The organism is Microbacterium gallinarum (assembly GCF_014837165.1).
Taxonomy (GTDB): domain Bacteria; phylum Actinomycetota; class Actinomycetes; order Actinomycetales; family Microbacteriaceae; genus Microbacterium; species Microbacterium gallinarum.
Genome location: NZ_JACSPM010000001.1, coordinates 1212384 through 1269073, shown reverse-complemented (window position 1 = coordinate 1269073; position 56690 = coordinate 1212384). Strand labels below are relative to the sequence as shown.

Here is a 56690-nt window from a genome sequence, read left to right as displayed (position 1 = left end):
GGTCGTCTGTTCCGTCATCGCATCCTTCATGTCGCTCCATGTCGAAGAGTCCGGGGGGACTCTACGCCTCCTCCACGCCCACGCGGGTCGATCCCGGAGATCCCGCGCGCGACGCCCGCCCACGCGCGAGGCCGAGGCGGCAGCGCGGCCCGGGATAATGGGCAGGTGACGAGCCCCCTCGAACTGCCCGGCTGGCGGCATGTGTACTCCGGCAAGGTCCGCGACCTGTACGTCCCCGCTGACGCGGCCCACGCCGCCACGGCCGAGCGCATGCTCGTCGTCGCGAGCGACCGTGTGAGCGCGTTCGACCACGTGCTGTCGCCCGGCATCCCCGACAAGGGCGTGCTGCTGACCACGCTCAGCCTGTGGTGGTTCGACCGGCTGGCCGGCGCGGACGGCGGGCGCAGCATCCCGAACCATCTCGCGTCGTCGCACGTGCTGACCCTCGGCGCGGACGGCGAGGCGAACACCGCCGATGATCTGCAGTCGTTGATCCCGGATGCCGTCACGGGCCGCGCCATGGTCGTGAAGAGCCTCGACATGCAGCCGATCGAATGCGTCGTGCGCGGCTACCTCACCGGCTCGGGGTGGGCCGAGTACCGCGAGAACGGCACGGTGTGCGGCATCGCCCTGCCGGCGGGGCTGCAGAACGGCGACCGGCTGCCCGAGCCGATCTACACCCCGGCGTGGAAGGCACCGATGGGCGAGCACGACGAGAACATCTCGTACGAGCGCACCGTGGAGCTCGTGGGCGCGGAGCGCGCCGCCGAGCTGCGCGACCTGTCGCTCGAGATCTACACACGGGCCGCGCGCACCGCCGAGCAGCACGGTGTGATCCTCGCAGACACGAAGTTCGAGTTCGGCATCGACGACGACGGCGTGATGACGCTCGCCGACGAGGTGCTCACGAGCGATTCGTCGCGGTACTGGGATGCCGCGGCCTGGGCTTCGGGCACGACGCCCGAGGAGCGCATGGCGAGCTTCGACAAGCAGATCGTGCGCGACTGGCTGGCCGCGAACTGGCCGGCTCCGCGCGAGGGCGAGCCGCCGGCGCTCCCCGCCGACGTGATCGAGCGCACCACGGCCCGCTACCGCGAGCTGCTCGAGCGTCTCACCGCCGCCTGACCCCGGATCTCCGCCGTCCCGCACCGTCGCTAGGGTGAGGGGCGCATCATCCTCGAGCGCAAGGAGCGCGCATGCCTCTGTGGACCCTTCACGGCAACGGCCGGACCGTCGAACCCGGCCAGGTGGTCACTCCCGGCGAGCGGCTGAACTGGCCGGCGACGGTGGCGATCGGCGCGCAGCACGTCGTCGCGATGTTCGGCGCCACGTTCCTGGTGCCGGTGATCACGGGCTTCCCCGTCTCGACGACCCTCTTCTTCTCGGGCATCGGCACGCTGCTCTTCCTCGTCGTCACCCGCAACAAGCTCCCCAGCTACCTCGGCTCGTCGTTCGCGTTCATCGCGCCGGTGACTGCGGCGACCGCGTCGCAGGGCATGGGCTCCGCCCTCGCCGGCATCGTCGCCGTCGGCGTCCTGCTTGCGGCGGTCGGCTTCGTCGTGCAGTTCGCGGGCATGGGCTGGATCGACAAGCTCATGCCGCCGGTGGTCGCCGGTGCGATCGTCGCGCTGATCGGTTTCAACCTCGCCCCGGTCGCGTGGGACAACTTCGAGCAGCAGCCGGTGACGGCATCCGTCACCCTCGTCGCGGTGATCCTGTTCAGCGTGCTGTTCCGCGGCTTCCTCGGCCGCATCTCGATCTTCCTCGGCGTGATCGTGGGCTACGTCGTCGCCCTGCTCTTCGGCGAGGTCGACTTCTCCGCCGCCGACGAGGCGGACTGGTTCGGGCTGCCCGAGTTCCACCTCGCCGACTTCGCCGCGCCCGGCACGTGGAGCGTCATCGCGATGTTCCTGCCCGTGGTGCTCGTGCTGATCGCAGAGAACGTGGGTCACGTACGCGGTGTGGCGACGATGACGGATGCCTCGGTCAACCAGCACACTGGCCGTGCACTCATCGCCGACGGGGCCGCGACCACGCTCGCCGGCTTCTTCGGCGGCTCGGGAACGACGACGTACGGCGAGAACATCGGCGTCATGGCTGCGACCCGCGTGTACTCGACGGCGGCCTACTGGGTCGCCGGCGTCGTGGCCGTGCTGCTGGCGCTGTCGCCGAAGATCGGTGCCGTGATCGCCTCGGTGCCGGCGGGTGTGCTCGGCGGCGTGACGACGGCCCTCTACGGACTCATCGGCATCATCGGCATCAAGATCTGGGTCGACAACCGCGTGGACTTCTCGCGGCCGGTCAACCAGTACACCGGCGCCGTCTCCCTCGTCATCGCGATCGCGGGCTTCACGATGCAGTGGGGTGAGTTCCAGCTCGGCGCGATCGTGATCGGGGCCGCCGCGGCCCTGCTGATCTACCACCTCGGCAACGCCATCGCGCGCTGGCGCAAGACGGGTGCGGACGACGGCGGCCCGATCCCGGCGGTCGGTCCGCTCGGCGGCGACCCCGAGAACGCACCGGTGCGCTGAGGCAGTCCACGCCCGGAATACCGGGCGGGACGAGATAGTTGTAGGTACACATGACTGATCTCCCCGCAGACCACGGCGACCGGCTCGCCGCCGACACGTCGATGGGCGCCGTGACGCTGCTCGTGGGCGACCTCGACGCGATGACGGCGTACTACCGCGACGTCGTGACGCTGCAGGTGCTCGCAGCCGAGGGCGACACCGTGACGCTCGGCCGCGCCGGGCGCCCGATCGTGGTCCTCCGGTACGAGCCGTCGCTGCGGCAGGCGACGCCCGGGTCGGCGGGGCTGTTCCACACGGCGATCCTCTTCGAGACGCAGACCGCTCTGGCTGCGGCGCTGTACTCGGTCGCGCGTCATGCGCCCGGAACGTTCACCGGATCGGCCGACCACCTCGTCAGCCAGGCGTTCTACTTCACCGACCCCGAGGGCAACGGCATCGAGCTGTACTGGGACCGCGCGCGCACGGAGTGGTCGTGGACGCACGGGCAGGTCGAGATGGCGACCCTGTACCTCGACCCGAACAGCTTCCTCGGCGAGCACCTCACCGAGGAGGCCGCACTCGGCGCGACGGCCGGGGACGCGGCATCCGTCGGTCACGTGCATCTCTCCGTGGGGGATGTCGCGACCGCCCGCTCCTTCTACATCGACGCACTCGGGTTCGACGCGACCGCGACACTGGGCGACCAGGCGCTGTTCGTGAGCGCCGGCGGCTACCACCACCACATGGCGATGAACGTGTGGAACTCGCGTGGAGCCGGCCCCCGCATGCCTGCGCTCGGCCTCGGACGCGTCGACCTCGCGCTGCCCGACGCCGACGCGATGGGCGAGCTCTCCGAGCGGCTGCGGCACCACGGGTTTCAGGTACGCGACGACGGCCGCGACCTGTCGTTCGACGACCCCTGGGCGAACCTTCTCGTCGCGACGGCGCCCGGCCAGGGCTGACCCGCGCTCCCACTCTCGAATTTGGTTCGGTGTACGCGGGGAACAGGCCGGGTGCTCAGACGGAGTCGCGGACGACGAGCTCGGTCTCGAGGATCGTCACGTGCCGCGGGTGGCGGCCGGCGAGCAGGTCGAGCAGCACCGTCGCCATCCGCTCGCCCTGTGCGAACGACGGCTGGCGCATGGTCGTCAGCTGCGGCGTCACCGACGTGGCGACCGGCGAGTCGTCGAAGCCCATGATCGCGATGTCCTCCGGAACGCGCAGTCCGGCCGAGGCCAGCACCGTGAGGGCGCCGCGGGCCATGAGGTCGCTCGCGATGAAGATCGCGTCGGGCCGCGCGCCGGCCGCGAGGATAGCGCGCATCGCGTCGGCACCCCCGTCGGCGGTGAAGTTGCCGTCGACGACCTCGCCCTCGGGCAGATCCCACGCCCGCAGCGCGTCGCGGTAGCCCTGCAGGCGGTCGACGCCGGCCGGCATGGTCAGAGGTCCGGTGATGGTCGCGATGTTCCGGTGTCCGCGCTCGATCAGGTACGTCGTCGCGTCGTGTCCGCCGCGGACGTTGTCGACGTCGACGTAGTAGTCGCGCTCGCGCTCGCGCACGGGCCGACCGCCGTAGACGACCGGCACGGCCGAGGCGATGCGGTCGATGAAGCTGTCGCTCGTGTGGTGCGACACGATGATCGCGCCGTCGACCGCGCCGCTGCGCACGTAGCTCGTGGTCTTGTCGCCCGGGTCGTCGTTCGCGATGAACAGGTTGAGCACGTAGTCCGACCGGCTCAGCCGCGCGTTGATGCCCGACACGATCGCCGCGAAGAAGGGGTCGCCGAAGAACCGCGTGGTGTCTTCGGGCACGACGAGCGCGATCGCGTGCGTCTGCCGGCTCGCGAGCGAGCGGGCGGCGCGGTTGGGCACGTAGTTGAGGTCCGAGATCGCGCGCTTGACCGCCTCGAGCGCCTCGGGGCTCACGGCCGTCGAGCCGTTCACGACCCGCGAGACCGTCGATCGGGAGACACCCGCAGCCGCGGCGACCTCCTCGATCGTCACCGATCCGCGCATCGCGTCCGTCGTCATGCCGTCTGCCTTTCCTTCCGGGATGCTACGACCCGACGGTCGCCGTCTCTCGCTCCAGCTCGCGCGCGGCGATGATGCGGCTGTACTCGCGACCGCTGTCCTTCACCGTGCGCAGCTGGGTGTCGTAGTCGACCCGGACGATGCCGAACCGCTTCTCGTACCCCCACGCCCACTCGAAGTTGTCGAGGAGCGACCAGTAGAAGTATCCCCGCACATCGACCCCGGCTTCCACCGCGTCGAGGATCGCGCCCAGGTGCGAGCGGACGAAGTCGGCGCGCTCGGCGTCGTGCACGCGCACCTCGCCGTCCTCGACGACGCGCTCGTCGTCGTAGGCGGCGCCGTTCTCGGTGACGAAGAGAACCGTGCCTGCCGGCTGCGCGTACTCGTCCCACACCCGCTCGAGCAGGCGCGTGAGTCCCTCGGGCTGCACCTCCCAGTGCATCGGCGTGCGGGGCAGGCCGCGCTCGTGCCAGAAGATGCCCTCGTGCGACGGGAAGGGCGAGGCGCCGGGCCGGTCGGTCGGCGCGTCGCCGCCGATCGGCGCCACGGCGGGCGCGTGTCCGCCGACGAACTCGCCGTGGTAGTAGTTCACTCCCAGCGTGTCGATGGGCGTCGAGATGGCCTCGAGGTCGCCCGGGCGCACCGCGGACTCCCACGCGGCGATGGCCGCGGCATCCACCTTCCGGATGTCTTCCACCACATCGGCCGGGTACGCTCCGCGGAACACCGGGTCGAGGAACCAGCGGTTGAACTGGCCGTCGATGCGACGCGCGGCATCGAGGTCGGCGGGGTCGTTCTCGTCGACCGGGTCGGCGACGGTCAGGTTCAGCGTGAGGCCGAGGTTGAGCGACGCGTCGCGCGCCCGCAGCTCGCGCACGGTCTGACCGTGACCGAGCAGCAGGTGGTGCGCAGCCAGCACGCCCTCCTCGACGCTGTAGTGACCCGGCGCGTGAAGACCTGCGGTGTAGCTGAGGAACGACGAGCACCACGGCTCGTTGAGCGTCGTCCAGACGTTCACCCGGTCGCCGAGCGCATCGTGCATGTCGAGCGCGTACTCGGTGAACCTGTCGGCGGTGTCGCGGTTCGCCCAGCCGCCCTTCTCCTGCAGCGCCTGCGGCAGGTCCCAGTGGTACAGGGTCAGCCAGGGCAGGATGTCGGCATCCAGCAGCTCATCGACCAGCCGCTTGTAGAAGTCGACGCCCTGGGCGTTGAGCGCGCCGCCGTCGGGCCGCACGCGCGACCACGACGTCGAGAAGCGGTACGTCTGCAAGCCCATCGACTTCATCAGCGCGACGTCGTCGGCGTAGCGGTGGTAGTGGTCGCACGCGACGTCGCCGTTGTCGGCGTTGATGACGGCTCCCGGAACGCGGCAGAAGGCATCCCAGATGGAGGCACGGCGGCCGTCCTCGAGGGCGGCCCCCTCGATCTGGAAGGCGGCGGTGGCCGCGCCGAAGAGGAAGTTCGACGGGAAGGCGCGCGCAGTGGTCGCGGTCATGCGGACGGCGTCCTTTCTGAAGTGGTTCGAAAAGAGGGGGCGGGATGCCGCGGGTCAGCCCTTTACGGCGCCGGCCATGATGCCGCTGACGAGCTGCTTGCCCGCGAAGGCGAAGAGGATCAGCAGCGGGATGGTCGACAGCAGCACCCCGGCGAGGACGACCGAGTAGTCGACGAAGTAGTTCGACTGCAGCAGCGACAGCGCCACGGGCAGCGTCGGGTTCTGCCGGTCGAGCACGATGAACGGCCAGAAGAAGTTGTTCCAGGCACCCACGAACGTGAAGAGGAACAGCATCGCCGCAGCCGGTCGCGCCGCCGTGACGCCGATCACCCAGAAGGTGCGGATCATGGATGCCCCGTCGACGCGCGCCGCCTCGATCAGCTCGTCGGGCACGGACTGCTGCAGGTACTGCGTCATCCAGAACACGCCGAACGCGCTGGTGAGCGCGGGGATGATGATCGCGCCGATCTGACCGGTCCAGCCGAGGTCGGCGAACAGGATGTAGAGCGGCACGACGCCCAGCTGCATGGGCACGGCCATCGTCGCGACGACGAAGACGAGCAGGGCCTTGCTGCCGCGGAAGCGCAGCTTCGCGAACGCCCAGCCCGCGAGCGTCGAGGTGATGACGACGGCGGCGGCGATGAGGGTCGAGCTGTAGATCGAGTTCCACAGCGCCGGCCAGAAGTTCACGGCCGGGTCGTTCATCACCGACGTCGCGTTGGCGATGAAGTTGCCGCCGGGGATCCACGACATGTTCGGGTCGTTGATCGTCGACGAGTCGCCCGACCCGATGAGGAACGACCAGTAGTAGGGGAACACCGCCGACAGGATCACGATGCCGAGGCCGGCGTAGACCCAGAACCCCGGGCGGTAGCCGCGGATCTTGGTCGTGCGGTTGTTGCGACGACGCGCGGCCTCCTGCGGGATGCCCTCTTCGATGGTCGCGAGCGGCGGAGGAGTGCTGATGCTCATCGGCGGATTCCCTTCTTGCGCGGCGACACGACGCCGCGGCCGCCCTCGTCTCGGACGAGTCTTCGGGTGACCATGAGGTTGATGAGGCCGATCACGAGGATGATGAGGAACAGGATCCATGCGAGTGCCGCCGCCCGCCCGAAGTTCCACTCGCGCCAGCCGATGTTGTAGAGGAACAGGGTGATCGTCAGCCACTGCTGCGCCGCCCCGCCTTCACCGGTGTTGTCGTACATGCGCGGCTCGTCGAAGATCTGCAGACCGCCGATCGTCGACGTGATGATCACGAAGATCAGCGTCGGGCGCAGCGAGGGCACCGTGATCGAGATGAACTGGCGGAACGCGCCGGCACCGTCGACGGTCGCCGCTTCGTAGTAGTCGCGCGGGATGGCCTGCATCGCGGCGAGGAGGATCAGCGCGTTGTAGCCGGTCCACCGGAAGTTGACCATGGTGGCGATGGCGATGTGGCTCCAGAACGGGTCCTTGTGCCACGGGATCGGCTGGAGTCCGAGGTCGGTGAGGATGTTGTTCACGAGGCCGTGGTTGTCGCCGAACATGTTGCTGAAGATCAGGGCGACGGCGACCGGTGCCATCACGTAGGGCAGCAGCACGCCCATGCGCCAGAACGTCTTGGCGCGGATGTTGCGGTCGAGCATCGCGGCGATGAAGATCGCGAGGATGAGCTGCGGCACCGTGGACAGCAGGAAGATGCTGAAGGTGTTGCGCAGCGCCGTCCAGAACTGCGGGTTCTGCAGGATCCAGATGTACTGGTCGAAGCCGACGAACTCGCCGGAGTTGCGCACCAGGTCCCAGTTCTGGAACGAGATCACCGCGGTGTAGGCGATCGGGAACAGGCCGACGATCGCGAAGACGATGAAGAACGGCGAGATGTAGAGGTACGGCGAGAGCTTGAGGTCCCAGCGGCTGAGGCGGTGGGAGAAGGAGATCACGCGCGGCTGGCGTACCGGAGTCGGCCGGTCGGCCGGCCCGGATGCCGTGGGGCGGGTTGCGGTCGAGGTCACCGGAGGCTCCGATTCATTGTTCGGGGAGAGGCGGGGCGGTGCAGGAGGAGTGCACGCGGGCCGGGTGAGACCCGCGCACACTCCTCCTTCGGTCAGACCACGGCCGGGCGAGCGGCCGTGGTGGCTAGGCCACGCCTATCAGAAGGCCTCGACCTCGGCGACCCAGGTGTCCCACGAGGTCTGCTCGTCCTCGACACCGTCGAAGACGCGCGTGACCGCGTTCTGGAGCGCGTCGTGGTACTTGAAGTAGCTCGCGTCCTTGAAGGGAGCGACCGTGACGGCCTCGGCGCGGGTGCTGAGGATCTCACCGGTCGGAGCGTCGTTGAAGTACTCGTTCGTCGCGTCGGTGAGGGTCGGGTCCTCGTACGCCTCGAGCTGGCTGGGGAAGGTGCCCGCGTTGGTGAACGCCTTGACCTGCTGCTCGGGGGCGGTGAGCCAGTCGGCCAGCGCGAGCGCTGCGTCGACGTTGGCGCCGTTGGCGGGAACGGTCAGGTACGAGCCGCCCCAGTTGCCGCCGCCGTTCGGGAAGACATCGGCGATGTCCCAGCCGGTGACGTCGGGAGCGTTGCCCGAGATGACGCCGAGCATCCAGCCCGGGCAGAGCATCGTGGCGAACTCGCCGTTGGCCATCGAGGCGAACCAGTCGTCGGACCACTGGCCGGCGTAGGCCGAGTTCGGGACCGCGCGCTCGGTGACGAGCTCGTAGGCAGCCTGGATCTCGGGGTTGTCGGTGGCGATGACCGTGCCGTCGGGCTCGGTGTACGTGTACTCGATCTGGTTGACGATGCCCTGGAGCACCGAGTTCGCCGAGTCGATCATCGGCTTGCCGGTGGCTTCCTTGTACTGGTCGGCGACGTCGAGGAAGTTCTCCCAGTCGCCGTCGAACAGCTCGGCGACGCCCTCGCGGTCGCTGGGCAGCCCGGCGGCCTCGAACAGGTCGGCGCGGTAGCAGATGCCCTGCGGGCCGATGTCGGTGCCGAAGCCGACAAGACGTCCGTCGCCGTCGGTGGCGGCGGCTTCCTTCCAGTCGAGCCAGCGGCCCTTGACGCTGTCGGGAGCCTCGGCGAGCAGGTCGGAGTACTGCATCGCCTCAGCGAACCAGTCGATCTCGACTGCCTCGATGTCGGCGAGACCCTCCTTGCCCAGCTTCTGGAAGTAGTTCGCGCGCGCGTCGCCGGACTCGGCGGCGCGGTTGTGGACGATCGTCACGTTCGGGTTCTCGTCCATGTACTCCTGGAGGAGCTCATCGGTGTAGCCGAAGTCGTTGAACGTGGCGATGGTGAGCGTGATGGGCTCGTCGGAATCTGCCGACGGCTGGCCGCCGCCGCCGCCGGCGCAGCCGGCGAGGACGATGGCCGAGGCCGAGAAGGCGGCGACTGCCACTGCGCTTCGACGGAAGGCGCGTGAGTTCACTGTCACTCCTTTGTGTTGTCAGGGTCGAAATGTGTTGCAGGGTGTGAGCGGTTCGGGACGGGTGCCGGACCGCGGTGCCATGGGAGCGTTCCCACCGGACTGAGCATCACCGTATGGGATCGCTCCCACGGATGTCAAGGGAGCGCTCCCACGAACGTGTCACGGTTGCATCACGACACATGGCACGACCCCGGGCGACGAGCGGATGCCTCGGCCCGTAGACTGGGGACAACCCTTCCCGCGACTCCTGGAGCTCTCGTATGCCCACCATCGTCGTCGACGTCATGCCCAAGGCCGAGCTGCTCGACCCGCAGGGGAAGGCTGTCTCCGGCGCTCTCGCGCGTCTGGGTCAGGACGCGTTCACCTCGGTGCGCATCGGCAAGCGGTTCGAGCTCACCGTCGAGGGGGAGGTCACCGACGAGGTGCTCGCCACTGCGCGTCAGGTCGCCGACGAGATCCTCTCCAACTCCGTGATCGAGGATGTGGTCGGCGTCGAGGTGGTCGAGTGACCGCCCGCATCGGTGTCATCACCTTCCCCGGGTCGCTCGACGACCGCGACGCCCACCGCGCGATCGAGCTCGCCGGCGGCGAGGCCGTCGCCCTGTGGCACGGCTCGCACGACCTCGAGGGCGTCGACGCGCTCGTGCTCCCCGGCGGATTCAGCTACGGCGACTATCTGCGCGCCGGTGCGATCGCGGCGCTCGCGCCGATCATGGCGGAGGTGAAGGATGCCGCCGCCAAGGGCATGCCCGTGCTCGGCATCTGCAACGGCTTCCAGATGCTCGTCGAGGCGCACCTGCTGCCCGGCGGCCTGATCCGCAACGCGCACCAGCAGTTCATCCGCCGCGACCAGAAGCTTCGCGTCGAGAACAACGACACCGCCTGGACGAGCGACTTCGCCACGGGCCAGGAGATCGTCATCCCGCTCAAGAACGCCGACGGCGGGTACATCGCCTCGGAGTCCGAACTCGACCGCCTCGAGGGCGAAGGGCTCGTCGCGTTCCGCTACCTCGGCGTGAACCCCAACGGCTCCCTTCGCGACATCGCCGGCCTCACCAACGCGCGCGGCAATGTGGTGGGCCTCATGCCGCACCCCGAGCACGCCGTCGAGGCCGGCTTCGGCCCCGACACCGCGGCCGCCATGCGCTCCGGCGTCGACGGCCTGCCGTTCTTCACCTCGGCGATCGCCGCCGTGGTCGGCGCGGCCGTCTGACGCGCAGCTCGTCCTTTTCCCGCGAGACAGCGCAGGCACGACGAAACGACGTCTGCCGCACGTCGTCTCGTCGCCGATGCGATGTCTCGCGGGCGTGGGTGAGGGCGGCGCGGTGCTGCGCTCGCGCGCGTTTCCGGCGCCTGAGGCCACGGCATCCGCTCCTCGCCCCCGCCTCTCCGCCGAAACATCGAATACACGGCGAGACGTCATCCCGCGCACGTCGTCTCGTCGCCGATGAGAGGTCTCGCGGGCATGGGCGAGGGCGCGGTGCTGCGCCCCGCCGCCGAGCGCTCAGACGGTGCCGGCCGGCGGCCAGACGCCGATGATGATGCCCATGACCACGAACGTGACGAGCTCGTGGGCGATGTTCATGACCGTGAGCGAGGTCGGACGGCCCTCGAACTGGTCGTGCGTGATGAAGCGCGCCGCGGTGAAGCCCGCCCACAGGATCACGGCGGTGCCGAGCGCCGCCAGCAGGAACCCGCTGCCGTAGAAGTGCCACGAGATGGCGGTCGCGCCGGCGAGCACCCAGGCCGACACGAAGCTCACGAAGACCGTCACGATGATCGGCATCCACGCCTGCAGCGCCGTCTGGTCGCGGTTCATGTCGACGTTCGCCAGCTTCGCCCAGCGCGTGCCGAACACCTTCGGCGCGTACCAGACCGAACCGACGATCATGGTCGACAGCGTCGCCACCAGCACAGCCCAATAGTTGATCTCGGGAACCATCGTCGCCTCCTCCGTTCGCGGCCGGGCCGCATCGCCGCCGCTGCACGTGAGCGTAGCGCCGCACCCCCGCGCCGTGGCCCCAGCACGCCGATACCGTGGAGGCGTGACTCTTACCGTGAGCGTTCCGACCGAGAAGCTGGCCGGAGACTTGGGCGCGCTGCCCGCCGATGTCGACCTGGTCGTGTGGCCCATGGATGGGCCGGCGCCTCGCCCGCGCTTCGACATCGTCGTGCCGCCCTACATGGAGATGGCGACGGTGCTCGCGCGCCTCGAAGGCGTGCCGACGCGTCTCGTGCAGAGCCAGTCGATCGGCTACGAGGGCGTCGAGGAGGTGCTCCCGCGCGGACTGACATTCGCCAATGCGGCCACCGTGCACGAGACGTCGACGGCCGAGCTCGCGGTGGGACTCGCGATCGCAGCACAGCGTCACCTCGACCGGTTCGCGGTCGACACGGCCGCCGGACGCTGGCAGCCGGTCTTCACGCAGAGCCTCGCCGACCGGCGCGTGCTGCTGCTCGGATACGGCGGCGTCGGCAAGGCAGTCGCCGCGCGGCTGGCACCGTTCGAGGTGCAGCTGACGGCGGTCGCGAGCAGAGCACGTGAAGAGGACGGGATGCCGGTGCACGGCGTCGACGAGCTGCCGAGCCTCCTCGGCGCGGCCGAGATCGTGATCCTCACCCTGCCCGGCGGCGACGCGACGCGGGGCATCGTGGACGATGCCTTCCTCGCGGCTCTGCCCGACGGCGCGCTCGTGGTGAACGTCGGGCGCGGGTCGCTCGTCGACACCGATGCACTCGTCGACCACGTGCGCCGCGGCCGGGTTCGTGCAGCGATCGACGTCGTCGATCCGGAGCCGCTGCCGCCGGGGCATCCGCTCTGGTCGCTTCCCGGCGTGCTCGTCACGCCGCACGTCGGGGGTGCGTCCTCGGCGATGGGCCCGCGCATCGCCCGGCTCGTCCGTTCGCAGATCGATCGGATGCTGGCGGGCGAGGAGCCCCGCAACGTCGTCCTCGGCGGCTAGTTGTACTGACCTCGACCGTTGTTGATTCGGTCGATGGGGGCTTGGCCTCCGATGCCGAGGTGGTGTCTGTCTAGGTTGTAGTGGTCGAGCCAGGTGGGCAAGGCTGCGGCGCGTTCGCTGTTCGAGGTCCAGGGGCGTGCGTAGGCCCACTCGACGGCGAGGGTGCGGTTGAGGCGTTCTACTTTCCCGTTGGTCCAGGGGCAGTGCGGGCGGATGAACTTCTGGGTGATGCCGTGCGCGTGGAGCACGTCGCGGAACGCGGTGGAGTGGCGGTAGGCGAACGCGTTGTCGCTGATGACTCGTTCGATCCTCACGCCGAGGGCGGCGTAGAACGCGACAGCTCGATCCAAGAACCCGGCGGCGGTGGCCCCCTTCTCGTCGTCGTGGATCTCGGCGTAAGCGACCCGGGAGTGGTCATCGATCGCGGTGTGGACGTAGTCGTATCCGACCTTCAGATGCGAGGTCCGGTGAACGGCGACACTCTGGGTCGGATCCGCACGCCACCCACCACCGGCAGGGATCTTGCCGAGCTTCTTCACGTCGACGTGGATCAACGACCCGGGGTGATCATGCTCGTAGCGCACCGCGGTGGCCCGAGTCGCGCGGATGATCCTGCCCGTGACGGGATCCAGCTCGCGCAGCAGCGGCACCCGGTGGCGGTGCAGCACCCGCCCCACGGTTGAGGCGTGCATGCCCAGCCTGCCCGCGATGAACACCGGCCCACGGCGGCTGAGATGCCGCATGATCAACACCCGCGTCTCCACACACACCGTCGTGCGACCCGGATGCGACCGGGCCACGCTGGACCGGTCGATCAGACCCGCCGGTCCTTGCTCCCGGAAGCGGCGCCACCACCGCCACGCCGCCGTGCGGGAGATACCCATCTCCGCAGCCACATGCGCGACCGGGCGCCCAGATTGGATCCGCTGGACCATGATCAACCTGCCGGCAGGAGTCAACCGGGCATTAGCGTGGGACACGAGAGACCTCCGTGGACTCGAGGGAACCTAGACAGCTCCAACTCGACCCCGGAGGTCTCTCCTACGTCAACAACGATCCGGGTCAGTACAGCTAGCGCGCGCTCGCGGGCACGCCGCGAGGGCGTGATTCGAGCGCTTTCGGGCGGCCAGTCAGTCGGTTGTCATGCTCGTCAGCACGAGAACACGACGCTCGTCTGCACCGCAGAAGCGCCCGAACGATCCGAAGTACGAGCTGTCGCTCATCCCATCAGGGAGCGCCTCAAGTCCGACCACCTCGCCCGCGCCTGTGAGCGCGTCGCCGTCGCCGAGCCGTGTGCCGTCCGCGAGCACCACCGCAGCACCGTCCTGCTCGGCGGCCTCGGGCCACACGATCCACGTGCCATGCGCTGGGGCCGCGGAGTCACCGGGTACGGCGAAGAGGAAGCATCCGTTCGGCCCCACCTGCAGGGCGCCCTCGAGCGATTCCGCGTCCGTCGCGATGCCTTCAGCCTCAGCGGCCGGCAGACGAGGGAGCCCGAACCCGCCCTCCGCACTGGACGGAGCAGGCGCGCACCCGTTCAGCGCGGCGAGCCCCGCCAGGGTGAGCATGAGCACGGATACGCGGTGGTGACCGAGCATGACGACTCCTTCGGCGAGCTGGCCACAGCGTAGCGCCTGCGCGCGGCGGGCAAACGGTCGGGGCAATCGGCATCCTGCCGCCCCTGCACGGCGGCGTGAGAGCAAGATCTCCCGGCGCTTCGACCGTCGCTTGACCCGCGCTGACGACTGGAGGTCAGGCGGTGAAGACGGCGTGGACGTCGCCGACGAGGGTGCGGCCGCCGAGGGCCTCGAGCTCCATCAGCACGGCCGTGCCCACCACGGTGCCGCCGAGGCGCTCGACGAGCGCGTGCGCCGCGACCAGGGTGCCGCCGGTGGCGAGCACGTCGTCGACGAGCAGCACGCGCATGCCGTCGCGGATGTCGTCGTGCGCCTCGATCGTCGCGGTCCCGTATTCGAGGGCGTAGTCGACGGATGCCGCGGGCCGGGGCAGCTTGCCCGCCTTGCGGATCGGCACCAGGCCGGCGCCCGCGTCCATCGCCACCGCGCCCGCGAGGAGGAAGCCGCGCGCCTCGACTCCGGCGACGACGTGGAACTCTCCTGCGAACGGTTCGACGAGCGCATGGATCACCGTGCGCAGGGCCGCAGCATCCGCCAGCAACGGCGTGATGTCACGGAAGAGCACCCCCGCTTCGGGATAGTCGGGAATCGTGCGGATGAGCGACTCGGCACGGGACAGGGCTTCGTTCACCGCCTCACGATACCGCTCGGGATGCCGGCCACCTGGCTCGCGGCTATGAATGCGGCCTGTCCGCGCAGGGGATGTAAGCGCTTGCAGTATCCTGTCGGGATGACTTCTTCGCAGACCGCCGAGCGCGCTGACGCGCCGATCGACACCACCGGCAGCGAGTGGTGGCGCACCGCCGTCATCTACCAGATCTACCCGCGCTCGTTCTCCGACAGCTCGGGCGACGGCATCGGCGACCTCCCCGGCATCACCTCGCGCCTCGACGACCTGCGCGACCTCGGCGTCGACGCCATCTGGCTGAGCCCCTTCCAGCGCTCCCCGCAGAAGGACGCCGGATACGACGTCTCCGACTACTGCGACGTCGACCCGCTGTTCGGCACGCTGGGCGACTTCGACGACATGCTCGAAGGGGCGCATGCGCGCGGCATCCGTCTGATCGTCGATCTCGTTCCCAACCACTCCTCCGACCAGCACGAGTGGTTCCAGCAGGCGCTGGCGGCCGCCCCGGGCAGTGCCGAGCGTGCGCGCTACATGTTCCGCGACGGCAAGGGCGTCGAGGGCGAGCTGCCCCCGAACAACTGGGAGTCCGTCTTCGGCGGCCCCGCGTGGACGCGCATCGTCGAGGCGGACGGTAGCCCCGGTCAGTGGTACCTGCACCTCTTCGACTCGTCGCAGCCCGACTTCGACTGGTCGAACGAAGAGGTGCGCGAGGAGTTCCGCCGCATCCTGCGCTTCTGGCTCGACCGCGGCGTCGACGGCTTCCGCGTCGACGTCGCCCACGGCCTGGTCAAGGCCGACGGCCTGCCCGACTACACGCCCGACCCCGCGGCCGGATCGATGGGCGGCGAAGAGGCGAACGTTCCGTACTGGGGCCAGGACGGCGTGCACGAGGTCTACCGCGACTGGCACACGCTGCTCGCCGAGTACGACGGCGACCGCGCGCTGTGCGCGGAGGCCTGGCTGCCCACCCCCGAGCAGACCGCGCTGTGGGTGCGTCCCGACGAGATGCACCAGGCGTTCAACTTCGCCTACCTCGAGACCGCGTGGGCCGCACCGGCTCTCCGCTCGGTGATCGCCGAGTCCATCGCGGCCTACGCCGCGGTCGGCGCCCCCAGCACCTGGGTGCTCTCGAACCACGACGTCGTGCGCCACGCCTCGCGTCTCGCGCTCACCGCCGAGAACCCGCAGGGTCACGGCATCGGCCCGGACTCCCCCGGCAAGCCCGTGCCCGAGGTCGGCCTCCGCCGAGCCCGCGCCGCGACCACCCTCATGCTCGGCCTGCCCGGCTCGGCGTACCTCTACCAGGGCGAGGAGCTCGGCCTGCCCGAGGTCATCGACATCCCGGGCGAGGCCCGCCAGGATCCGACGTGGTTCCGTACCGACGGCGAGCGCTATGGCCGTGACGGGTGCCGCGTGCCGATTCCGTGGACGTCGGATGCCCCGGCCTACGGCTTCAGCCCGACCGGCGACTCCTGGCTGCCGCAGCCTGCGGAGTGGGCCGAGCTCGCCCGCGACGTCCAGGTCGGCGACGCCGACTCGACGCTCTCGCTCTACCGTTCGCTCATCGCCGCCCGCCGCGCACGCGGCCTCGGTGCGGGCACACTCGAGTGGGTCGAAGGCCTGGGAACGGACGTCGTGGCCTTCCGCAACGGAAGCGTGACCGTCGTCGGCAACACCGGTGCCACGCCGGTGCCCATGCCGACCGGTATCGTGATCGCATCGAGCGGACCGGTCCTGGGGAACGAGCTTCCGGCCGACACCACGGTGTGGCTCGCCGACGACTGAGTGCGTCCGGCACCGCGCCGGACGATGAGCGCGGGGGACGCCGTCCCGATCCGCGGGGAGAGGTGACGACGTGGTCAGCATCGACGAGGTGGCCCGGCAGGCCGGCGTCTCGACGGCGACCGTCTCGCGCGCGCTGAGCGGGCGCGGCCACGTCTCGGACTCGACCAAGGCCCGGGTCGAGGCGGCTGCGAAGAGCCTCGGCTACGTCGTCTCAGCGTCGGCCTCGAGCCTCGCCTCAGGGCGGAGGCGCAACATCGGCGTGCTGGTGCCGTTCCTCGACCGCTGGTTCTTCTCGACGGTGCTGAGCGGGATCGCTTCGGCGCTCATGCGCCGGGGCTACGACATCACGCTCTACAGCCTCACCGCGGATCGCGCCGAGCGGCGGGACGTCTTCGACACGTTCCTGCGTCGCCAGCGCGTCGACGGCGTCATCGCGATCTCGATCGAGATCGGCGACGAGGAATCGCAGCAGCTGCTCGCCCTCGACCTCCCCGTCATCGCGATCGGCGGCCCGAACCCGCGGCTGACGACCCTGACGGTCGACGACGTCGCGGTCGCGCGGCTGGCGACGGAGCACCTGCTCGCCCTCGGTCACCGCGAGATCGCCCACATCGGCGCGAGCCCCGAGTTCGACATCGACTTCCACATCCCGACGCACCGCCGACGGGGGTTCGAGCTGGCCCTGGCGGATGCCGGCATCGAGGTCAAGCCGTCGCTCTTCGAGCCGGCCGACTTCACGATCGAGGGCGGATTCCGCGCCGCCAAGCAGCTGCTGGGCAAGCCGGGCGGGAGGCCGACGGCCATCTTCGCCGCCTCGGACGAGATGGCGATCGGCGCCCTGCTCGCCGCGCGCGAGCTCGGATACCGCGTGCCCGAGGACCTGTCCGTCGTCGGCATCGACGGCCACGAGCTCGGCGAGTTCTTCCGCCTCACCACCGTCGACCAGTTCCCGAAGGGGCAGGGCGAGCGCGCGGCCGACGCGATCCTCGCCGAGCTGGAGGCGACGAACGCGGCGCCCCCCGTGCACCAGCCCGGCGAGCTGCCGTACGAGCTGATCGTGCGCGGCTCGACCGCCCGCCTGCCCGGCTGATCCCCCTCGCTCACCCGTCCCCGCGCTCATCCGACCCCGTCGCTCGCCCGTCCCCGCGCTCATCCGACCCCGCGCTCACCTGTCACGAAACGCCACCCGAAGCGGCACATCGTGACAGGCGAGGCACCCTGGCACCCGGGGGGTCCGGTCGACGACCGCCGGATAGGCTCGACCGCATGACGATCGACCTCGAGGCCCTCTACACCGACCTGCACCGGCATCCCGAACTGTCGTTCCAGGAGACGCGGACGGCGGGGGTCATCACGCGGCACCTCACCGACCTCGGCATCGAGTTCGAGGAGGGCATCGGCAAGACCGGTGTCGCGGGCGTCATCCGCAACGGCGACGGCCCGGTCGTGTGGCTGCGCGCCGACATGGACGCCCTGCCCGTTCCCGAGCAGACCGGCCTCGAGTACGCCAGCACCGCGCGCGGCACCGATCCGTCGGGCACCGACGTGCCGGTCATGCACGCGTGCGGCCACGACATGCACGTCTCGGCCATGCTGGGCGCGCTCGAGCGGCTCGTCGCGACGAAGCACGAGTGGAGCGGCACGATCGTCGCCGTCTTCCAGCCCGCCGAGGAGTACGGCGCCGGGTCGCAGGCGATGATCGCCGACGGCGTGCTCGACCGCTTCCCGAAGCCCGACATCGTGCTCGGCCAGCACGTCACCCCGCTCCCCGCCGGCACGATCGGCGTGCGCAGCGGCACCCAGATGGCCGCCTCCGACGGACTCGTCGTGAAGCTGCTCGGCCGCGGTGGGCACGGCTCACGACCGCACTCCACGATCGACCCCGTCGTCATGGCCGCCGCCACCGTGATGCGGCTGCAGACGATCGTCTCGCGCGAGGTCGACCCGCGCGACGTCGCCGTCGTCACGGTCGGCTCCATCCACGCCGGGCTCAAGAACAACATCATCCCGGCCGAGGCGAAGCTCGAACTCAGTCTGCGCTACCCCGACGACGACGCCCGCGCGCGCGTCCTCGAGAAGGTCGAGCGGGTCGTGCGCGCCGAGGCGCAGGCATCCGGAGCCGAGGAGCCGCCCGTGATCACGATCGACCACTCGCTCCCGCCGACGATCAACGACGACGACGCCACCGCGCGCCTGCGGACCGCGTTCGACGCCGCGTTCGGCGAGGGCACCGTGATCGACCCGGGCATGTTCACCGGCAGCGAGGACGTGTCGTGGTTCGCCCGTGAGTCCGGAGCGCCTCTCGTCTTCTGGTTCTGGGGTGGGATCGACCCCGACGCGTATGCCGCCGCCGTCGCCGCCGACTCGGTCGAGCGCGACATCCCCACCAACCACTCGCCGTTCTTCGCACCGGTGCTGCAGCCGACGCTCGACAACGGCGTCGCGAACCTGGTCGTCGCGGCGCGCGAGTTCCTGGAGACGCGCACGGCTGAGTGATCAGCGGATGCCGCGGCGCGGCATCCGCTCTCCGTCACCGCCAGCGGACGGAACGCAGACGCCTCGGCTCGTCGGGGTCGAGCGGCTCGCGCGCGTCGGCGACGTACTGCCCCGACGCGAGACCCGGCAGCCCGCGCGCGTCCGGCGTGGTGAACACGAGGATCAGCGAGCCGAGGGCGAAGAGCCAGCCCACGAAGTCCCACGCTCCGGGCAGCGCGAAGAGGACGAGGAACCCGCCGATCCCGCCCGCGAAGCGGAGGACGCGGGCGAGCCAGACCGGCAGCGGGCCGCCCTGGAATCGCAGCTGCACCGCCAGGTCGCCGACGGTGCGTCCCGTCGCCAGCACGACGGTGAGCCAGACGACGATCGTGACGACGGACGACACGACCGCCGCCGCGCCGCCGCTGCGCACCTCGTCCTGCGCGCCGAGCGCGAAGAGGGCGAGTTGGAAGAGCACGCCGATCGCGAGTGCGACGAGCCATGACCCCACGAGGTCGCACGCCATCGCGAGCAGGCGGCGTGAGCGCGTGACGGCACGCGGCCGGTCGGCGTCGGCCGCGCGGGCCATCCCGCGGTGCGCGCGCGGCACGGCGAGGGAGAGGAGCGAGCCGACGACGGCGCCGAGCGTGTTGGTCAGCACGTCGTCGACGTCGAACACGCGGTAGGCGCACGGGTACAGGCCCCACACCCCGGTCAGCTGGGTGAACTCGATGAAGGCCGAGAGCCCGAGGCCGGTGAGCGCCGCGACCAGGATGCCCCGGCCGCCCAGCACGCGCAGGAAGAAGCCCAGCGGGATGAACAGCAGCACGTTGAGAAGCAGCTGCAGCGCGACCGGATCGGACAGGAGGGTTCCCGGCCGCAGTCCGGCGTCGCCGAGCTCGCCGACGACGGCGAAGAGGTCGACGTTCACGCCGGCACAGGCCAGCTCGCCGGGGTCGGGGAGCGGCAGGAGCGTGTACGTCCAGATCGCCATGAGATACACCAGCGCCGAAGCCCACAGCGCGAAGCGGCCGAGGCCCAGACCTCCGCGGCGGCGGTAGCTGATCGCCACGAACGGCACGAAGAGCACGACGCCCGCGACCACGCCGAGAGCGATCGCGAAGGCACCGAGCATCACCCGATCGTCCACGCCTCCGATCATCCCAGAGCGCGCGCGGCCGCCCCAGATCCCGGGGTGCGCATGGATTCCGTGAGGATGCCCCTCATCCCGATGCGGCGAGCGTAGTGTCGCCAGCCGTGACAAGCGAACCACGAGAGCCGGGCGACGAACCGCGGCTCGCCAAGCGCCTGATCCTGGGCGACCCGCTCACGTCCGAGACCCTGGACGAACAGCTCCTGCCCAAGCGCCGCGCGCTCCCGATCTTCGCCTCGGACGCATTGAGCTCGGTGGCCTACGCCCCGCAGGAGCTGCTGATGATCCTGCTGATCGGCGGCACCGCGTTCCTCGCGTTCTCGCCGTGGGTCGCCGCCGCGGTCGTGGTGCTCCTCATCGTGGTCGTCGCGAGCTACCGGCAGCTCATCAAGGCGTACCCGTCGGGCGGCGGCGACTACGAGGTCGCCCGCAAGAACCTCGGCGAGGTCCCCGGCGTGGTCGTCGCGGCGGCGCTCCTGGTCGACTACGTGCTCACCGTCGCGGTGTCCGTGGCCTCCGGCGTGGACAACATCATCTCCGCGATCCCCGAACTCGACCCGGGACGCATCGAGCTCGCCGTGGGATTCGTCATCCTGATCATCATCGTGAACCTGCGCGGCGTGCGGGAAGCGTCCTTCGCGTTCGCGATCCCCACGTATGTGTTCATCGGGTCCGTGGCGGTCATGATCGTCGTCGGCCTGACCCGCACGCTGATGGGCGATCCGCCGGTCGCGTCGAGCGCGGAGTACGGCGTCCAAGCCGAGCAGCTGACGCAGGCTGCGGTGATCCTCCTCGTCCTGCGCGCGTTCTCGAGCGGGTGCTCCGCGCTCACAGGGGTCGAGGCCGTCTCCAACGGCGTGCCCGCGTTCCGCAAGCCGAAGATCCGCAACGCGCAGATGACGCTGACCCTCATGGGCGGCATCGCGATCCTGCTGTTCTCCGGGCTCACCGCCCTCGCCCTGGTCTCGGGCGTGCACTATGCCGAGAACGCCTGTCATCTGATCGGCTTCGACTGCGCGACCCAGCCGCAGCCCAGCCTCATGGCGCAGGTCGCGGCCGCCACCTTCGGGATGGGCTCGATCCCCTTCTACGTGATCCAGGCCGCGACGGCGTGCGTGCTGCTGCTGGCGGCCAACACCGCGTTCAACGGCTTCCCGCTGCTCGGCGCCGTGCTCGCCCGCGACGGCTTCGCGCCGAAGGCGCTCAACACCCGCGGCGACCGCCTCGTGTACTCGAACGGCATGATCCTCCTGGGCATCGCCGCGATAGCGGTGCTGATCATCTACCGTGCGAATCTCACGACGCTGATCCAGCTCTACATCATCGGCGTGTTCGTGTCGTTCTCGATCGGCCAGATCGGCATGGTGCGCCACTGGAGGCGGGCGCTGCGCGAGCTGACCGGATCGTCGACGGATGCTGCGGCCGCGGCATCCGCTCGCCGTGAACGCCACTCGGCCTATAGCGGACTCGCGATCAACGCACTCGGAGCGGCGATGACGATCTCGGTCCTGCTGATCGTGACGATCACGAAGTTCACCCACGGTGCATGCCTCGTCTTCATCGCGATCCCGGTGCTCTCGGTGCTGATGATCGGGGTGAACCGCTACTACCGAGACGTCGAGCAGGAGATCCGGGTGGACGACACGACCCGGTTCGGCGCCGACGGCGACCTCGCGATCATCCTCGTGAACCGGTTGCAGAAGCCCGTGCTCAAGGCCGTCGACTACGCTCTCGCCGCCGATCACGACAGGACCATCGCGGTGCATGTCGCCGTCAGCGAGGAGGACGCCGCCGAGCTCCAGCGCGAGTGGGTCGAGCGTCGCGTTCCCGTGGAACTCGTGATCATCGAGTCGCCGTACCGCTCGTACGCCACCCCCGTCGCCCGTTTCATCAAGCAGTACCGCGAGAAGTTCGGCTCGTCGGTGGTCACCGTCTACCTGCCGCAGTACATCGTGGGCCACTGGTGGGAGTCGCTGCTGCACAATCGGCGGTCGCGGCGTATCGCCCAGGCGCTCATGCTCGTGCACGGCGTCTCGATCACGCTCGTGCCGTGGCTGCTCGACTCGTCGGAGCTCATCTACGGGCGCCGGTCGCGGCCGCTGCCCGGCGATGAGCGGGCCGGCCGGCCTACGCCGCACCCCGCGGTGCACCCGCACGCGCGCCGCGCGACCCGCCCGGCGGGGCCGCCTGCGTAGTCCGTCGAGCACGCCGAGTCCGCCGGCGTGCAGACCCCGCCGGGGTGAACCTCGACCCCACCCGCGGCGGCGCCGACCCGCGTAGCCTGGAAGGGTGTCATCTTCTGCCGTGCTCGACCTCGCGGCTATCCGCGCCGACTTCCCGCTTCTCTCGGAACGGGTCGGGGGCACACCGCTCGTCTACCTCGACTCAGCGGCGACGAGCCAGAAGCCGCAGGCGGTCATCGACGCTGAGGTCGAGTTCCTGACCCGTACGAACGCGGGCGTCCACCGCGGCGCCCACGCCCTCGCCGCCGAGGCGACCGAGCTGTTCGAGGACGCCCGGGCGACCGTCGCCGCCTTCGTCGGAGCGCCCCCCGAGCAGCTGGTGTGGACCAACGGGGCGACAGCGGGGCTCAACCTCGTGGCCTACTCCCTCGGCAACGCGACCGCCGGCCGCGGCGCCCCCGGCAGCGCTCGCTTCGCCCTGCGCCCTGGCGACGAACTCGTCGTCACCGAGAGCGAGCACCACGCGAACCTCATCCCGTGGCAGGAGCTCGCCGGCCGCACGGGCGCCGTGCTGCGGCACATCCCGGTACACGATGACGGGACGATCGATCTGGATGCCGCGGCATCCGTCATCTCGAACCGGTCGCGCGTCGTCGCGTTCCCCCATGTCTCGAACGTGCTCGGCATCGTCAATCCGGTCGCCGAACTCGTCGCCCTCGCGCAGGCGGTCGGCGCGCTGACCGTGCTCGACGCCTGCCAGTCCGCCCCGCACCTGCCCCTCGACCTGCCGGCGCTCGGCGTCGACCTCGCCGTGTTCTCGGGTCACAAGATGCTCGGCCCGTACGGCATCGGGGGTCTCTACGGCCGCGCCGACGTGCTCGACGACCTGCCGCCTTTCCTGACCGGCGGGTCGATGATCACCACCGTCTCGCTCGACGAGGCCGAGTACCTGCCGCCGCCGCAGCGGTTCGAGGCCGGCACCCAGCCCGTGTCGCAGGCGATCGGACTCGCCGCAGCCGTGCGCTACCTCGACGCCGTCGGCATGCCCGCGGTGCACGCGCACGAGCGCGCGCTCGAGGCGCGCATGGGCGACGGGCTGCGCCAGATTCCCGGCATCCGGCTGCTGGGCGACGCCGAGGGCGTCGAGCGGGTCGGCCTGTGGGCATTCGACGTCGACGGCGTGCACGCGCACGACGTGAGTCAGTTCCTCGACGACCGCGGTGTCGCGGTGCGCGTCGGGCACCACTGCGCGCAGCCGCTGCACCGCCGCTTCGGTCTGACCGCCTCGGTGCGCGCCTCGGCCGCGCTCTACAACACCCCCGATGAGGTCGACCAGCTGCTCGACGCCGTCGCCGGGGTGCGCGGGTTCTTCGGAGCGGGCGCATGAGCGGGCTCGAGTCGCTCTACCAGGAGCTCATCCTCGACCACTCCCGGCGCAAGGTCGGGTTCGGCCTCGCCGACGAGGAGGGTCGCAGCGCGACCTCCCATCAGCACAACCCTCTGTGCGGCGACGACCTCACCGTGCGCGTGCGGCTCAGCGACGACGGCGAGACCATCCGCGACGTGACGTGGGAGGGAGCCGGCTGCTCGATCTCGCAGGCGTCGGCGTCGATGCTGGTGGAGTTGGCGGAAGGGATGCCGCGGGCCGAGGCATCCGCTCTCATCGACGGATTCCGCGAGGCGCTGCGCTCGCGGGGCACCATCGAGCTCGACGAGGACGTCTACCTCGACGCCGCGGCGCTCTCGGGCGTCTCGAAGTACGTCGCGCGGGTCAAGTGCGCGATGCTCGCGTGGGTCGCCCTCGAGGACGACCTGGCTCGCGCCTAGACCTCGGGCAGCGGGTCGTGCCCGCTGGTGCCGGGTGCGGGAGGTCCGACGGGGTTGCTGGTGTTCGCAGCGCCTGCGGCGCCGGCCGCGCCCGCCTGCCACCTTGTGTGCGCCTTGAGCGCATGGAGCACCGCGAGCCGCACGACGACGTACAGCGCGAGAGCGATCACCGCCAGCACGAGAAGGTAGAAGATGATCACGAAGTGCCAGCCGGTGAGTCCCTGCATCATGGCTCCACGCTAGGGCTGCCGACGCGCGCCCGCGTACGTTGTCCACAGCAGCGATCGACACGCCCTTCCGCATGGAAACCGTGAGGACCGGCGGGATGCGGGCGCACACGGGTGTTGGATCGAGACGTGGGCGAGATCGATGACCGCACGGGCGCGCGCGAGCGCATCGTCGTCGCGCTGAGCGGCGGACCCGAGGGCGAGACGCTGATCCGTCGCGCCGCGCGCATGGCCGAGCGCGCCGGAGACGCTGAGCTGCATGCCCTCCATGTCGCGACCGAGAGCGCCGGCCGGCCGGCCGAGCCCACGGAGCTCGCGGCGCAGCGGCCGCTGGTGGAGTCGCTCGGCGGCACCTACCACCAGGTCATCGGCGGCGACATCGCCCGCGCGGTGGTCGAGTTCGCGCGCTCGCACCACGCGACCCAGCTGGTGCTCGGCGTCAGTCGACGCGGCCGGCTCGCCGCCGCGCTCTCCGGACCGGGTGTCGCCGCGACCGTCGTGCGGGAGCAGGGGGACCTCGACGTGCAGCTCGTCGCGCACGCGCGCGCGGGCGATCGGTTCAGCCTCCCGCGCGTGACCGGCGGAGCCCTGAGCCGCGAGCGCGTCGTGCTGGGCTTCGCCGTCGCGCTGGTGTTCGGCCCGCTGCTCACCTGGCTGCTCTACAGCGCGCGCACGCCCGAGTCGATCACGTCGGACGTGCTGGCGTTCCAGCTGCTCGTCGTGATCGTCGCGCTCGTCGGCGGCATCTGGCCGGCACTGTTCGCCGCCGTGCTGTCAGGGCTCACGCTCGACTTCCTCTTCGTCGCGCCGCTGTTCACCGTCGCCGTCTCCGACCCGCTTCACCTGTGGGCGCTCCTGCTCTACGTGCTGATCGCGCTGCTCGTGAGCTACATCGTCGACCAGGCGGCCCGACGCGCTCGCATCGCGCAGCGCGCGACGGCCGAAGCCGAACTGCTGGCGACCGTGGCAGGCAACGTGCTGCGCGGCGAGAGCGCCGTGCCCGCCCTCGTCGGCCGCACGCGCGAGGCGTTCGGCCTCGCCGGGGTACGGCTCGTCGACAGCGACGGCACACTGCTCGCCACCGACGGCGAGCCCGTGCGCGACGGCCGATTCGAGTCGGTGCCCGTTGGCAGGCGCAACGGCGAGCCCCGAGCCGTGCTCGAGCTCCACGGTCGCGCTCCGGATGCCTCGGAGCGCCGGCTGCTCGACGTCGTCGTCGCCCAGCTCGGTGCCGCGCTGGAACGCGCCGAGCTCACGCAGGCGGCGCGCGCGGCGGAATCGCTGGCGGTCGCCGACCAGGTGCGCAGCGCGCTGCTGTCGGCGGTCAGCCATGACGTGCGACGACCGCTCGCCGCCGCCATCGCCGGCGTCGGCGGCCTGCGTGCCGCGGGGCCCACTCTGTCCGACGCCGACCGATCGGAGCTCCTCACCACCGCGGACGAGAGTCTCGCGACGCTGTCGACGCTCGTGACCGACCTGCTCGATGTCGGCCGCGTGCAGGCGGGCGTGCTCGCGGTGTCGCTGCGACCGGTCGACGCCGCCGAGGCGATTCTCGCCGCGCTCGAGGAGCTCGACCTCGGACCCGACGCCGTCGGCCTCGCCCTCGACGGCGAGCTGCCGGCGATCGCGGCCGACCCGGTGCTGCTGCAGCGCGTGCTCGTGAACGTTCTGGCCAACGCCGAGCGTCACGCGCCCGAGGGCACGCGCGTCGAGATCGGCACGAGGGTGAACGGGAAGATGGCAGAGGTGCGCATCGCCGACCACGGCGCAGGCGTCGCACCGGAGCGGCGCAACGAGATGTTCGCGCCGTTCCAGCGTCTCGGGGACACCGACAACACCGCGGGCCTCGGACTCGGCCTGGCACTGTCGAAGGGCTTCACCGACGGCATGGGCGGTACGCTCACGCCCGAGGACACGCCCGGAGGAGGGCTGACGATGGTGATCGCGCTGCCTGTCGCGGGGAGCGCGTCGTGAAGGTGCTCGTCGCCGACGACGACCCGCAGCTCGTCCGCGCGCTGCGCATCACGCTGTCGGCGCACGGCTACGACGTCATCGCCGCCCCCGACGGCGCCGCAGCCATCGCCCTCGCCGCGAAGGAGCGGCCCGACATCGTGATGGTCGACCTCGGGATGCCGCGCCTCGACGGCATGCAGGTCATCGAGGCGCTGCGGGGCTGGACCACCGCCCCGATCATCGTGGTGTCGGGACGCACCGGCTCGGCCGACAAGGTGGACGCCCTGGATGCCGGAGCCGACGACTTCGTGACGAAGCCGTTCCAGATCGATGAGCTGCTCGCACGCCTGCGCGCCCTGTCGCGCCGGGCTCCGGCATCCGACGACCAGCCCGTCGTGTCGTTCGGCGATGTGCGGGTCGACCTGTCGGCACGCTCCGTCACGCGTGACGGCGTGCTCGTGCACCTCACACCGACCGAGTGGCAGATCCTCGAGGTCCTGGTGCGGCACCCGGGCGCGCTGGTGACGCGGCAGGCGCTCCTGAAGGAGATCTGGGGCACCGAGCAGGTGACGGACACCGGCTACCTCCGGCTGTACCTGTCGCAGCTGCGCAAGAAGCTCGAAGCGGATCCGTCCCGGCCGGCGCACCTCCTGACCGAGTCGGGCATGGGCTACCGGCTCGTGATCGATCCCGCCTGATCCGTCCGCTCGACGGGGGGTCGGATCAGCCCAGGCCGGCGCGCTCGTCCTCGGCGATCATCTCTCCGGCAACGGGCTTGCGCGAGAGGCCCACCGAGCCGCCCGAGGCGCCCAGCGCCGAGGACACCGCGACGGACTCGTCGACGTCGGGGTACTGCGGGCGCAGCTGCACTGCATGCTGACGCTTCTGCTCGCGCTTCGCCTTGCGGGCGGAGTAGGCCAGGTTGAGCCCCTCGACGAAGATCGCGAACGCCATCGGGCCGTAGATGAATGCCTTGTCGATCTTGATCTCGAAACCTTCGGCGACGAGGAACACGCCGATGAGGAGGAGGAACGACAGCGCCAGCATCTTCACGGTGGGGTGCTTGTTCACGAACGCGAAGATGAAGCGGGAGGCGAACAGCATGATGCCGAACGACAGCACCACGACCGTGATGATCACCACCAGACTCTCCGTCATGCCGACCGCGGTGATGACGGAGTCGAGCGAGAAGACGAGGTCGAGGAGCAGGATCTGGATGAGCACAGATCCGAACGTGATGGTCTTGCGGCCCACCCCGCCGTGCTCCTCCTCGGCGCCCTCGAGCTTGTGATGGATCTCGGTGACGGCCTTGTAGACCAGGAACAGGCCACCCGCGATGAGGATGAGATCCTTCCACGAGAAGCCCATCTCGCCGATGAAGAAGACGTCCTCCTTGAGCGTGATGATCCAGCCCGCGAAGAGCACGAGGACCACCCGCATGACCATCGCGAGCGTCAGGCCGAGGTTGCGGGCCTTCGCCTGCTGCTCCTTCGGCAGCTTGGACGCGAGGATCGAGATGAAGATGACGTTGTCGACACCCAGGACCACCTCGAGCACGAAGAGCGTGAGGAAGACGGCGATCAGGTCAGGGGTGAATTCGAGGGAGAAGTCCACGAGCCCATCGTAGGCGGCGCCCGGCACAGTTCCGGCAGCGCGCGGCCTCGGTCCGATGAGCGCCCGATGAGGACCCGCCCCCAATGGCCTGGGAGTCCCCTCCTATACCGGTCGGGCCATATGCACGTGCGTAGGGTGGGCCTAAGCGATCGGCATCCGCCTGTGGCTCCGCGTCGACCAAGAGGTCGGCATCCGACCCAGAGCAGGTGCAATCATCGCCATCCTCACTCCCGTCGCCCCCGAAGGTCGTCTCGGCGCTGTGCGCCAGACGTACGCCGGGGCCGAGACGTTCCCGCCCGTGGCCCGTGCCTACACCGAGGTGTCGCAGGTCGTGCGTGAAACCGGACTGCTGCGCCGAGCCGAATGGTTCTACGCCATCGTGGGCACCGCGCTCGTGCTGGCATTCGGCGGGGCCATCACCGGCTTCATCCTGCTGGGCGACACCTGGTACCAGCTCCTGATCGCCGGGGCCCTCGGCATCATCTTCACGCAGGTGGCGTTCCTGGCGCACGAGGCCGCGCACCGGCAGATCCTCGCGTCGGGCCCGGCGAACGACCGGCTCGGCCGCTTCCTCGCAGCCGGCGTGGTCGGCATCAGCCTGTCGTGGTGGAACAACAAGCACAATCGCCATCACGCCAACCCGAACCGCGTGGGCAAGGACCCCGACATCGAGGTCGACACCATCAGGTTCCTCGAGGAGGATGCCGCGAAGGTGGGGCGTCTGGGTGCCTTGATCACCCGCAAGCAGGGGTGGCTGTTCTTCCCCCTCCTCACGCTCGAAGGCGCGAACCTTCACGCACTGGGCCTCAAGCACCTGTTCTCGCGCGGCGAGGTCAAGGGCCGCTGGATCGAGCTCGGCCTCATCGCGCTGCGCTTCTCGCTGTACCTCACTCCCATCTTCCTGTTCCTGCCCATCGGCATGGCGTTCGCGTTCCTCGGCGTGCAGCTGGCCGTCTTCGGCGTCTACATGGGCGCCTCGTTCGCGCCGAACCACAAGGGCATGCCGATCATCGCCCCCGACGCCAAGCTCGACTTCTTCTCGAAGCAGGTGCGCACGTCGCGCAACATTCGCGGCGGCTGGTGGGCCACGGCGCTCATGGGCGGTCTGAACTACCAGGTCGAGCACCATCTCTTCCCGAGCATGGCCCGGCCGTACCTCTCCAAGGCGCGCGAGATCGTGATCGAGCAGTGCCGCACGCGCGGTGTGCCCTACACCGAGACCAGCCTCATCGAGTCGTACGCCATCGTCATCGCGTATCTCAACCGCGTCGGTCTCGCCGCCCGCGACCCGTTCGACTGCCCGATGGTGAACCGCTTCCGACCGGCCTGACGCCCCGCTCACCGGAGAACGGGGGACGGATGCCGCGGCAGCCGTCCCCCGTTCTGTTCGTCGTGAGCGCGGGTCAGACCGCCGCCAGGACTCCTTCGAGGCGGGCGTAGCTGGCCTCCATGCCCTCGGTCATCCCGGTGCCGAGGACGATGTCGCGCGTCTCCTTGTCGGGGTACTCGATGAGCAGCGTGATGAGAGTCGCGCCGTCCTCCTCGTCGAGGTTGAGGTCGTTGAGCGTCGACGGGTAGTCGGTGCCCGTCATGTGCTCGGTGGTGACCGCGCGGCGCGGCGCCTCCGAGAGCACCGTCTCGCCGTCGAAGCCGAAGGGCTCGCCCTCGGTGCCCTCGATGGGCGCCCACTGGTAGCGGTACTTCCCGCCGACGGCCGGATCGACTTCGCACACCGTCATCCGCCAGCCGTCGGGACCGAGCATCCACTTCTCGAGCAGCTCCGGCTCCTGGTGGGCGCGCCACACCAGGTCGATGGGTCCCTCGATCAGGCGCGTGATGCGCACGTGAGTGTCGTCGAGGATCTCGGTCTGCGTGCCCTTGCCCGCCGCGTAGGCGCGCAGCCCTTCGAGCACCCGGTCGAGCTGGTTGATGGCCATCGTCGAGCCTTCCACGGCGCCGAAGTCGACGACCTGCTGCAGCGCGTCGGCCGACGCGAAGTGCGAGACGTTGACCATGCGGGAGCCGGTCGCGGTCGGCTCGAAGGTGAAGACGACCCGCATGACCGGCATGCCTTCGAGCGGCGCGCCGTCTTCGTTGGCGAAGTTGTCGAGCACGGTGAAGCCGCGCGGCGCATCGATCTCGAGGAACTCCCATGAGCCGTACGACTTCTCGCCCTGCGGGCTGGTCATGTAGTAGACCGCGCGCCCGCCGACCGAGAACTCGAACGTGGGGAAGCGCGCCGGCCAGCCCGGGGGGCCCCAGAAGCGCTCGAGCTGCTGCGGCTCGGTGAAGGCGGCCCACAGCCGCTCGGCGGGCGCGTCGAAGTCGGCCGTGAGCGTCATGGTGAGCGCTTCGGGATCGGTGGTGACATCGGTGACGGGCATCTCATGCTCCTTGCGTGGGATCGGTGGTGTCGGTGCCGGGCCGGCCGGGACGGTCGGTATTCCCCTGTGCGGGCTCGGCGAGGAGCGCATCGAGCCGGTCGATGCGCGAGCGCCAGAGCTCCTCGTAACGTGCGAGGAGTGCGCGGGCGCGGGCGATCATGACCGGGTCCGCCCGGACGAGACGCTCGCGCCCTTCGGCGCGCTTGATGATGAGACCAGCCGCCTCGAGCACCGCGACGTGCTTCTGCACCGCCGCGAACGACATGTCGTACTCGCCGGCGAGCGCCGAGACCGAGTGCTCGTCCTGGATCGCTCGCCGAAGGATGTCGCGCCGCGTCGCTGCGGCGAGCGCGTGGAACACGCGGTCGATCTGTTCATCGCTGAGTCCTGAATCTACAACCATTTGGTTGTACGTTACGCCGGGTCGCGGCATCCGTCAACCCTTTTCGGGTCCGGTCGTCGGTCAATCCCGCGAGAGTCGCCCGAGTTCTCCGGCCTGCGCGTCCAGCAGGACGAGTTCGCTGCCGTCGAAGCCGGCGAGCCGGGCGCCGGAAACCCAATCCGGCACGTTGGCGCCCTCGCAGCCGATCGCGGTCATGTTGGCGACCGTCGCCGCGAACCGGCCTTCGTCGCCGAGCAGCCAGCCGCCTTCCGCCCCGTTGCACCCGTCCGAAGCTCGGTATCCGTTCGGGGTGTCGAACTCGACGAAGGGGGTCCGCTCGTCTGTTGTCTCATACTCGACCGGGATCCATCGCCCGGCCAGTTCCTCGCGGGTCACCGGCGTGAGCGAGCCGGGCAATCCTGCGGGTGGCCGGAAGTGGGCTCGCGTGGTCGCGTCCACAAGCGGAGGTCGCGTGTACAGCTCATCCGCGGTGGGAATCGGCGTCGGCGCCCCGTCGATGGTCAGCGCAGCCGTGAGACCGCCTTCGGCATCGCGGAACAGCCAGCCGTCCGCCGACGGCTCGAAGCCGACCGTCGCTGCAAGCCATGGCGCGTCGGGCATCACCCCGCCGTTGGCGCACTCACCGCTCGCGCCCGAGATCGACGTCGTCAGCGCACCCGGGAAGGCAGCCCAGTGCCAGAAGACCATGCCGCAGTCGCGCCACAGCTGCATGTCCATGGCGTCGATCCGCAGCCACGTGTCGGCGTCTTCGCCTTCGGCGCCGGTGACTCGCCACAGGCCGATCAGGTCGAGAGGGGCCGCGGAAGGAGACGCGGTCGGCGAGCCGGCCCCCATCGGCGCTCCCTGACCGACGCCCTGGGCTGCACAACCGGTCAGCACGAGCGCGAGAGCCGCCATGCCCGCCGCGATGATCCGCATGGGCGTCACACTAGCCGCCTGCTCAGCGTTCCGGGCGGGGCGGCATCGAGGCCGTCGCGGTGGGGTCGAGCCAGGGGATCCTCGCCGAGACCGAGGGAGACGCCTTATGTTTCGGGCGAAACCCCCTGCCCGGGGAGTGGGAGGGAGCGGATGCCGCGGCCGAACTAGACTGGACCGGTCCGGCATCCCCGATTCCTGGAGCTCAGCCGCGTGACCACCCCCTCTCCGACGTCCGCAACCGCACGCCCGGTTGCCGACACCGTCGAAAACGCCGCCGCCACGCCGGAGAAGGAGCAGCCCTACGCGGCGCTCGGACTCAAGCCCGACGAGTACGAGAGGATCCGCGAGATCCTCGGCCGTCGCCCCACGTCGGGCGAGCTGGCGATGTACTCCGTCATGTGGTCGGAGCACTGCTCGTACAAGTCGTCGAAGATCTACCTCCGCAAGTTCGGCGAGAAGGTCTCCGACGAGATGAAGACCCGCCTGATGGTCGGCATGGGCCAGAACGCCGGCGTCGTCGACATCGGCGAGGGCTGGGCCGTCACGTTCAAGGTCGAGTCGCACAACCACCCCAGCTACATCGAGCCGTTCCAGGGCGCCGCGACCGGTGTCGGCGGCATCGTCCGCGACATCATCTCGATGGGGGCGCGTCCGGTCGCCGTCATGGACCAGCTGCGCTTCGGCGCCATCGACCACCCCGACACGGCGCGCGTCGTCCACGGCGTCACGAGCGGAATCTCGTTCTACGGCAACTGCCTGGGCCTGCCGAACATCGGCGGCGAGACCGTGTTCGACGCCGTCTACCAGGGCAACCCGCTGGTCAACGCCCTCGCGGTCGGCGTGCTGCGCCATGAAGACCTCAAGCTCGCCAACGCCACCGGCGCCGGCAACAAGGTCGTGCTGTTCGGCGCCCGCACCGGCGGCGACGGCATCGGCGGAGCATCCATCCTCGCCTCCGACACCTTCGCCGACGGCGGCCCGACCAAGCGCCCCGCCGTGCAGGTCGGCGACCCGTTCGCCGAGAAGGTGCTCATCGAGTGCTGCCTCGAGCTCTACCGCGACGAGCTCGTCGAGGCCATCCAGGACCTCGGCGCCGCCGGCATCTCGTGCGCGACGTCGGAGCTCGCCGCGAACGGCGGCTCGGGCATGCGCGTCGACCTCGAGAACGTCCTGCTGCGCGACCCCACGCTCACGCCCGAGGAGATCCTCATGAGCGAGAGCCAGGAGCGCATGATGGCGATCGTGGCTCCGGAGAAGCTCGACGCGTTCCTCGCGGTCGTGGACAAGTGGGATGTCGAGACCAGCGTGCTCGGCGAGGTGACCGGCGACGGCCGGCTGCAGATCTTCTGGCACGGCGAGGAGATCGTGAACGTCGACCCCTCGACCGTCGCGGTCGACGGCCCGGTGTACGAGCGCCCCGTCGCCTACCCGACGTGGATCGACGCGCTGCGCGACGACTCCGCCTCGGCCCTCACCCGAGACGTCGACCCCGACACGCTGCGCCGCCAGTTCGTCCAGCTCGTCGCGAGCCCCAACCTCGCCGACACCTCGTGGATCACGAACCAGTACGACTACTACGTCATGGGCAACACGGCACTGTCGTTCCCCGACGACGCGGGCATGATCCGCGTCGACGAGCACTCGGGCCTCGGCTTCGCGATCGCCACCGACTGCAACGGCCGCTACTGCCAGCTCGACCCGTACCAGGGCGCGAAGCTCGCCCTCGCCGAGGCGTACCGCAACGTCGCCGTCACCGGGGCCGTTCCCACCGCCGTCACCGACTGCCTCAACTTCGGCTCGCCCGAGAACCCCGAGGTGATGTGGCAGTTCTCGCAGACCGTCGACGGGCTGTCCGACGCCTGCCTCGAGCTGGGCGTGCCCGTCACCGGCGGCAACGTCTCGTTCTACAACCAGACTGGTGACCAGCCGATCTTCCCGACGCCCGTGGTGGGCGTGCTCGGCATCATCGACGACGTCGCCCGCCGCATCCCGTCGGGCTGGCAGGACGCGGGCGAGAACATCTACCTCCTCGGCGTGACGGCCACCGAGCTCTCGGGCTCGCAGTGGGCCGGCACGATCCACGGCCACCTCGGCGGACGCCCGCCGGCGGTCGACCTCGCACAGGAGAAGAAGCTCGCCGAGCTCATCCACGCCGCATCGCAGCAGTCGCTCGTCTCGAGCGCGCACGACCTGTCGTCGGGCGGACTCGCGCAGGCTCTCGCCGAGGCGGTCATGCGCTTCGGCGTCGGTGCGCGCGTGTGGCTGAACGAGATCCAGGATCGTGATGGAGTGGATGCTGCGACCGCGCTGTTCTCGGAGTCGACGGGTCGCGTCATCGTGTCGGTCCCGCGTGAGGACGACGTGAAGTTCCGCGGACTGTGCGAGGGCCGGGGCTACCCGGTGCTGCGCATCGGCGTGACCGACGTCGCGGCAGACGGCGACATGCCCTCGCTCGAAGTCCAGGGCCTGTTCACGGTGCCCCTCGATGAGCTGCGCGACGCGTCGACCTCGACGCTGCCCGACGCGTTCGGCCCGATCATCACCGAGCGCACCGCCTAAGATCGAACCCATGGCGGCGGACGACGAAGAGTACAGCGGTTTCAACGACACCCGTCAGAAGCGGGTCAAGGTCATCGCGTGGGTGACGATCGTCGCCCTCATCCTCGTCGGCGGCGGCGCCACGGTCTTCGCGCTGCTGTTCGGCTGAGCGTTCCCCGCGACCCCGGTCCGGCGCGCCACGCCACGGCTACCATGGCAGAGTGGAGCCTCTCATCCTGCTCTTGCAGGGCTGGTGGTGGGCCGCTCCGGCCGCCGCAGGCGTCGGAGCCGCTTCCTACATGGGCCTGACGACGGGTCGCCGCCGAGCGCGACGACTCGAACTCGATGCCGCCCGCCACGAGGAATCGCAGGCCTACCGCGCTCTCGTGGCGGCGCGGGCTCAGGTGCGCGTCGCGCAGGCCGACGTGCTCGCCGCCCGCTCGCGCACCACCGGGATGGTGCCCCTCGAAGCCAAGCGCGCGCTCCAGGCGGCCCGCAACGCCGAGAAGTCGGCCGCGTACGCGCTGCGCGCGAGCCGCGCCCGCGTGAAGGCCTCGTACACCCAGTACCGGGCAGCCTCGACTGCCGAGCCGCTGCCGATCGAGCGGCTCCACACGGCCCAGGACGCCGTGAACGCCCGGTGGCTCTCGTACGAGACCGACGTCGACAAGGCGCTGGCCTATCCGCAGCTGACCGACTCGCGGCATCCCGCCACCGTCGCCTTCCTCCACGCGCAGCGCGAGGCCCAGTGGCTGCGGCCGACGGCCGGACGCCGCATCGCCCCGGAGGAGTACGTGCGGTACCGCGATGCCGTCGCCGCGATGGACGCCGCCCTCACCGAGGCCGAGCGGCAGGCTGGAGTGCCCGGCACGAGCCCCGCTCCGCAGGGCGGCGTGGCCGGCGTGCTCGGCTCGGTCGCCGACATGATCGACGCCGCCATCCCCGTCATCGAAGGGCTGCGGTCGGCCGTGGTGCTGCCGCGCCGGTTCACGCCGAAGCCGCCGGACTCCGCGCCGCGCTGACCACGACCTGCCCGCCGGCCAGGCTGTGCGCCTGCCCAGAGCGCGCGACCGGGTCGGCCACGCCCGTTACCATGACAGGGTGGAGCCGTTCTTCGACTTCCTGGGCCAGTACTGGTGGCTCATCTTCCCGCTCTTCGGTGTGATGAGCGCCGTCGGCGGCGCCTGGGAACGAGGCGCGCGCCGGCGGCACAAGCGCCGGCTCGAGGTGCTGCACGCCAAGGCCGAGCTGAAGGCGGCTGCACGCGGCCAGGCGGTGGCCGCGGCATCCCTCCCGCCCGTCACCGCACCGACTGCGACCACGGTCGGCGGCCCGCAGACGTCGCGCGAGACGCAGGCCACGCAGCTGGAGCGCCTCTTCGCGACCCACGACTCGGTCACCCACCGCTGGCTCGAGTACGAGCTCGACGTCGCGAAGATCATCGCGTTCCCGGCGATGAGCGACGGACGCCAGCCGCTCACGGCGGCGTTCCTGCGCGCGAAGCGCATCGCCGACGGGCTGCGGCCGGCGTCGTCCAAGGCGCGGCTGACGAAGGAGCAGCTGGCCGAGTACCGCAACGCCGTCGCCGATTTCGAGGTGGCGTTCGACGTCGCCGAGCGCGACGCGCGCCGCCTCAAGGACTCCAGCTTCACCGAGGTCGAGCGCAAACGCCTCGACACCGCCAAACAGCTGCTGACCGTCGCCATCGACCAGGCCGCGACACCCGCCGAGAGGCAGCTCGCCTACCGTCGCGTGCGGCAGGAGCTCGACGGCCTCATCTCGCTCTCCGACGGTGCGATCGAGGTGCTCGAGTCGAAGGTCTCGCTCGAGCTTCCTTCGCCCGCGCAGGCTGAGAAGGGGACGGATGCCGCGCCCGCGCGTCCCTCGACGACCCCGCCTCCGGCGGCCACAACGCCGACACCGAGCACGCCCGGCCCCCAGGCCGACGCGGCCCCGCAGCCGGCGCCGTGGCCCATCCCGGCCCGGTCGGCCGGCGATCCCGCGCCGCCGGGCCGCGTGATCCACCCGAAGACCCACCCCTGACAGGACGGGCGCGACAGAGCCCCGCTCCGCCGCGCCCGCCCGCCGTATTTCCGGGTGTCAGGACGTGAGACCGTCCACCCACTCCTGGTTGTCCGCGATCCACGTCTCGACCAGGGGCGCGTAGTCGCCGCTCGAGTCGCCGTTGAACAGCACGTCCTCGAGCGAGTACAGCAGCTCGCTGGGCATCTGGAAGTCCGCGATCCAGTCGTTCACCTCGGGGAACTCGTCGGCGAACGTCGCCGACGACACCGAGTGGATGCTCTCCGCGTCGCCGAGCAGACCCTGCGGGTCTTCGAGGTCCTTCAGCGGGAAGGCGTTGTACGCCCAGTGCGGCCGCCACAGGGTGACCACGATGTTCTCCCCGCCGTCCGTCGCCGACTTCAGCTCGGAGAGCATCGCGGGCGTGGACGACTCCACGAGCGTCATGTCCTCCAGGCCGTAGCCGGGCACGACCTCGTCGCCCGTGATGCGCATCAGGCCGGAGCCCGGCTCGATCCCGACGATCTGGCCGCCGAACTCGTCGGCGTTGGCGGCGAGCTCCTCGAGCGAGTCGATCGGGGCGTCCTCGTTCACGGCGATCGTCAGCGAGGCCTCGTCGTTCCATGCCCCGAGGTCGACGATGTCGTCGCCGTACTGCTCGAGGTAGTCGGCGTGCGTGGTGGGCAGCCACGTGTCGAGCACGAGGTCGAAGTCGCCCTTGGCCAGACCGGCATAGATCGGAGCGACGTCGGCGTAGGTCAGGTTGACGTCGTACCCCTGCGCCTCGAGGACGCTCTCCCACAGGTGCGACGCGGCGATGCCCTCGTCCCAGCCGTTGAACACAGCGATCTCGATCGGGCGGTCGGCCGGACCGTCGCCGGCCTCCCCGGCGCCTCCTGCGCAGCCGGTGAGTGCGATGGCGGCCGCGCCGACGAGCGCGACTCCCGCGAGCACGTGCTTTCTCTTGGTCATCATCGTGACTTCCTCTCCATCCGCGCTGCTGTCGCACGGATCGGTCTTGGTCAGGCGCGCGAAGGTCGCGCACCTCCGGCGGGCGATGCTCCCGCCTGGTCTGTGATGAGCGGATGCCTCGGCCCGAGGCATCCGCTCGCCTCACGCCGCTGCAGTGGCCGCCGTCTCCACCGGGGCGGACGCGGCGCGCGCGGACGCACGCCGGCCTCGGCCCGTGCGCCGGCTCTGCACCGCGAGCGCCGATGTCGTGCGGTCGAGGATCATGGCGATGACCACGACGGCGATGCCTGCCTCGAACCCGAGCCCCACATCGATGCGTCCGATCGCGCGGACGATCTCACCGCCGAGCCCGCCGGCGCCGACCATGCCGGCGATGACGACCATCGACAGGCTGAGCATGATCACCTGGTTGACACCCGCCATGATGCTCGGAAGCGCGAGTGGCAGCTGGATCTGGCGGAGGATGCGACCGGGTGTCGCACCGAAGGCGTGACCCGCCTCGACCACCTCCTGGTCGACGCCGCGGATGCCGAGCTCGGTCAGGCGCACCCCGGGCGCGAGCGCGAACAGGATCGTCGCGATCATCCCGGGCACCGCGCCCACGCCGAAGAAGATGATCGCCGGGATCAGATAGACGAACGCCGGCATCGTCTGGAGGAAGTCGAGTGCAGGACGCACGATGCGCGACACGCGGTCGTTGCGCGCCGCCCAGATGCCGACCGGGATGCCGATCGCGATCGCGATCGCCGATGCCACGAGCACCAGGGCGAGCGTGTCCATCGCCGCATCCCACTGATCCACGGCCACGATCAGGACGAGCCCGAGCGCGGTGCCGACCGCCAGCTTGACGCCCTTGACCCACAGCGCGACGGCGGCGAGGACGAGGATCACGGCCCAGAACGGCGGCGTGCGCAGCGCCCAGTCGAGACCGTCGTACACGACGCCGAGCGCGAGGGCGATCGCATCGAAGAGCCACCCGAGGGTGTCGCCGAGGAAGTCGACGAACGCCTCGACGGCGTCGCCCAGCGGAAGTCGCAGACCCTCCATCACGCACCCCTTCCCGTCGCGGGGCGCCCCGCGGGCTCGCCCACCGCCACGAGCGAACTCATGAGCTCTGCCTGCGGCACCGATGACGGTGCCCCGATGATCGGGATCTCGGTCGTCTGGGGATCGACGTTGCCCAGCGCCGCGAGCAGGGTCACGCGCGGGATCGTGCCGAGGAGGCGACGCTGGTCGTCGACCACGGCGATGGGGATCGGGCTCTCGACGGCGCGCTCGACCACCTCGGTGAGCGGGTCGTTCGGCGACACGACGGGCTGCGCGGTCGAGATGAGGGACCGCAGGTCGGTGCTGCCGGCCTTGACGGCGCGGACGACGGCGCGGTCGCTCACCGATCCGAGGTAGCGACGGCCCTCGAGGACGGCGACGGATCCGACCTGCAGGTCGCGCATGACACGCAGGGCTCCGCGCACACCCGCGCTGAGCGGGGTGGCGGCCGCAGGCGGCGCCATGACCGAGCCTGCCGTGAGCACGCGGGCTCGGTCGACGTCCTGCACGAACTGGGCGACGTAGTCGTTGGCGGGATCGGTGAGGATCTCCTCCGGCGTGCCGGTCTGTACGATGCGGCCGTCGCGCATGACAGCGATGCGGTCGCCGAGGAACATCGCCTCGTTGAGGTCGTGGGTGATGAACACGATGGTGCGGCCGAGCTCGCTCTGCAGCTCGACCAGCTGCTCCTGCATCTCACGACGGATGAGGGGGTCGAGAGCCGAGAACGCCTCGTCCATCAGGAGGATGTCGGTGCCCGCCGTCAGCGCACGTGCGAGGCCCACCCGCTGGCGCATGCCGCCCGACAGCTCGTCGGGCGTCGCCTCGACGCGGTCGCCGAGGCCGACTTTGTCGAGGATCTCGCGTGCCCGCGCGCGCCGCTCGCTCTTGCCCACACCCTGGATCTCGAGCGCGTAGGCGGCGTTGTCGAGCACGGACAGGTGCGGCAGCAGCGCGAAGTGCTGGAACACCATCGAGACGGATGCGCGGCGGATCCGTCGTAGCTCGGCCGGTGACGCCGAGGTGACGCTCTGGCCCTGTACCCGCACCTCGCCGGCCGTGGGCGGAAGCAGCCCGTTGAGCGTGCGGATCACGGTCGACTTGCCGGATCCGCTGAGGCCCATGATGACGAAGATCTCGCCGGGTTGAACCGTGAAGGAGGCATCGATCACCGCGGCGGTGCCGGCGGACGCCACCGCCTCGCGGGTCTCGCCTGCGCGGAGACGATTGACGATGGCCTGGGGATTGCGGCCGAAGACCTTGAACAGGTTCTTCGCCTCGATGGCAGGCGGAACTGTCACTGTGCACCTCGGCAGAACCCGTGCAGGGATCTGCATCGGTTACGCCCGGGTGGCGACCACGGGAGCCGGCGGGGGCCGGCTCGGCAGCGGATTTCGGATCCGCGCACAGGCCGCGACCGTACGCTCCCGGCGCCGCGCCCCAGCGCTGCGCCGCGACCGCGGACTGGTCGGGGTGGTCCATGACGGACCTCATCGAACGTTTCATGCGTGGGAATGGATGGCAAATTCGACATCGCCGGATCGGGTCGCTACCCGTGCGCGTGATACCACGGGGCGCGCGTCCCGTCACATTCCGAGCTCGATGCTGACGTCTTGACGCGGCCGAACTTCTATGGTTACTTAGTCGAGTAACTAACCGACAAAGCGAGGCTCGCGTGATCGAAGAAGGCCGTGCTCTGTTCCTCCAGATCGCCGAGCGCGTGGAGGACTCCATCGTCGACGGCTCCCTCCCTGAAGAGGGACGCGCCCCGTCGACGAACGAGCTCGCCGGCTTCTACCGCATCAACCCCGCCACGGCAGCGAAAGGCGTCGCCATGCTCGTCGACAAAGGAGTGATCTACAAGCGTCGTGGGATCGGCATGTTCGTCGCCCCCGGCGCTCGCGAGCGGCTCCTCACGGAGCGGCGCGCCGCCTTCGCCGACCGCTACGTCGATCCGCTGCTCGCCGAGGCGCGCAAGCTCGGGCTCGGAGCCGAAGACCTCACCGACCTGATCCGCGACCGCGCAGCGGTTCCCGCGACCACCCCCGAAGGAGATGCATGATGACACACGTGATCGAGGTGAACGGCCTCACCAAGCGCTACCGCGACACGCTCGCGGTCGACGATGTGAGCTTCACCATCGAGAAGGACACCATATACGGGCTGCTGGGGCGCAACGGCGCAGGCAAGACGACCGTGATGTCGATCCTCACGGCGCAGAACTTCCCCACCCGCGGCGATGTCCGCGTGTTCGGCGTTCATCCGTACGAGAACGCCAAGGTGCTCTCGCGCATGTGCTTCGTGCGCGAGAGCCAGAAGTACCCCGACGACGCGATGCCGCGGCATGCGTTCGAGACGGCGCGGCTGTTCTTCCCGAACTGGGACCAGGATCTCGCCGAGCAGCTCATCAGCGACTTCCAGCTGCCGGTCAAGCGGCGCATCAAGAAGCTGTCCCGCGGCCAGCTCTCTGCCGTGGGAGTCATCATCGGTCTGGCCTCGCGCGCAGAGATCACCTTCTTCGATGAGCCGTACCTCGGCCTCGACGCCGTCGCGCGGCAGATCTTCTACGACCGGCTCCTCGAGGACTACGCCGAGCATCCTCGCACCGTCATCCTCTCGAGTCACCTGATCGACGAGGTGTCCAACCTCATCGAGCGTGTTCTCGTGATCGACCGCGGTCGCATCATCATGGATGAGTCGACCGACGCCGTCAGAGATCGTGCCGCGAACATCGTCGGCGACGCCGCGGCCGTGGACGCGTTCGTCGGCGCTCGCGAGGTGATCCACCGCGAGAGTCTCGGACACGTGGCGTCGGTCACCGTGCTCGGAGCACTCACCCCGGAGGACCGTGAGCGCATCGCCGCCGCGGGTCTCGACGTCGCGCCGGTGTCGCTGCAGCAGCTGATCGTGCGCACCACTCAGCACGCAGCCGAGACCTCGGCCGCGTCATCCGCCACTGTCGATGAGGGAGCAATCCGATGAGCCGCACTCTGAACGTCGTCCGCATGCAGCTGATCAACCGGCAGACCTACATCTGGGTGCCGCTCATGGTGCTCGGGGGAGCGCTGCTGCTCACGCTCGCAATCTATTGGGTGATCCAGAACGCCGGCGCCGACGGACCCATGTACGGCGGCGGCGCCCAGGCTCCGCTGTGGTACTTCGGGGTCGTGGGGGTCCAGGCCCTCACGCTCACTTTCCCCTTCTCGCAGGCGATGAGCGTGACGCGCCGCGAGTTCTACCTGGGCACCCTCCTCACCGCCGTGCTCACGGGCGCCATCCTGGCGCTGCTGTTCGTGGTCGGAGGGCTCATCGAGCAGGCGACCGGTGGCTGGGGCATGAACGGCTACTTCTTCTACCTGCCGTGGATCTGGGAGGCGGGCGCTCTCGGCGCCGGGGTGTTCTTCTTCACCATCTCGATGCTGTTCTTCGTCGTGGGCTTCTGGGCAGCGACGATCTTCAAGCGCTTCGGGTCGGTCGTGCTGACGACGGTTCTCCTCGCCATCGGCGCGCTGCTGGTGCTGTGGATGTTCCTCGTCGGACAGACGAACGCATGGGCGCAGGTGTTCGGCTGGATCGCCGGCCAGGGTGCGCTCGGGCTCGCGCTGTGGGGTCTGCTCGTGGGCGCCGTCCTCGCTGGGATCTCGTACCTCACCCTGCGCCGCGCGGTCCCGTAGCCCTCGCGGGTCAGCGGCTGTCGGCCGCCTCGGTGTGGTGGCGGATGACCTCGGCGACGACGAAGTTGAACCACTTCTCGGCGAAGGCGGGGTCGAGGTCGGCCTCTTCGGCCAGGCGCCGGAGGCGCGCGACCTGCTGCTCCTCGCGGGCGGGGTCGGACGCCGGCATCCCGTGCTCGGCCTTCAGGTGACCCACCTGCTTCGTCGCCTTGAAGCGCTCGGCGAGAAGGTAGACGAGCGAGGCGTCGATGTTGTCGATGCTGCTGCGCAGCCGGTGCAGCGTGGTCGTCGGGTCCTCGGTCATGGGTCCTCCTCCGCAACGACGATACCCGAGCGGTTCGGCCTGATTCCGGCGTGTGTCGCCCGCACGGGGTGATTTGCGGAGCGGCCCGTCGTCGCATCCGACCCCCGCCCCTAGAGTGTGACGCATGACCGACGACGCCTCCTCCTCGCTGGGCGCGAGCGACGCCGAGACCATCGCTCCTCTCGCCGTCGATCCGGCGTCGGGCACGAACGCGGCGCACGCACAGGGCGATGCGGTGCCCGACGGCGTCGCGGAGTTCTCGGGCGAGGCGCCGGAGTCGAAGACCTTCTGGGCGAACCTCAATCACCCGTTCAGCCTCGGCCTGCTGCTGACGCTGGGCGGGCTGGTCGCCATCCTTCTCGGCCTGGCTTTCTGGAACCTCTCGACGATCATCATCTACGTCGTCTTCGCGCTCTTCGTCGCGCTGGGCCTCGACCCCGTCGTGCGCTGGTTCGAGAGGCACAAGGTCGGCCGCGCGTGGGCGATCATCATCGTCTACACCGTCTTCGCCGTCATCTTCGCGGGAGTGCTGCTGCTCGTCGTGCCGGCGCTCGTGAAGCAGATCACGGCCTTCTTCGGCGATCTGCCCGCGACCATAGACGCGTTCCAGAACTCGGATTTCTATGACTGGCTGAGCGACACCTTCGGCACGCAGGTCGGCACGATGCTGCAGCAGGTCGAGACGTTCCTCGCGAACCCGGCGAACCTCGCGGCGATCGGCGGCGGCGTGCTCAACTTCGCCCTCAGCGTCGGCACGACGATCTCCGGTCTCATCATCGTGCTCGTGCTGAGCCTGTACTTCCTGGCCGGGCTGCCCGCCATGAAGGTCGCGTTCATGAAGTTCGCGCCCGCCCGGAACCGTCCGAAGGCGACGGCGATGACGAACCAGATCACCGACTCGATCGGCGCCTATCTGATGGGCATGGTCGTCCTGGCGTTCTGCAACTCGCTGGTGGCCTTCTTCCTCCACCTGTTCCTCGGCCTGCCGTTCCCCGCGCTCATGGGCGTGCTCGCGTTCCTCATCACACTGATCCCGCTCATCGGTTCGGTGCTCTACTGGATCACCGCCACGATCATCGCGCTGTTCACCGGCTGGCTGCCCGCGCTGATCTTCGCGATCGTCTACCTGATCTACATGCAGCTCGAGGCCTACGTGCTGACGCCCCGCGTCATGAACAAGGCGATCTCGGTGCCGGGTGCGCTGGTCGTCATCGGCGCCATGGTCGGCGGCACGCTGCTCGGCCTGCTGGGGGCGCTCGTCGCGATCCCGGTCACCGCGTCGATCCTGCTGATCATCAAGCAGGTGTTCATCCCGCGGCAGGACGCCAAGCGCTAGTCGCCGAGGCGGCTCGGAGCGTCAGGACGCCGGCAGCAGGCACGTCGGCGACGGCGCCGGCGTGCGGTGGCGCACCCGCCCCGGCACGCCTGTACGCAGGTCGAGCGTGAGCGACGCCACCTCGTCGGAGCGCTGCCCGGCGACCAGCAGGGTGTCGCGCACGACGACGTGGTGGCGCGGCCAGTCCACCCCCGCGTCCACAAGCGCGACGGGACTGAGCGTCTCGCCCGCGCCGCGCACCCGCACGGTCGCGAGGGTGTTGCTGCCCCGTACGCCCGCATAGAGGAACTCGCCGTCACGCGACGTCGCGAGCTCGGCCGCCGAGTCGCCCGGCAGCACGCCGCCGGCGCCGAGCGCGGTTCCGCCCACGACCCGCCACGTGCCGTCGACCGACGCGGCGAGGGCGAACACCTCGCAGGAGAACTCGGTCACCACGTACAGGTGGCCGCTCGGGTGGAACACGACGTGGCGGGGTCCGCTGCCCTTCGGCAGGGCGACCTGCTGCCCAGGTCGCAACCCGGTCGGGCCGGCACGCCAGAACCGCACGAGGTCGTGCCCCAGATCGGTCGTCACGATGAGCCCGCCCGGCAGGAACGTGGCCTGGTGGGCGCGGGAGGGGCGATCGGATGCCGCCCCCGCCGCGTCTCCGTCGGGGTCGGCGACGGCGACGGCGTCGGCGTCGCGGTCGGGGAGGAGGTGCGCGTACTCCGGCCCCGCCGCCTCCCGCAGGGCGCGCGCGGCAGCAGCGAGGTCGAGGTCGGCCGTGCCGGCGCCCACGGCGCCGCCCCCGGGAGCATGCGGATCGACGGCAGCTGCAGCGATCACGGGCGACGAGGGCCGGCCCGCGGCATCCAGCGACATGCGCACCACGCGACCGTCGCCCCAGCACGATGCGATCAGCGACCCGCCGTCCGGCGCCACCGCGACGTGACAGGTCGCGTCACCCGCGGGGACGGCCTCGCCGAGGGGGACGAAGGATGCCTCGCCCGTGCGCCGGAAGGCCTGCACGGCGCCTCGTGCCTCGAGCGCCGCGTAGACCACGTCGAGCGTGGGATGCGCGGCGACCCACGAGGGGGAGTCCGAGCGCGCGACCTCACCCGCGAAGCTCAGGGGTCCGCCGGCCGAGCCGTCGTCGGGGGCGCCGGCGTGCAGCATCCCGACCCCGCTCGCCACGCCGTCCATGTCGGCCGTGTACCCGCCCAGCCAGAATCTCATGCAGCACTCCTACGGTCCGAGAACAGGTGTTCCGGCGAGAACAGGACGTTCTCGCCGTCCAGGGTCCTGTCTCCGCCAGAACTCCTGTTCCGAGCAAAGCGACAGGTGCGCGGAAGGTCGTCCGGCAGGCCGGGTCAGTCGATGAGGTCGTGGCGCACGATGACCGCGTCACGGGCTGCGCCGACGCCGATCACCGAGATGCGCGTGCCGCTCATCGCCTCGAGGGCGAGGACGTACTCCTGCGCCTCGCGCGGAAGGTCCTCGAACGAGCGCGCGCTCGAGATGTCCTGCTTCCAGCCGGGGAAGTACTCGAGGATCGGCTTGGCGTGGTGGAAGTCCGATTGGTTGACCGGCACTTCGTCGAACCGCTCGCCCTCGACCTCGTACGCGACGCACACCGGGATCTGGTCGAGCCCGGTGAGGATGTCGAGCTTCGTGAGCACGAGGTCGGTGATGCCGTTGATGCGCGTCGCGTAGCGGGTGATGGGCGCGTCGTACCAGCCGACGCGGCGCGGGCGACCGGTGGTCGTGCCGAACTCGAACCCGCGCGAGCGCAGGAAGTCGCCGTTGTCGTCGAAGAGCTCCGTGGGGAACGGACCGGCACCCACGCGGGTCGTGTAGGCCTTGACGATGCCGACGATCCGGTCGAGGCGGTTCGGGCCGACGCCCGAGCCGGTCGCGGCGCCGCCGGCGGTCGCCGACGAGGACGTGACGAACGGGTACGTGCCGTGGTCGACGTCGAGCATCGTGGCCTGGCCGCCCTCGAACACGACGACGTCGCCCGCGTCGAGCGCCTCGTTGAGGAGCAGGCCGGTGTCGGCGACCATCGGGCGCAGGCGGTCGGCGTACGAGAGGAGGTCTTCGACGACCTCGTCGGCGGTGATCGCACGTCGGTTGAAGATCTTCACCAGCAGATGGTTCTTCTGATCGAGAGCGCCGTCGACCTTCTGGCGCAGGATGTTCTCGTCGAAGAGATCCTGCACGCGGATGCCGACGCGGTTGATCTTGTCGGCGTACGCCGGACCGATGCCGCGCCCGGTCGTGCCGATCTGGCGCTTGCCGAGGAACCGCTCGGTGACCTTGTCGAGCGTGCGGTGGTACTGCGTGATGATGTGGGCGTTGGCGCTCACCCGCAGGCGCGAGGTGTCGACGCCGCGCGCGTGCAGGGCCTCGAGCTCGGCGAACAGCACCTCGAGATCGATCACCACGCCGTTGCCGATGACCGCGTTCACGCCGGGCGACAGGATGCCGCTGGGAAGCAGGTGCAGAGCGTACTTCTCGTCGCCGATGACGACCGTGTGGCCCGCATTGTTGCCGCCGTTGAACTTGACGACCCAGTCGGTCCGCTCGCCCAGAAGATCGGTGGCCTTGCCCTTGCCCTCGTCTCCCCACTGGACTCCGACGATCACGATGCCTGGCATGGGCTACTCCCCCGTTATCGGACGGTTACACCCCATCCTATCGGGGCCGCGCCGCCCGCCCACCGCTAAGGTGGCGCCATGCGATCGAAGGCATGGGCGCAGACCTGGTCCGTCATGCGGCTTGCGATGGCCGCGCTGATCATCGCCGCGGTGCTCGCGCAGCTGGCGAAGTCGCTGTCGACGGCGGCAGAGCTGGGTCGTGACGTCGGCACGACGCTGGCGAATTTCTTCAGCTTCTTCACCATCCTCTCGAACACCCTCGCGGCGGTGGTGCTGGTCTGGGCCGCGCTGTGGTTCTTCACCCGGGGACGTCACGCGAACGCCGAGCCGCCGGCGCTGGCGCTCGCGCTCGCGTGCGTGACGACCTACATGATCATCACGGGCGTCGTCTACAACCTGCTGCTGCGCCAGATCGTGCTCGACCAGGGCAGTGCGCCGATCCCGTGGTCGAACGAGGTGCTCCACCTCATCGGGCCGCTGTTCCTGCTCGCCGACCTGTTCGTGGGACCGCTCCGCCGGGCGCTGCCGTGGCGCGCGGTGTGGGCGATCATCGCCTTCCCGATCCTCTGGGTCCTCTACACGATGCTGCGCGGACCGCTCGTGACGAACCCCGTGACCGGCGACCCGTACTGGTACCCCTATCCATTCCTGAACCCGAACGGCACCGGCGGCTGGCCGACCGTGGTGTTCTGGATCGTCGTCATCTCGATCGCCTTCCTCGTCTTCGCCTCGCTCATCGTGTGGTGGGGCCGGCGCGTCGGCGCCGAGCGCGAGCTCGATCACCTCACCGGCGACCACGTCGAAGAGGAGTGGAGCGAGGCACGGCAGGCCGAGGTCGAGGGGCACTGACACCGAGAGAGCGGATGCCGCGCCGCACCTGCTACGCGACGGGAGTGGCGCCGGTGTCGGCCTCGCGGTGCGCTCCGTCAGCCGCGTTCGCGGGGGGTGCGACGTCGTCGGACACCTCGACGTCGGGGCCCTCGTAGGCCTCGGCGACGGGCGCCGAGTCGGCCTCGGGGGCCGCGTCGGCCACGTCGGAGGCGGCTTCGTCCGGCTCACCCGCCGTGACGCCGTCGTCGTCCCGCGGAACCTCGTCGATCACGTCGTCGCCGGCCGCGGCATCCGTCCCCTCATCCGTCGGATGATCGGCGGCGAACTCCGCCTCGCGATCGCGGCGGCGCACCAGATCGGGCACGTGCCACTCGCCGGCGCCGAACGCCGGCTGCGGGCGGTAGAGGCGGATGAGGTAGTTCCAGCCTTCGGGAAGCGGGATGCTGTTCGGCTCGGCCGCCGCCCCCGGAGGCGTGAAGTGCACGGTCACCACGCCGTCCTCGTCGCGGTGCCCCGTGACGCTGTTGACGGTGTAGCGGCCCTCGTCGTTCGGCTGGAAGTACCCCTCGGCGTTGTAGACCGAGACCGACCAGAACGCGTCGACCGGCACGTCGTGCATCGACAGGTCGTAGAAGCCGACGGGAAGCTGCGGGTCGACGCCGACGTACGACGCCTCCGACACCGGCAGGCCGCCCCATCCGGCGGCGGTTCCGATCAGGTGCCGCACCGGGTCGACCTCGTCGCGCGCGCCGAACGTGCGCTCGAACGAGCGGAGCCCTGCAGCGAGCGCGAGGAGCGCACTGCGGGTGGCGTCGAGCGACGCGGGGTCGTACTCGTCGCCGGCGAAGGTGACCGACGACGCGGCCTCGAGCTGCAGGGCGTCCTGCACTTCGGCCACACGCACCATGTCGTCGGGGTCGTCGGGGTCGACCAGCGTACGGGCGGCGACGAGCACGTAGTCCGCGCCCGGTGCCTGGTCGGCGAGGTCATAGGTGCCGGCGTCGTGGAGGACCGCGCGCACGTAGTGGTCGCGGTCGACGATCATCACCGAGAGGTACCGCTCCCCGGCGTCGGGGACGACGAGCGTGGCCCCCTCGGACAGGTCGACGATCGCGAAGCTGTAGAGGGTGTCGCGATTCAGCCGGATGACCGTCTGCGCGTCGATCGACGCGGGCTCCCGGTTGTGACGGAAGGTGTTCACGCCGCCGGCATCGCGCTGGATGTCCGCGAACATGCGGTCGGTCTCCGCACGCGCGAAATTGTCGGCGTTCACGTGAGTGCTCATACTCCAACCTTGGCCCTTTGTGGCCTCTCGCGCCATTCCGCCCCGTCACACCGGAAATGTGCGATCATGCCCGCAACTAGACTGGAGACCATGTCGAAGGTCCTCCAGTCCCTGCCCGTCGGCGAGCGCGTCGGCATCGCCTTCTCCGGGGGTCTGGACACCTCCGTCGCCGTGGCGTGGATGCGCGACAAGGGCGCGATCCCCTGCACCTACACCGGTGACCTCGGCCAGCCCGACGAAGACGACATCGAGTCGATCCCCGACCGTGCCCTCACGTACGGCGCCGAGATCTCGCGCCTCGTCGACTGCAAGCCCGCCCTCGTCGAGGAGGGCTTCGGCGCCCTCGCGTGCGGCGCGTTCCACATCCGCTCCGGCGGGCGCACCTACTTCAACACCACGCCGATCGGCCGCGCGGTGACGGGCACGCTGCTCGTGCGCGCCATGAAGGACGACGGCGTCGACATCTGGGGCGACGGCTCGACCTACAAGGGCAACGACATCGAGCGGTTCTACCGCTACGGCCTGCTGGCCAACCCCGCGCTGCGCATCTACAAGCCGTGGCTCGACGCCGACTTCGTCACCGAGCTCGGCGGTCGCAAGGAGATGAGTGAGTGGCTCGTCGAGCACGGCTTCCCCTACCGCGACTCCGTGGAGAAGGCGTACTCGACAGACGCGAACATCTGGGGCGCCACGCACGAGGCCAAGACCCTCGAGCACCTCGACGTCTCACTCGAGACCGTTGAGCCCATCATGGGGGTGCGCTTCTGGGACCCGTCGGTCGAGATCCAGGCCGAGGACGTCACCGTGACGTTCGAAGCCGGTCGTCCGGTCGCCCTCAACGGCGTGGAGTACAGCGACCCCGTCGAGCTCGTCTTCGAGGCGAACCGCATCGGCGGCCGCCACGGGCTGGGCATGAGCGACCAGATCGAGAACCGCATCATCGAGGCGAAGTCGCGCGGCATCTACGAGGCGCCCGGCATGGCTCTGCTGTTCACGGCGTACGAGCGCCTGGTCAACGGCATCCTCAACGAAGACACGCTCGCGACCTACCACGAGCAGGGCCGTCGCCTCGGCCGCCTCATGTACGAGGGCCGCTGGCTCGAGCCGCAGTCCCTCATGCTGCGCGAGTCGATCCAGAAATGGGTCGGCTCGACGATCACCGGCTCGGTCACGCTGCGCCTGCGCCGCGGCGAGGACTACACGATCCTCGACACCACCGGCGCCGGCCTGTCGTACCACCCCGAGAAGCTCTCGATGGAGCGCGTGGGCGACGCAGCGTTCGGCCCGACCGACCGCATCGGTCAGCTCACCATGCGCAACCTCGACATCGCGGACTCGCGCAGCCGGCTCGAGCACTACGCCGCCGCCGGCATCATCGGCGGAGCGGCCGGCGACCTCGTGGGCCGCGTGACGGCGGGTGAGGCCGATGAGATCACCGGGCGCGCCGAGTCGCAGGATGCCGCGGCCGAGGCCCTCGACGAGGCGATCGAGGCGGCATCCGAGTCGGCGATGTACGACGCCGGCACGGACTGACCCGCGACGACTTCGCACGCGCCCTCGGGTGACGGGGAAGCCACGTTCTCCCCAGAGGATTCGCCGCCTGATCGGGCCCGGGATACGATGCAGGGCGGTGCCGCGCGAACCCGAATGCGCGACACTGGGGTTCGCGGTGCGTGACATCGCGTCCTAGCCGCGCCCGATCCGAAAGCTCTTCAATGCTGAAGTCCTCCCCTGAGCACGTCGACGCCGAGACGACCGAGGTGCCGCGCCGCCGCTCCGTCGGCCGCACGATCGGCATCACGGTCTACAGCATCGTCGCCGGCATCGTCGTGCTCGCGCTGATCGCGACCGGGTTCGTGGTCTACACGATCCAGCGCTCGTTCCCGCAGCTCGACGGCCAGGTCGCCGTCGCCGGACTCGGCGAAGAGGTCACCGTCCAGCGAGACGTGCTCGGCGTCCCGACGATCACGGCGACCACGGCCGACGACCTCTTCTTCGCACAGGGGTACGTCCACGCGCAGGACCGCTTCTGGGAGATGGACTTCCGCCGCCACGTGACCAGCGGCCGCCTGTCGGAGCTGTTCGGCGAGTCCCAGCTGCCGACCGACCGGTTCCTGCGCACGCTCGGCTGGCGGGCGATCGCGGAGCAGGAGGTCGAGGCGCTCGACGAGACCACCCGCTCGTACTACGACGCCTACGCCGACGGCGTGAACGCCTACCTCGCCGACCATCAGGGCGCCGACACCTCGTTCGAGTACGCCGTGCTCGGACTGCAGAATGACGCGTACGAGATCGAGCCGTGGACGCCGGCCGACTCGGTCGCCTGGCTCAAGGCGATGGCCTGGGACCTCCGCTCCAACCTCGAGGAGGAGACGGAGCGCGCCGTCATGGCACCCGGGTCCAGCCAGGAGCAGATGCAGGAGCTGTACCCCGCGTATCCCTTCGACCGCAACCCGGTGATCGTGCCGTCGATCTCGTCGGTTCCCGCCGTCGGCACCCTGGCCGACATCGTGCCCGACGCCGAGGCGAAGACTGCCACCGCGTCGATCGAGTGGTCGGAGGTCGACGGTGTCATCGAGGCCGTGAGCACGCTGGTCGGCGGCGTCGGCGAGGGCATCGGCTCAAACTCGTGGGTCGTCTCGGGTGACCTGACCGAGAGCGGCAAGCCGCTCCTCGCCAACGACCCGCACCTCGGCGCCTCGCTCCCGAGCGTGTGGCACCAGGTCGGCCTGAGGTGCAAGGTCGTCTCGGAGGACTGCGCGTACAACGTCGCCGGGTTCGGCTTCTCGGGCGTGCCCGGCGTGATCATCGGTCACAACGGCCGCATCGCGTGGGGATTCACCAACCTCACCACCGACGTCACCGACCTGTACCTGGAGAAGGTCGAGGGGGACAGCTACTGGCGCGACGGCGCCCTCGTGCCGCTCGACGTGCGCACCGAGACCCTCGAGGTCGCCGGTGGCGACGACGTCGAGCTCGAGATCCGCTCGACGGTGCACGGCCCGATCATCTCGGGTCTCACCGACGCCTACACGTCCGTCGCCGACGACCCGTACACGGGCACCGGCGGCACGGTCGCGCCGCCGTCCGGCGCTCCCGAGGGCGAGTACGCGGTGAGCCTGCAGTGGACGGCCCTCACGCCGTCCACCACCCCGTCGGCCATCTTCGCTCTCAACCGCGCACGGGACTTCAACGAGTTCCGCAGCGCTGCGGCACTCTTCGCCGTGCCGGCGCAGAACCTCGTCTACGCCGACATCGACGGCAACATCGGCTACCAGACGCCGGGCTCGCTGCCGATCCGCGGCGCCGGCGACGGCTCGATGCCGCAGCCGGGCTGGGATTCGGCGTACGACTGGCAGGGCTTCATCCCCTTCGAGGAGCTGCCCGTGTCCTTCAACCCCGACGAGGGCTACATCGTCACGGCCAACAACGCCGTGGTCGGCGACGAGTACCCGCACTTCCTCACGCGCGACTGGGACTACGGCTGGCGCGCGGCGCGCATCGTCGACCTGCTGCAGCGCGCCTCGGCGAACGGCCCTCTGACGGCCGAGGACATGCGCGAGATCCAGGCCGACAACGGCTTCTTCCTCGGCATGCGCCTGTCGGGCGCCTACAGCGAGCTGCAGACCGGAGAAGAGGGGACGGATGCCGCGCTCGACCTGCTGCGCACGTGGGACGCCCAGAACGACGCCTCCTCCGCGGCCGCGGCCTATGCGAACGTGCTGTGGAGCGAGCTCGCCCGCAACCTCTTCGTCGAGGGACGCGAGAATCCTGTCCCGCTGTCGGACCAGGCCCGCCTGTTCCTCGTGGTGGACGGGCTGCTGCGCGAGCCCGCGTCAGAGTGGTGGACGAACGAGGCGCTGGGCGTCTCGAGTCAGCAGGAGATGCTGAAGCGCTCAGCCGTCGATGCGTACGAGCGGATCGTCGAGCTGCAGGGCGAGAACCCGTCGAAGTGGAACTGGGGGTCGCTGCACGCGCTCCCCCTGCGCAGCGACACCTTCGGGTCGTCGGGCATCGCGCCGATCGAGTGGCTCTTCAATCGCGGACCGTTCCCGGTCGGCGGCGGCTCATCGGTCGTCAACGCGACGGGGTGGGTCATGGACGACGAGGGCTTCGCCACCGTCACGGTGCCGTCGATGCGCATGATCATCGACCTGGCCGACTTCGACGACTCGAGCTGGAACCAGCTGACCGGCACGAGCGGGCACGCCTTCCACCCGAACTACATCGATCAGACCGCGGCCTGGCAGGAGGCGCGGCTCACGCCGTGGGCGTTCTCGCGCGACGCCATCGCGAAGGCGACGACGAACACCCTGACCCTCACCCCCGCCGGCTGACCCGGCGCCCGGCGCGCGGCGCCCGGCGCGCGGCGCCCGGCGCGCGGCGCCCGGCGCGCGGCGCCCGCGCGTGGAGCTCAGCCGCCGGCCGCGGGCGGGGTGCGACGCGAGTCGGCCAGCTCGTCGACGATCAGATTCGGCTCGTCGATGGTGCCGTTGCGGTAGGCCTGACGGCCGACCATGTGCGCCGACAGCGGTGCGGTCGCGAGCTGGATGAGCACGATCGGCAGCAGGAACGCGACGACCGGCCACGACCGCAGCGACAGCGCGATCGCGATGCAGATGAGGATGAGGCCGAGCACCTGGGGCTTGGTCGCCGCGTGCAGGCGCGTGAGCACGTCGCGGAACCGCAGCAGACCGATTGCGGCGGTGAGGCACAGGATCGCCCCCGCGAGGATCAGGATCAGCGCGGAGAGGTCCAGCCAGGCATCGATGGTCATCGCTGTGCGTTGTCCCTTCGGGCGACGAACCGGGCGATCGAGATCGACCCGAACACTCCGACGGCGGCGATGATCAGCAGCACCGGCAGCGTGCGGGTGTGGTGGTTGATCGCCATCTCCGCGCCGAGCACGCACATCACCTCGGTCAGGAGCACATCGGATGCCACGGCCCGGTCGAGGATCGATGGTCCGATGATGATGCGCCACACCGTGAGCAGCGCGGCGACGCCGAACACGACGTAGATGGCCAGCAGCAGAACGTTCACGAAGCACCTCCGGTGCGGGACGCGGCATCCGCTCGCACTGCCGCCACCTGCGCGCGCGAGCCGACCGCCATGACGATGCGGCGCTCCCACATGTGCACGCTCTCCCGCTGCCGCTCGACGTCCCGTGCACTCCGGACGCCGATCACGTGAAGGTACAGGATGCGGCGGTCGCGGTCGGTCTCGACGATGAGCGAGCCGGGGATGAGCGAGGCGGTGACCCCCGTGTGCGTCATGATCAGGTCGTCGTCGGTGACCATCGGCACCGCGATGATGGCCGTCCCCGGCTGCCGCCGGAAGTCGAGCACCTGAGCGGCGACGGTCAGCGATCCGCGCACCAGGGCGGCGAGGAACGCGAGCACGAAGATCGCGCCGAACCACACGTTCACGCGGCCCGAGAGCTCGACCGGCGGCAGGCGGAAGATGCGCGTCACGAAGATCGCGACGATCAGCCCGGTGAGGAACGCCACCCAGGTGAACTGCCCCCAGAGCAGCATCCACAGCGCGATGAGCCAGAGGAAGAACGGCAGCTGACGCCAGAGCTGCGTCAGCAGCATCCGCTTGCCGCCGGGTGGGACGGTGTCGACCGGTTGGCTCACGGCAGCACCACCTCCCCGTCGTCGACGCCGGTGCTGACCTCGCGCTGCTCTTCGAGCTGCACGAGCGTGACCGGTTCGAGCAGGGCCGCGCCGATGCGGGTGCACACGTCGTAGAGCGGTCCCGCGAAGATCGTCAGCGCGACGGTCACGGCCACCATCCCCGCCGTCGAGGCCGTCATGATCCTCGGGATGACCCGGCGCTCGGTGTTCACTCCGCTCGGCGATGCGCCCAGGTACGAGATGCGCGCCTCGGTCTCGGCCGAGTCGTCCTCCTCGCGCCAGAACGAGAGGTTCCATGCGCGCATCAGCGCATAGAGCGTGAGGAGCGAGGTGACGATGCCGCCCACGATGAGCACGATCATGATCGGCGTTCCCACCTCGGCGGCGGCGTCGAAGAGCGCGAACTTGCCGATGAACCCCGAGAAGGGCGGCAGACCGCCGAGGTTCACCGCGGGGATGAAGTAGAGCACCGCGATCACCGGCGCAGCCTTCATCAAGCCCTTCACGCGGAGGATCGAGGTGCTTCCGGCCCGGCGCTCGACGAGTCCGACGGCGAGGAACAGCGTCGTCTGCACCACGATGTGGTGGACCATGTAGTAGATCGTCGCGCCGATCGCCGCGGGCGTCGCGATCGCGAGCCCGAAGATCATGTAGCCGATGTGGCTCACCAGCGTGAACGACAGGATGCGCTTGAGCTCCGCCTGTGCCACGGCACCGAGCACGCCGACGATCATCGTCGCCAGGGCCACCCACAGCAGCAGCTGGTTGACGTCGTTGTCGAGGAAGAGCTCGGTCTCGGTGCGGATGATCGCGTACACGCCGACCTTGGTCAGCAGGCCGGCGAACACCGCCGTGACGGGTGCGGGCGCGGTCGGGTACGAGTCGGGCAGCCAGAACGACAGCGGGAAGACGGCGGCCTTGATGCTGAAGGCGAGCAGCAGCATGAGGTGCAGGACGAGCTGGGTCTCCTGCGGCAGCTCCCCCATTCGCTCCGAGATCTGCACCATGTTCACGGTGCCGAGGGCGCCGTAGATCATCGCGATCGACGCGAGGAACAGGATCGACGACACGAGCGACACGACGATGTAGACCACGCCGGTGCGGATGCGCGACTCGGTCGATCCCAGCGTGATCAGCACGTAGGAGGCGACGAGCAGGATCTCGAAGCCGACGTAGAGATTGAAGAGGTCGCCGGCGATGAAGGCGTTGAAGATGCCCGCCGCGAGGATGAGGTACGACGGGTGGAAGATCGAGACGGGCGTCTCATCGTCGCCGTCGGCCGCGCCCTGGCCGACCGAGAAGAGGAGGACGGCGAGCAGGACGATGCTCGAGACGAGCACGAGCAGGGCTGCGAGCCGATCGACATAGAGCACGATGCCGAACGGGATCGGCCACCCGCCCACCGACACGGCGATCGCGTCGCCGGTCGAGTCGACGACGTAGAGCAGGATCGCCGAGATGACGGTCGTGAGCGAGAAGGTCGTCACCGAGACGGCCACCTGGGTGTGGCGGTGGCGGCCCGCGATGAGCGCGATGGCCGCGCCCAGCAGGGGCAGCGTCACGAGCAGCGGCACGAGGGCGGGGGCGAAGCCGATCATGCGTCGTCACCGTCCTCTCGCTCGGTGCGACGGCGGTCGACGGGCGCGTCGTCGCGCAGGCCGGCGAAGTCGCGCGGGCCGAGCACCGTGATCGGCGAGGTGTCGAGCCCCACGAAGTCGGTCGTCGCGTCGTCGTCCTCGTCCTCGATCTCGATCTCCTCGTCCATCGTCTCGTCGACGTCGGCGGTGCGCTCGCGCACGGCGCGGTCGGCTTCGTCGTCCTCGACGGTGTCGGCCTGGCCGAGCTGCCAGGAGCGGTAGATCAGGGCGAGGAGGAAAGCCGACACGGCGAACGTGATGACGATGGCGGTGAGCGTCAGCGCCTGCGGGAGCGGGTCGGACATGTCCTCGGGATCGGCCGCGGCGCCGAAGAACGGGGCGACTCCGGGCTCGCCCATCACGATCAGCAGCAGGAGGTTGGCGGCGTTGCCTAGCAGCAGGAAGCCGATGAGCACGCGGGTCAGGCTGCGCTCGAGCATCGCGTACACGCCGCACGCGAAGAGCACCGCCATGACGACGATGAGGACTCCGGAGACGGTCATGAGACGGTCACCTCCGGACGGTGGCCCTCGCCGGCTTCGAGCGCCTGGCGATCCACCTCGGCGCCGAGGCTGCGCAGCACGTCGAGCACGAGGCCGATGACCACGAGGTACACGCCGATGTCGAAGAGCGTCGAGGTGACGAACTCCACGTGCCCGAGGACCGGGAGGTCCGCTTCGAAGAAGAAGCTCGTGAGGGGGGAGGCGCCGACGAACAGCGGCACGACCGCGCAGGCGACGGCGATCGACATGCCGATGCCGAGCAGGCGCCCGGCGTCGGTGGGCGCCGCAGCGCCGAGCTCGTAGCGGCCGCCGGCGACGTAGCGCATGACCAGCGCCATGCCCGCGACGAGGCCGCCCGCGAAGCCGCCGCCGGGCAGGTTGTGGCCGGCGAACAGCAGGTACAGCGAGACGACGATGATCGTGTGGAAGAGGATGCGCACGATCACCTCGAGCATGATCGAGCGGTTCTCGGGACGCACGCGCTGACCGCCCACGAGCCACGCCATGCGACCGCCGCCCGAACCGCGCGGCTTGACACCCTCGGCTGTCTCGACGAGCGGCCGGCGGGTGCGCGCGGCGGCCGCGGGGAGCGGCGCGATGACGCGCGACCAGGTGTCGGCACGGTGGGTGACGAAGACGAGGGATGCCACACCGGTGGCGGCGAGGATGAGCACCG

Annotated in this window: 54 protein-coding genes and 1 pseudogene (2 of these 55 cut by a window edge); 26 read left to right on the top strand and 29 right to left on the bottom strand. The window is 69.9% G+C overall.

The genetic code is table 11. From position 1 onward, the window contains the following. On the bottom strand, window positions 1-18 hold the start of the coding sequence (locus tag H9622_RS05910; protein WP_191765128.1) for a DHA2 family efflux MFS transporter permease subunit. It extends 1512 nt beyond the left edge of the window; 18 of the gene's 1530 nt are visible here — the first part of the coding sequence; its start codon is at window positions 16-18; its stop codon lies beyond the left edge, outside the window. Between the two features lie 147 nt (window positions 19-165). Between H9622_RS05910 and H9622_RS05905 the strand changes: the two genes are divergently transcribed. From H9622_RS05905 to H9622_RS05895, 3 genes are all read left to right on the top strand, one after another. Next, on the top strand, window positions 166-1125 hold the full coding sequence (locus tag H9622_RS05905; protein ID WP_191765126.1) for a phosphoribosylaminoimidazolesuccinocarboxamide synthase: 960 nt from the start codon (window positions 166-168) through the stop codon (window positions 1123-1125). Window positions 1126-1196: 71 nt separating this feature from the next. Continuing rightward, complete coding sequence (locus H9622_RS05900) at window positions 1197-2531, top strand: uracil-xanthine permease family protein (RefSeq protein ID WP_191765124.1); 1335 nt, start codon at window positions 1197-1199, stop codon at window positions 2529-2531. 50 nt (window positions 2532-2581) lie between these two features. After that, window positions 2582-3472, top strand: coding sequence for a VOC family protein (locus tag H9622_RS05895; RefSeq protein ID WP_225221561.1), 891 nt, complete (start codon window positions 2582-2584; stop codon window positions 3470-3472). A gap of 55 nt (window positions 3473-3527) precedes the next feature. Here the strand turns inward: H9622_RS05895 and H9622_RS05890 are convergent, their stop codons facing one another. The 5 genes from H9622_RS05890 to H9622_RS05870 all read right to left on the bottom strand — a co-directional run bounded on the left by H9622_RS05890 (window position 3528) and on the right by H9622_RS05870 (window position 9440). Next, complete coding sequence (locus H9622_RS05890) at window positions 3528-4541, bottom strand: LacI family DNA-binding transcriptional regulator (protein ID WP_191765122.1); 1014 nt, start codon at window positions 4539-4541, stop codon at window positions 3528-3530. Between the two features lie 25 nt (window positions 4542-4566). Continuing rightward, window positions 4567-6036 (bottom strand): glycoside hydrolase family 1 protein, encoded by a 1470-nt coding sequence (locus tag H9622_RS05885; RefSeq protein WP_191765120.1) that lies wholly within the window; start codon window positions 6034-6036, stop codon window positions 4567-4569. 54 nt (window positions 6037-6090) lie between these two features. Continuing rightward, window positions 6091-7008, bottom strand: a complete 918-nt coding sequence (locus H9622_RS05880; RefSeq protein WP_191765118.1) for a carbohydrate ABC transporter permease — start codon at window positions 7006-7008, stop codon at window positions 6091-6093. Then, window positions 7005-8027 (bottom strand): carbohydrate ABC transporter permease, encoded by a 1023-nt coding sequence (locus H9622_RS05875; RefSeq protein WP_191765116.1) that lies wholly within the window; start codon window positions 8025-8027, stop codon window positions 7005-7007. Before H9622_RS05875 ends, H9622_RS05880 begins: the two co-directional genes overlap by 4 nt. Window positions 8028-8165: 138 nt before the next feature. Next, window positions 8166-9440 (bottom strand): ABC transporter substrate-binding protein, encoded by a 1275-nt coding sequence (locus H9622_RS05870; RefSeq protein ID WP_191765113.1) that lies wholly within the window; start codon window positions 9438-9440, stop codon window positions 8166-8168. A 260-nt stretch (window positions 9441-9700) separates the two neighbouring features. Between H9622_RS05870 and purS the strand changes: the two genes are divergently transcribed. Together purS and purQ are read left to right on the top strand one after the other, a co-directional pair. Then, on the top strand, window positions 9701-9949 hold the full coding sequence (gene purS / locus H9622_RS05865) for a phosphoribosylformylglycinamidine synthase subunit PurS (RefSeq protein ID WP_191765111.1): 249 nt from the start codon (window positions 9701-9703) through the stop codon (window positions 9947-9949). Further along, on the top strand, window positions 9946-10653 hold the full coding sequence (gene purQ, locus H9622_RS05860; RefSeq protein WP_191765109.1) for a phosphoribosylformylglycinamidine synthase subunit PurQ: 708 nt from the start codon (window positions 9946-9948) through the stop codon (window positions 10651-10653). Before purS ends, purQ begins: the two co-directional genes overlap by 4 nt. Window positions 10654-10944: 291 nt before the next feature. On the opposite strand, the gene H9622_RS05855 is transcribed toward purQ, so the two are convergent. Beyond that, a complete protein-coding gene (locus H9622_RS05855; RefSeq protein WP_191765107.1) occupies window positions 10945-11382 on the bottom strand; it encodes a DUF1761 domain-containing protein in 438 nt (145 codons plus the stop codon). A 103-nt stretch (window positions 11383-11485) separates the two neighbouring features. On the opposite strand from H9622_RS05855, the gene H9622_RS05850 reads away from it, so the two are divergent. Further along, a complete protein-coding gene (locus H9622_RS05850) occupies window positions 11486-12403 on the top strand; it encodes a 2-hydroxyacid dehydrogenase (protein WP_318247042.1) in 918 nt (305 codons plus the stop codon). On the opposite strand, the gene H9622_RS05845 is transcribed toward H9622_RS05850, so the two are convergent. The 3 genes from H9622_RS05845 to H9622_RS05835 all read right to left on the bottom strand — a co-directional run bounded on the left by H9622_RS05845 (window position 12400) and on the right by H9622_RS05835 (window position 14671). Then, window positions 12400-13383, bottom strand: a complete 984-nt coding sequence (locus H9622_RS05845) for an IS481 family transposase (protein ID WP_191765105.1) — start codon at window positions 13381-13383, stop codon at window positions 12400-12402. The two genes, H9622_RS05850 and H9622_RS05845, sit on opposite strands and share 4 nt — an antisense overlap. A 150-nt stretch (window positions 13384-13533) precedes the next feature. Next, window positions 13534-14001, bottom strand: coding sequence for a hypothetical protein (locus tag H9622_RS05840; RefSeq protein WP_191765103.1), 468 nt, complete (start codon window positions 13999-14001; stop codon window positions 13534-13536). Window positions 14002-14155: 154 nt separating this feature from the next. Beyond that, the gene (locus H9622_RS05835) at window positions 14156-14671 is read right to left on the bottom strand and encodes an adenine phosphoribosyltransferase (RefSeq protein WP_191765101.1); all 516 of its coding nucleotides are present in this window, start codon (window positions 14669-14671) and stop codon (window positions 14156-14158) included. 99 nt (window positions 14672-14770) lie between these two features. Between H9622_RS05835 and H9622_RS05830 the strand changes: the two genes are divergently transcribed. The 3 genes from H9622_RS05830 to H9622_RS05820 all read left to right on the top strand — a co-directional run bounded on the left by H9622_RS05830 (window position 14771) and on the right by H9622_RS05820 (window position 18949). After that, complete coding sequence (locus H9622_RS05830; RefSeq protein ID WP_191765099.1) at window positions 14771-16453, top strand: glycoside hydrolase family 13 protein; 1683 nt, start codon at window positions 14771-14773, stop codon at window positions 16451-16453. 70 nt (window positions 16454-16523) lie between these two features. After that, window positions 16524-17543 carry a LacI family DNA-binding transcriptional regulator gene (locus tag H9622_RS05825; RefSeq protein ID WP_191765097.1) on the top strand — a complete coding sequence of 340 codons (1020 nt, stop codon included), beginning with the start codon at window positions 16524-16526 and terminating at the stop codon, window positions 17541-17543. A gap of 176 nt (window positions 17544-17719) precedes the next feature. Further along, window positions 17720-18949 (top strand): amidohydrolase, encoded by a 1230-nt coding sequence (locus H9622_RS05820; RefSeq protein WP_191765095.1) that lies wholly within the window; start codon window positions 17720-17722, stop codon window positions 18947-18949. Window positions 18950-18983: 34 nt separating this feature from the next. On the opposite strand, the gene H9622_RS05815 is transcribed toward H9622_RS05820, so the two are convergent. Then, the gene (locus H9622_RS05815; protein WP_318247041.1) at window positions 18984-20078 is read right to left on the bottom strand and encodes a VanZ family protein; all 1095 of its coding nucleotides are present in this window, start codon (window positions 20076-20078) and stop codon (window positions 18984-18986) included. A 107-nt stretch (window positions 20079-20185) separates the two neighbouring features. Here H9622_RS05815 and H9622_RS05810 point away from each other — a divergent pair, with 107 nt between their 5' ends. The 3 genes from H9622_RS05810 (at window position 20186) to sufU (ending at window position 24091) form a co-directional block, all read left to right on the top strand. Then, a complete protein-coding gene (locus H9622_RS05810; RefSeq protein ID WP_318247040.1) occupies window positions 20186-22276 on the top strand; it encodes an APC family permease in 2091 nt (696 codons plus the stop codon). A gap of 94 nt (window positions 22277-22370) precedes the next feature. Further along, on the top strand, window positions 22371-23651 hold the full coding sequence (locus H9622_RS05805; protein ID WP_191765089.1) for a SufS family cysteine desulfurase: 1281 nt from the start codon (window positions 22371-22373) through the stop codon (window positions 23649-23651). Further along, window positions 23648-24091 (top strand): Fe-S cluster assembly sulfur transfer protein SufU, encoded by a 444-nt coding sequence (gene sufU / locus H9622_RS05800; protein ID WP_191765087.1) that lies wholly within the window; start codon window positions 23648-23650, stop codon window positions 24089-24091. Before H9622_RS05805 ends, sufU begins: the two co-directional genes overlap by 4 nt. On the opposite strand, the gene H9622_RS05795 is transcribed toward sufU, so the two are convergent. Continuing rightward, window positions 24088-24321: a hypothetical protein gene (locus tag H9622_RS05795; protein WP_191765085.1), complete on the bottom strand. Its 234-nt coding sequence runs from the start codon at window positions 24319-24321 to the stop codon at window positions 24088-24090. The genes sufU and H9622_RS05795 overlap by 4 nt on opposite strands. Before the next feature lie 153 nt (window positions 24322-24474). Here H9622_RS05795 and H9622_RS05790 point away from each other — a divergent pair. Together H9622_RS05790 and H9622_RS05785 are read left to right on the top strand one after the other, a co-directional pair. After that, window positions 24475-26292, top strand: a pseudogene (locus tag H9622_RS05790) (DUF4118 domain-containing protein); the annotation flags it as partial. Further along, window positions 26289-26969 (top strand): response regulator, encoded by a 681-nt coding sequence (locus H9622_RS05785; protein WP_191765083.1) that lies wholly within the window; start codon window positions 26289-26291, stop codon window positions 26967-26969. The pseudogene H9622_RS05790 and the gene H9622_RS05785, both read left to right, overlap by 4 nt. Window positions 26970-26994: 25 nt before the next feature. On the opposite strand, the gene H9622_RS05780 is transcribed toward H9622_RS05785, so the two are convergent. Continuing rightward, entirely contained in the window at window positions 26995-27885 is an 891-nt protein-coding gene (locus H9622_RS05780; RefSeq protein ID WP_191765081.1) for a TerC family protein, read from the bottom strand. 190 nt (window positions 27886-28075) lie between these two features. On the opposite strand from H9622_RS05780, the gene H9622_RS05775 reads away from it, so the two are divergent. Further along, a complete protein-coding gene (locus H9622_RS05775; RefSeq protein ID WP_191765646.1) occupies window positions 28076-29215 on the top strand; it encodes a fatty acid desaturase family protein in 1140 nt (379 codons plus the stop codon). A 73-nt stretch (window positions 29216-29288) separates the two neighbouring features. Here H9622_RS05775 and H9622_RS05770 read toward each other — a convergent pair whose 3' ends face one another. Genes H9622_RS05770 through H9622_RS05760 form a run of 3 tightly spaced genes read right to left on the bottom strand, consistent with a single transcriptional unit; the run spans window position 29289 to window position 31590 of the window. Further along, window positions 29289-30269 (bottom strand): SRPBCC family protein, encoded by a 981-nt coding sequence (locus H9622_RS05770; RefSeq protein ID WP_191765079.1) that lies wholly within the window; start codon window positions 30267-30269, stop codon window positions 29289-29291. 1 nt (window position 30270) lies between these two features. Further along, window positions 30271-30672, bottom strand: coding sequence for an ArsR/SmtB family transcription factor (locus H9622_RS05765; protein ID WP_191765077.1), 402 nt, complete (start codon window positions 30670-30672; stop codon window positions 30271-30273). Between the two features lie 60 nt (window positions 30673-30732). Continuing rightward, the gene (locus H9622_RS05760; protein WP_191765075.1) at window positions 30733-31590 is read right to left on the bottom strand and encodes a hypothetical protein; all 858 of its coding nucleotides are present in this window, start codon (window positions 31588-31590) and stop codon (window positions 30733-30735) included. A 210-nt stretch (window positions 31591-31800) separates the two neighbouring features. On the opposite strand from H9622_RS05760, the gene purL reads away from it, so the two are divergent. The 4 genes from purL to H9622_RS05740 all read left to right on the top strand — a co-directional run bounded on the left by purL (window position 31801) and on the right by H9622_RS05740 (window position 36171). Further along, the gene (gene purL, locus H9622_RS05755; RefSeq protein WP_191765073.1) at window positions 31801-34149 is read left to right on the top strand and encodes a phosphoribosylformylglycinamidine synthase subunit PurL; all 2349 of its coding nucleotides are present in this window, start codon (window positions 31801-31803) and stop codon (window positions 34147-34149) included. Window positions 34150-34159: 10 nt separating this feature from the next. Beyond that, window positions 34160-34297: a hypothetical protein gene (locus tag H9622_RS05750; RefSeq protein WP_191765071.1), complete on the top strand. Its 138-nt coding sequence runs from the start codon at window positions 34160-34162 to the stop codon at window positions 34295-34297. 52 nt (window positions 34298-34349) lie between these two features. Next, window positions 34350-35150, top strand: coding sequence for a hypothetical protein (locus tag H9622_RS05745; protein ID WP_191765068.1), 801 nt, complete (start codon window positions 34350-34352; stop codon window positions 35148-35150). A 79-nt stretch (window positions 35151-35229) separates the two neighbouring features. Beyond that, entirely contained in the window at window positions 35230-36171 is a 942-nt protein-coding gene (locus H9622_RS05740; RefSeq protein ID WP_191765066.1) for a hypothetical protein, read from the top strand. A gap of 57 nt (window positions 36172-36228) precedes the next feature. On the opposite strand, the gene H9622_RS05735 is transcribed toward H9622_RS05740, so the two are convergent. The 3 genes from H9622_RS05735 to H9622_RS05725 all read right to left on the bottom strand — a co-directional run bounded on the left by H9622_RS05735 (window position 36229) and on the right by H9622_RS05725 (window position 39470). Then, window positions 36229-37125, bottom strand: a complete 897-nt coding sequence (locus H9622_RS05735; protein ID WP_225221559.1) for a glycine betaine ABC transporter substrate-binding protein — start codon at window positions 37123-37125, stop codon at window positions 36229-36231. A 138-nt stretch (window positions 37126-37263) separates the two neighbouring features. Next, window positions 37264-38169 (bottom strand): ABC transporter permease, encoded by a 906-nt coding sequence (locus H9622_RS05730; RefSeq protein WP_191765064.1) that lies wholly within the window; start codon window positions 38167-38169, stop codon window positions 37264-37266. Then, a complete protein-coding gene (locus H9622_RS05725; RefSeq protein ID WP_318247039.1) occupies window positions 38169-39470 on the bottom strand; it encodes a quaternary amine ABC transporter ATP-binding protein in 1302 nt (433 codons plus the stop codon). The genes H9622_RS05730 and H9622_RS05725 overlap by 1 nt, the downstream gene beginning before the upstream one ends. A 374-nt stretch (window positions 39471-39844) precedes the next feature. Here H9622_RS05725 and H9622_RS05720 point away from each other — a divergent pair, with 374 nt between their 5' ends. From H9622_RS05720 to H9622_RS05710, 3 genes are read left to right on the top strand one after another with little or no spacing between them, the layout of a single operon-like run. Then, window positions 39845-40231 carry a GntR family transcriptional regulator gene (locus H9622_RS05720; protein WP_191765059.1) on the top strand — a complete coding sequence of 129 codons (387 nt, stop codon included), beginning with the start codon at window positions 39845-39847 and terminating at the stop codon, window positions 40229-40231. Then, window positions 40231-41151 (top strand): ABC transporter ATP-binding protein, encoded by a 921-nt coding sequence (locus tag H9622_RS05715; protein ID WP_191765057.1) that lies wholly within the window; start codon window positions 40231-40233, stop codon window positions 41149-41151. The genes H9622_RS05720 and H9622_RS05715 overlap by 1 nt, the downstream gene beginning before the upstream one ends. Then, complete coding sequence (locus H9622_RS05710; protein WP_191765055.1) at window positions 41148-41843, top strand: hypothetical protein; 696 nt, start codon at window positions 41148-41150, stop codon at window positions 41841-41843. Before H9622_RS05715 ends, H9622_RS05710 begins: the two co-directional genes overlap by 4 nt. 10 nt (window positions 41844-41853) lie before the next feature. Here H9622_RS05710 and H9622_RS05705 read toward each other — a convergent pair whose 3' ends face one another. Beyond that, the gene (locus H9622_RS05705; protein WP_191765053.1) at window positions 41854-42147 is read right to left on the bottom strand and encodes a chorismate mutase; all 294 of its coding nucleotides are present in this window, start codon (window positions 42145-42147) and stop codon (window positions 41854-41856) included. 124 nt (window positions 42148-42271) lie between these two features. Between H9622_RS05705 and H9622_RS05700 the strand changes: the two genes are divergently transcribed. Further along, the gene (locus tag H9622_RS05700; RefSeq protein WP_191765051.1) at window positions 42272-43483 is read left to right on the top strand and encodes an AI-2E family transporter; all 1212 of its coding nucleotides are present in this window, start codon (window positions 42272-42274) and stop codon (window positions 43481-43483) included. Window positions 43484-43504: 21 nt separating this feature from the next. Here the strand turns inward: H9622_RS05700 and H9622_RS05695 are convergent, their stop codons facing one another. Then, on the bottom strand, window positions 43505-44698 hold the full coding sequence (locus tag H9622_RS05695; RefSeq protein ID WP_191765049.1) for a lactonase family protein: 1194 nt from the start codon (window positions 44696-44698) through the stop codon (window positions 43505-43507). A 134-nt stretch (window positions 44699-44832) separates the two neighbouring features. Continuing rightward, a complete protein-coding gene (locus tag H9622_RS05690) occupies window positions 44833-46119 on the bottom strand; it encodes an adenylosuccinate synthase (RefSeq protein ID WP_191765047.1) in 1287 nt (428 codons plus the stop codon). Window positions 46120-46197: 78 nt separating this feature from the next. Here H9622_RS05690 and H9622_RS05685 point away from each other — a divergent pair, with 78 nt between their 5' ends. Next, a complete protein-coding gene (locus H9622_RS05685) occupies window positions 46198-46968 on the top strand; it encodes a Pr6Pr family membrane protein (RefSeq protein WP_225221558.1) in 771 nt (256 codons plus the stop codon). 31 nt (window positions 46969-46999) lie between these two features. Here H9622_RS05685 and H9622_RS05680 read toward each other — a convergent pair whose 3' ends face one another. Further along, the gene (locus H9622_RS05680) at window positions 47000-48235 is read right to left on the bottom strand and encodes a DUF1214 domain-containing protein (protein WP_191765045.1); all 1236 of its coding nucleotides are present in this window, start codon (window positions 48233-48235) and stop codon (window positions 47000-47002) included. Between the two features lie 90 nt (window positions 48236-48325). On the opposite strand from H9622_RS05680, the gene argG reads away from it, so the two are divergent. Beyond that, window positions 48326-49768, top strand: a complete 1443-nt coding sequence (argG, locus tag H9622_RS05675; RefSeq protein ID WP_191765043.1) for an argininosuccinate synthase — start codon at window positions 48326-48328, stop codon at window positions 49766-49768. 182 nt (window positions 49769-49950) lie between these two features. Further along, window positions 49951-52572 (top strand): penicillin acylase family protein, encoded by a 2622-nt coding sequence (locus H9622_RS05670; RefSeq protein ID WP_191765041.1) that lies wholly within the window; start codon window positions 49951-49953, stop codon window positions 52570-52572. 77 nt (window positions 52573-52649) lie between these two features. Here H9622_RS05670 and mnhG read toward each other — a convergent pair whose 3' ends face one another. The 6 genes in view from mnhG to H9622_RS05640 are tightly spaced (at most 38 nt apart) and all read right to left on the bottom strand, a layout consistent with a single transcriptional unit that may run on beyond the window. Further along, on the bottom strand, window positions 52650-53012 hold the full coding sequence (mnhG, locus tag H9622_RS05665; protein ID WP_191765039.1) for a monovalent cation/H(+) antiporter subunit G: 363 nt from the start codon (window positions 53010-53012) through the stop codon (window positions 52650-52652). After that, the gene (locus H9622_RS05660; RefSeq protein WP_191765037.1) at window positions 53009-53278 is read right to left on the bottom strand and encodes a monovalent cation/H+ antiporter complex subunit F; all 270 of its coding nucleotides are present in this window, start codon (window positions 53276-53278) and stop codon (window positions 53009-53011) included. Before H9622_RS05660 ends, mnhG begins: the two co-directional genes overlap by 4 nt. Next, window positions 53275-53832: a Na+/H+ antiporter subunit E gene (locus tag H9622_RS05655; protein ID WP_191765643.1), complete on the bottom strand. Its 558-nt coding sequence runs from the start codon at window positions 53830-53832 to the stop codon at window positions 53275-53277. The genes H9622_RS05660 and H9622_RS05655 overlap by 4 nt, the downstream gene beginning before the upstream one ends. A 38-nt stretch (window positions 53833-53870) precedes the next feature. Next, window positions 53871-55472, bottom strand: a complete 1602-nt coding sequence (locus tag H9622_RS05650; protein ID WP_191765035.1) for a Na+/H+ antiporter subunit D — start codon at window positions 55470-55472, stop codon at window positions 53871-53873. Further along, window positions 55469-56014 (bottom strand): Na(+)/H(+) antiporter subunit C, encoded by a 546-nt coding sequence (locus H9622_RS05645; protein ID WP_191765033.1) that lies wholly within the window; start codon window positions 56012-56014, stop codon window positions 55469-55471. Before H9622_RS05645 ends, H9622_RS05650 begins: the two co-directional genes overlap by 4 nt. Further along, window positions 56011-56690, bottom strand: partial view of a Na+/H+ antiporter subunit A gene (locus H9622_RS05640; protein WP_191765031.1) — the 3' end only. 2242 nt of this gene lie beyond the right edge of the window; the window shows 680 of its 2922 coding nt (coding positions 2243-2922); its start codon lies off the right edge, out of view; the stop codon is at window positions 56011-56013. Before H9622_RS05640 ends, H9622_RS05645 begins: the two co-directional genes overlap by 4 nt.

Excerpts from the sequence above, each read along its gene's own strand:
- H9622_RS05890 (WP_191765122.1), bottom strand. The coding sequence starts at position 4,541 with ATGACGACGGACGCGATGCGCGGATCGGTGACGATCGAGGAGGTCGCC.
- H9622_RS05770 (WP_191765079.1), bottom strand. The coding sequence starts at position 30,269 with ATGCCCGTCACCGATGTCACCACCGATCCCGAAGCGCTCACCATGACG.
- H9622_RS05880 (WP_191765118.1), bottom strand. The coding sequence starts at position 7,008 with ATGAGCATCAGCACTCCTCCGCCGCTCGCGACCATCGAAGAGGGCATC.
- H9622_RS05760 (WP_191765075.1), bottom strand. The coding sequence starts at position 31,590 with ATGCGGATCATCGCGGCGGGCATGGCGGCTCTCGCGCTCGTGCTGACC.
- H9622_RS05795 (WP_191765085.1), bottom strand. The coding sequence starts at position 24,321 with ATGATGCAGGGACTCACCGGCTGGCACTTCGTGATCATCTTCTACCTT.
- H9622_RS05680 (WP_191765045.1), bottom strand. The coding sequence starts at position 48,235 with ATGAGCACTCACGTGAACGCCGACAATTTCGCGCGTGCGGAGACCGAC.
- H9622_RS05765 (WP_191765077.1), bottom strand. The coding sequence starts at position 30,672 with ATGGTTGTAGATTCAGGACTCAGCGATGAACAGATCGACCGCGTGTTC.
- H9622_RS05840 (WP_191765103.1), bottom strand. The coding sequence starts at position 14,001 with ATGCTCGGTCACCACCGCGTATCCGTGCTCATGCTCACCCTGGCGGGG.
- H9622_RS05670 (WP_191765041.1), top strand. The coding sequence starts at position 49,951 with ATGCTGAAGTCCTCCCCTGAGCACGTCGACGCCGAGACGACCGAGGTG.
- H9622_RS05895 (WP_225221561.1), top strand. The coding sequence starts at position 2,582 with ATGACTGATCTCCCCGCAGACCACGGCGACCGGCTCGCCGCCGACACG.
- mnhG (WP_191765039.1), bottom strand. The coding sequence starts at position 53,012 with ATGACCATCGATGCCTGGCTGGACCTCTCCGCGCTGATCCTGATCCTC.
- H9622_RS05730 (WP_191765064.1), bottom strand. The coding sequence starts at position 38,169 with ATGGAGGGTCTGCGACTTCCGCTGGGCGACGCCGTCGAGGCGTTCGTC.
- H9622_RS05885 (WP_191765120.1), bottom strand. The coding sequence starts at position 6,036 with ATGACCGCGACCACTGCGCGCGCCTTCCCGTCGAACTTCCTCTTCGGC.
- H9622_RS05655 (WP_191765643.1), bottom strand. The coding sequence starts at position 53,832 with ATGCTGCTGACGCAGCTCTGGCGTCAGCTGCCGTTCTTCCTCTGGCTC.
- H9622_RS05645 (WP_191765033.1), bottom strand. The coding sequence starts at position 56,014 with ATGACCGTCTCCGGAGTCCTCATCGTCGTCATGGCGGTGCTCTTCGCG.
- sufU (WP_191765087.1), top strand. The coding sequence starts at position 23,648 with ATGAGCGGGCTCGAGTCGCTCTACCAGGAGCTCATCCTCGACCACTCC.
- H9622_RS05695 (WP_191765049.1), bottom strand. The coding sequence starts at position 44,698 with ATGAGATTCTGGCTGGGCGGGTACACGGCCGACATGGACGGCGTGGCG.
- H9622_RS05715 (WP_191765057.1), top strand. The coding sequence starts at position 40,231 with ATGACACACGTGATCGAGGTGAACGGCCTCACCAAGCGCTACCGCGAC.
- argG (WP_191765043.1), top strand. The coding sequence starts at position 48,326 with ATGTCGAAGGTCCTCCAGTCCCTGCCCGTCGGCGAGCGCGTCGGCATC.
- H9622_RS05700 (WP_191765051.1), top strand. The coding sequence starts at position 42,272 with ATGACCGACGACGCCTCCTCCTCGCTGGGCGCGAGCGACGCCGAGACC.
- H9622_RS05685 (WP_225221558.1), top strand. The coding sequence starts at position 46,198 with ATGCGATCGAAGGCATGGGCGCAGACCTGGTCCGTCATGCGGCTTGCG.
- H9622_RS05710 (WP_191765055.1), top strand. The coding sequence starts at position 41,148 with ATGAGCCGCACTCTGAACGTCGTCCGCATGCAGCTGATCAACCGGCAG.
- H9622_RS05690 (WP_191765047.1), bottom strand. The coding sequence starts at position 46,119 with ATGCCAGGCATCGTGATCGTCGGAGTCCAGTGGGGAGACGAGGGCAAG.
- H9622_RS05750 (WP_191765071.1), top strand. The coding sequence starts at position 34,160 with ATGGCGGCGGACGACGAAGAGTACAGCGGTTTCAACGACACCCGTCAG.
- H9622_RS05855 (WP_191765107.1), bottom strand. The coding sequence starts at position 11,382 with ATGGTTCCCGAGATCAACTATTGGGCTGTGCTGGTGGCGACGCTGTCG.
- H9622_RS05735 (WP_225221559.1), bottom strand. The coding sequence starts at position 37,125 with ATGATGACCAAGAGAAAGCACGTGCTCGCGGGAGTCGCGCTCGTCGGC.
- H9622_RS05650 (WP_191765035.1), bottom strand. The coding sequence starts at position 55,472 with ATGATCGGCTTCGCCCCCGCCCTCGTGCCGCTGCTCGTGACGCTGCCC.
- H9622_RS05820 (WP_191765095.1), top strand. The coding sequence starts at position 17,720 with ATGACGATCGACCTCGAGGCCCTCTACACCGACCTGCACCGGCATCCC.
- H9622_RS05705 (WP_191765053.1), bottom strand. The coding sequence starts at position 42,147 with ATGACCGAGGACCCGACGACCACGCTGCACCGGCTGCGCAGCAGCATC.
- H9622_RS05830 (WP_191765099.1), top strand. The coding sequence starts at position 14,771 with ATGACTTCTTCGCAGACCGCCGAGCGCGCTGACGCGCCGATCGACACC.
- purS (WP_191765111.1), top strand. The coding sequence starts at position 9,701 with ATGCCCACCATCGTCGTCGACGTCATGCCCAAGGCCGAGCTGCTCGAC.
- H9622_RS05900 (WP_191765124.1), top strand. The coding sequence starts at position 1,197 with ATGCCTCTGTGGACCCTTCACGGCAACGGCCGGACCGTCGAACCCGGC.